Origin of the sequence: Glutamicibacter nicotianae (assembly GCF_006539525.1) — a bacterium.
In the GTDB taxonomy this organism is placed as follows: Bacteria; Actinomycetota; Actinomycetes; order Actinomycetales; family Micrococcaceae; genus Glutamicibacter; species Glutamicibacter nicotianae.
In genome coordinates this window covers 282,279-336,578 of sequence record NZ_BJNE01000002.1, presented here as the reverse complement: position 1 = coordinate 336,578, position 54,300 = coordinate 282,279, and the positions used below count along the sequence as shown (strand labels likewise).

The window sequence follows — 54,300 nt, the reverse complement described above, 5'->3', positions numbered from 1 at the left end:
AATGGCGCAGGTACCGGCCCGGGGCGTCCAGGAAAAGCCGCCAGTTGCGCACCATGTCCAAGTCGTCATAGCCCGATTCGCGGATTCCCCATTCCCCGATTTCATAGATTTTCGCCTCCGGCAGGGAAGCGAGAATTGGCGAGTGGGTGGAGAGGATCACCTGGGACCCAGCACGCAGCAGATCGGCAATATGCGAGAGCAGCATCAGGCAGCCGTTGAAGGACAGCGCGGACTCGGCTTCGTCGAAGACCCACAACCCGTTCACGGATGAGCGCTCGGTGAAGAACTCAATGAAGGACTCTCCATGGCTCTGGAAATTGTGCTTTCCGTGCGAACCGATGGATCCAAGATAGGCGAAGTGCCCATGCATGGTTTCCGCGCGCAGGAACACTCCTGCCTTGGACGCCCCGGCTCCGCGTTCCAATTGCAGGTGCGAGGACAGCCCGGATTCGGTGGCCTGCGTCTGGTGCATGCTGTGGTTGGTTCCGCCCTCGGCATTCAGCCCGAAAGCCGCGGCGATCGCTTCGACGAGTGTGGATTTTCCGGCGCCGTTTTCGCCAACCAGGACGGTCATCTGGCCAAGTTCCAGCCCCTCGTCCAGCAGCTGCCTGACTGCCGGGATCCGGGCGGCCCAGTCGGAGCGATCCATCGGTGCCTTGGGATGCTCGGTGATCCGGCGAACCGGCAACGTGTCGAAAGCTGCGCTCATGAACCTGAGGCTATCAGCAGCCCACGACAGCCCGGCACCCGCAGAACAGCACTGGGCCCCGTGGCCGCGCCGCTGCATGAGCAGGGTGCGGCCACGGGGCCCATGCGGTTTCCTAGGGGTTGACCGGGAGCATGTTCCCGGCGAAGAATCCGGAGATCTCCTCGCGCGCATCCAGTGGGAAGATGCCTGCCACGTACTGGTCCGGGCGGACCACCACAATGGCGCCGTCGGCGCTGATCTCGCGGTCGCGGAAAATGTCGCGGCCGTGGCCGGCGGCGAACACCTGGTTGATGTCGTGCAGGCCGTACGGGACCTTCAGCGGCTGGAAGGCCTTGGGCACGTCGTGCAGCTCCACCTCGGTGTAGTCCTGCTGGTAGATCGCCTTGGTGTCGAAGACCGCATCCTCGTCCCCGCCGGCCGGGGTGTACAGGTTGCGTGGCGAAGAAGCGTCCTCGGCCCACCAGGTGGCGAAGTCCGCCATCTTGGTGCCTTCCAGCGCCGGGGCGGCGGCATCGGCGAAGACGTAGACGCGCCAGCGGCCATCGGCCTCGTGGAAGTGGCCCAGGTGGCGCCAGCGGTTATCCGAGCGGCGGATGACCTCGGCGGACTTGAAGCGCTTGCCCACCGGGAAGCCCGGGGCCAGATCCTGATGCTCCAGGCCGGTGGTGATCGAGGAATCGGTGTACTGGGTCATGAACCCGGCAGGGAATTCCATGGTCTGGGTGTAGTACTTCTCCAGCTCGTCCGGATCGGTCCAGTCCTCGACGGACTTGGCCATCAGCGTGGACCATTCCTTGTCGAAGTCGATCAGGTTCTGCGCGATGACTTTGCGCTCCTCGGCGTAGGTGTCCAGCAGCGCGGCCGGGGCGCGGCCTTCGAGCACGGCGGCCAGCTTCCAGCCCAGGTTGAACCCGTCCTGGATGGACACGTTCATGCCCTGGCCAGCCTTGGCCGAGTGGGTGTGGCAGGCATCGCCCATGATGAAGGCGTGCGGACTGCGGGTGCCGCGCTCCTCGTCCGGGACGTCGTCGAAACCGTCGGTGATGCGGTGCGCCACCTCGTAGACGGAGAACCAGGCGACGTTCTTCACATCCATGGTGTACGGGTGGATGATGCGGTTGGCGGTGTCCACGATCTGCTCAACCGGGGTGCTGCGGATGGCGCCGGCGTCTTCCGCGGTGGTTTCGCCCAGGTCCACGTAGAAGCGGACTAGGTAGCCGCCTTCGCGCGGGATGAGCAGGATATTGCCCTGGTCGTGGGACTGGATGGAGCATTTGACCTGGATGTCCGGGAAATCGGTGTTGACCATGACGTCCATGACGCCCCAGGCGTGCAGCGCGGCGTCGCCGTGCAGCTTGTGGCCCAGCGAACGCCGCACCTGGCTGCGCGCGCCGTCGCCACCGACCAGGTACTTGGCCTTCACGGTGCGCTCCTCGCCGGCGCGTTCCCCGGCGACGTACTTGATGTGCGCGGTGACCGGGTATTCGGCCTCGGGGTCGATCTCGCAGTCCAGGAATTCCACGCCGTAGTCCGGGGTGATCTTGCCCGGCGCGCGCTCGGCGTCGCGCAGGAAGTAGTCCAGGATGCGCGACTGGTTCACGTAGATGTGCGGGAATTCGCTCATCCCGGTGGAGTCGTCGGCGGCGCGGGAGTGGCGCTTGATGTTCGCCGGGTTTTCCGGATCCGGGGTCCAGAAGCACATCTCCACATTGCGGTAAGCCTCTTCGATGACCTCATTGGCGAAGCCGAAGGCCTGGAAGGTCTCCACCGAGCGGGCCTGGATGCCGTCGGCCTGGCCCACTTCCAGGCGGCCCGGGCGCATCTCGATGGCGCGGGCGTTGATGCTCGGGAAGCGAGAGAGCTGCGCGGTCACCACGGCGGCGGCCGGACCGGTGCCAACGATCAGCACATCCATTTCGTCGGGGATTTCCTCCGCGCGATTGATTCCGTAGCCGGCGGCTTCCTTGACGCGCGGGTCTCCGGAGACGTATCCCCTGTGGTGAATCTGCATTATCTGGCTCCTTGTACTGTGCCGCCACCCGGCATTGTCTCTATAGTTGCGACACTGTTGTAATTATAGAAACAATCGTAGCTTTCACGTAGGCTGGAGGCAAGACGTACGTCACACCGGGAACAGCGCGGGAAGCATCCGCGCATGCCAGATGAAATGATTGGATCATGAGCAAAACCACCGAAGGCGGTTCGCAGACCCTGGGCCGCGGGCTAGAAGCACTGACCCTGATCGGGGAATCCGCGGCGCCGCTAAGCGTCTCGGAACTCGCAGGGCTGCTGGGCGTGCACCGCTCCATGGCCTACCGGCTGGTCAAGACCTTCGAGCAGTACGGTTTCGTGGAACGCAACCCGGCCGGCGAGCTTGAATTGGGAGCACGATTGGGCGCGCTGGCACGCAATGTCGCCAAGTCCCTGCAGGCCGCGGCCGCACCGCATTTGGCCACCGTCTCCGATGAGCTGCAGATGACCGCGCTGCTGGTGGTCTTCGACGGCGAAGCGGCCGTCACGTTGAGCACCGCAGAACCCCGGTTGGCCGATGCCACCGTGGCCCAGCGCCCGGGCACCCGCCACCCAATCGACAACGGCGCGCCGGGACGGGTCATCCGCTCCATGCTCAATCCCGAGGGATATCCAGCCAAGGACTTCGAATTCAGCCATGATGAGGTGATCCCGGGGCTGAGTTCGATTGCCGTTCCGCTGCTGCTTCCGCAGGGCAAGCCGGCGGCCATTGCCGTGATCTACCCGCCGCTGGAACGCGACCGCCACCATATTGCGGAAGTGCTCACCGTCGCTTCGGCACGCATCTCCGCAAGCCTCGGTGTCCGCTCCTGACGCGGCACCGGCTGCCCGGCTGCGCTAGCTACGCGGTACAAGCCTCATTGGAGCACCCGGCATCGCGCGGAAGGTAGGTGTCGGTTCCCTCTACCTGCTCCCACACGATGTGGCGGTGCTGCCCGCAGCGCTCGCACGAAGGAGCCAGGTACGTGGACCGCTCTTCCATGGTGTATGCCCGAAAATCACCCATCACAACCTCCCGATGACCAGCCGCGAAGCGAGGTTCACGGCCTGCTGGACCTGCTTGGTGCCTTCACTCTACGCGCGGAAAGCACAACCGGCTAGGGTCTGCCGCAAGCGGTTACCCACAGCCCCGCCAGCAGGCTCGGCCACCTCGTGGCAAACTAGGGCAGAGAACCGGAGACCACCGTTTCACCACCGCAGGACCGCTACCAAGGAAGAAGCCATGAGCACCTCAGAGCAGAAGCTGCACCGCTTGAAAGAACGCATCACCCTGTTGCTGAACAAGGCGGAGAACACCAATTTCCCGCATGAAGCGCAGGCGTTCCAGGAGCATGCCGAACGGCTCATGGTGCGCTACGGCATCGGCCGCGCCGAGCTGGACGCGGATTCGGCCGACCGGGGCAAGAAGAAGGAACCCATCATCGAGGAGCACTTCGATATGCGCGGCGTCTACCGGCTGGGCCAGCGCGACGGACTGTCCGCGGTGGGACGGGCCTTCCGCACGGTGTCGATGCTGCAAAGCAACTACTCGAACTCCTGCCGGCTGTACATCATCGGCCACGAATCGGATGTCGCCACGGTCAAGAACCTCTTCGCTTCCCTGGTGGTCCAGGCCACCGCCGCCATGGCCCACTGGTGGGCGCAGGAGGGCAAGCTCTACACGAACTGGTACACCGACTCGGAGAAGACCATCGAGCGCCGCGAGTTCCAGCGCAGCTTCTACCTGCAGGTCGCCTCGCGCATCGCCAACCTGTACCAGGAAGAAAGCGAGCAGAACGGCAGCGGCACCGAACTGGTCCTGGCCAGCCGCAAGGAGCAGGTGGACGACTACGTCAGCAGCAACTACCCGTTCCTGCGCCGCAGCAGGAACCGCGCCGCCTCCGGCAGCGCCAATGCCTCATTGGCCGGACGCGTGGCAGGATTCAAGGCGGATCTCGGTTTCGGCAAGCACGTCGATTCGGCCACTCCGGGCGAGGTTGCCAGCTAGCGCACTTCCCGAAGCTGGGTGTCCTCGATGTAGCGCGGACGCCCGGCCATGATCCCGACCAGGGTCTGGAAGACGATCAGGCCGGCGATCAGCCAGATCGGGGCGACCCATGAACCCGAGGTCTCATGCAGCACCCCGACCAGGAACGGACCGGGAAAGGCCATCAGGTAGCCGGCCGATTGGCCGAAGGTGGACAGCTTCGACACCCCGGCCGCAGTACGGGCCTTCAACCCGATCATGGTCAGCGCCAGCGGGAAGTTCGAACCGCAAATGCCCAGCAGCACCGCCCAGAGCACCGCTCCCTGGACCGGAGCCAGCAGCATGCCGATGATCGCGATGATACCCACCACCCCGTTGAAGATCACCAGCGGGGTCTGATTCGAGAATTTGGCAGCCAGCGCTGGCATCACGAAGGACAATGGGACACCCACACCCAGCAGGATCGCCAGCAGGGATCCGGCAAACGCCGGCGAGACTCCGAAGTCGATGAAGATCTTGGGCAGCCACCCCATGAAGATATAGGCGACGGCGGACTGGCCGCCGAAGAACAACGCCACCCACCATGCGGTGGCATTCTTGCGCATCGGCCCGATGCCTGCCCCGTCAGTTGAGCTGCCGGCCAGCTGCTGCTGGGCCGCGATCTGGTTGCGCATGCCGAAGTACACCAGCAGCCACAGCACCAGGGCCAGCAAAGCCAATATCGCCCAGAAGCCCAGGCCCAGGCGCCAGTTCCCGCCAAGCATCTGGTTCACCGGCACGGCAATCCCAGCCACCCCGGACGCGCCCAAGGCGACCGCCGTGGTGTAGGCGCCGGTGACAATCCCGATCTTTCCCGGGAACCAGCGCTTGACCAGCACCGGCATCAGGATATTGCCGACCGCGATGCCGGCCAGAGCCAAAGCGGTGCACAGCAGGAAGACCCCGGTCCCCGGCGCGACCGCGCGCAGGGCGATGCCCAGCAGCACGGCTGCCATGGCCGCGGCCACCACCAGTTCCGGGCCGCGCTTGCCCGCCAGCCGCGGAGCCAAGGGGCCCATCAGCGCAAAGCACAACGGGGGGATGCCGGTGATCATTCCGGCCACGAACCCATTCATCTGCAGGTCCTCGATCACCAGATCGAGCAGCGATCCCAGGGAGGTGACGGCCGGCCGCAGATTCAGCGAGGCCAGGATGATCGCGAGGATCAGCAAGGCGCCAAACCCCTTGGACAGGGTGGCGTGGTTTTTCGGGAAGTCAGGCATGGTATCCACAGACTATCCGCTTCAATTCACGGATCCCATATCCGTTGCCTTCACTACGCTAAAAGGCCGCCCCGGAAAAGGGGACGGCCTCGTGGCGCAGGGCAATACCCAACGGATTAGCCCAGTTTGGCGCGCACCATCTGCGAGAGGGCCTTGCCGTCGAAGCGGCCAGCGATTTCGGCGCCAACCAGCTTCATTGCCTGGCCCATGTCCTTCATGGTCAGCTCGTGGTCGGCGGCCAGTTCCGCCATGATGCGGTCGACAACCTCTTGGGCTTCTGCTTCGCCCAGCGCCTTCGGCAGGTAGGTGGAGATGAAGGCGGCTTCGGCCAGCTCGCGTTCGGCGTGTTCGGCACGCCCGTCCTTGGCAGCCAGGGCAGCGGTTTCCTCGCGGTTGCTGACTTCCTTGCGCAGCAGGTTCTCCACGTCCTGGTCGTTCAGTTCCGTGGGGTTCTTCCCGGATTTCTCCTTGGTGCCGATGGCGCTGAGGATATTGCGCAGGGTCGTCTTCTCCAGCTCGTTGCCGGCCTTCAGGTGGACGATGCTGTCATCGCGCAGGCGATCTTTCAAACTCATGGGAACTGCCTTTCACTTCGTGTGCTTGAAATTTTACTCGCATAGCTTCCACGCTGTTTTCCACTGGGCCATCCCGGATGCACGGACACGCTTTTGATACAGTGACCAGATGAAACCACTGCGCGCTGGCGCCATCGTTGCCGCGCTGGCGCTGATCGCAGTTCTCCTGATGATCTGGAAACCATGGGACTCCTGCGATGCTCCCGGTGACGTGTGCGATTTCCTGGCAACCGTCGCGGATCGAGATGGCGTCTTGGGCTCCCAGGTTTCCTCCAGGGTGTCGGAGCGCGATGCCTTGGCCGCACCGGAGTTGTCGGTTGACGTGCAATTCGAGCTCTCAGATCAGCTCGCCCCCGGGCAAGCCAGAGAAGCCGTCACCCAGATGGCCCAAGACATCCAGGCCGGAGCCCCTGCTCTGGAAATGAATGAAATCCACCTGTCTTTCGTTGCCGGCCCCTCGCGGAAAATCCAGGGGTCGAAGACCAAGGCCTACCCGTTGGAAGTCAGCGAAATTATCTCCCCCGCCGCCGCTGACGAATAAGCGAAACCTGCCTTGCTTGGCGAGAAGGCAGCCTTCGCCTTCGGCCTGCGCCACCATGGCGCGGCCAGCGTGATCAATGGCTCGGCCACGGCGGACAATCTGGAGCAGCTGCTGAAGCTGGGAGAATTCACGGCCCAAGCCAAGCACCCGGCCGAGCTGGTCCTCGCCGATCACAGCGTGCGCTATTCGGCCACGGATCGCACCGATATGTCCGAGCTCCAGCTCCTTGCCGATGCAGCCAAGCGGGGGATCTTCCAGAACGCCAGCATTGATAATTCCGGGTTGAACCTGACCCTTGGCAACCAGGTGCCAGCAGCAGCCGAGCAGGAAACCCACGTGTGGCTGGAGCAGCATGAAGCATTTGACGAGGCCATGCCCTACAAGCTGTTCTCGGCTGGATACGAGGTCCTTGCCGAAGGCTGGGTTGGCGGCAAGAAACCCGAGTCGCTCATTCCCCGACCGGTGGTTCTTCCCGATAACGTCACCAGCTGGCCGCAAGACCCGTCGGCCCCATGGTGTGCGGAGGGCGATGTGGACATTGCTTTGGGAACATCCGACGCGGCTGCCGGTTCCCGGTACCTGCCGGTGTTTGCCAAGAACACTTCTGCCGGCCCGTGCGCGCTGCGCTCCTACCCGCAGATCGCTTTCCTCAACGCGGATGGCGACGCCCAACCGGATGTCCAGCTGCAGCCCGAACCGGGCATCCTCCTTGAACGCGTCACCATCCCTGCGGGCGAAGCGGTGATCTCGACTTTGGAGTGGAATGCCATGTCGACATCCCTGGATCCGGATGAAACCGTTGCGCTGGGCATTGCCGCGGCCAGGGGCATGACACCGGTCGAGCTCGCACCGGCCTTCGACGGCCAGCCCACAACCCTTGACATCCTGGATGGCGCGCGGATCACGCAGAGCCCGTGGGTCCAGGCCCGCGACGGGTGGACAGTTCCATCCGGCGCTTTCGCCCAGCAATCCCCTGCCCGGCCAAGGCCCTAGGCGAGGTTGCCTACTGCTCGCGTGGCGGGAATGCCTTGTACTTGCGGTAGTGGTTGACCGCGTTCAGCAGCAGGTACAGCTTGCGGCGTGGGTGCTTCTCGGCGGAGAACTTCAACGGGTTCGACACCTTGCCGGCCTTGAGCAGCCCCTCGGCCTTGCGTCCGGTATCGCTATCGAAGAAGCGGCGCAGCAGATGATGCGGCAGCACGGTGAACAGCCGCTGGCGCGACAGTTGCAGCACCCCTGCCCCGGTCTTCACCACGGCGTCCGTTTCCGGGTCTGAATTGTCGAACTGCGCGCCGAGGAACTCGGTGACGTAGAAACGGGCAGGGTTCACCCCGGCCGCGGTCAGGTAGAAGTGGTTGCGGCCCAGGCGCGGGTTGATCTCGAAGAACTTGATCTGGCCATCGCGGTGGTCATATTTGGCATCGATCATGGCGATCCCGCGCCAACCCAGCTCCTCGAGCATGCGGGCTCCATCCGCGGCCATTTGGTCGTTCCGGCCGGTGACGATGGCGGCGGAGTTGCCCAGCACCAGCGGGGCGTGCTCCTCGATCACCACTTCGCCGTAGCCTGCGAAGATGACCTTTTCTTCCTGGGTGGCGAAATAGGTGCACAGCCGCATCGCGTCATCGCCACCGGGAATGTATTCCTGCAGGATGTAGCCCGCGTCGTAGCCGCTGCCATCGATCTTTGCCAGTAGCGCTTCAAGCTCCGCACGGCTGTTGATGGTGTGGATCTTCTGCTTGCCTTCGAACTTGGCGGCAATCCACGCCGCGGAGCTCGAGGGCTTGCCGATGACCGGGTAGTCGAAGGAGCCAACCAGGGATTCCAGCTCGGATCCAGGGTAGTACACGGCCGTGCGCGGGTGGGCGATGCCCAGCTTCTCGGCGAGCGCGTAAAAGTTCTCCTTCAGCGCCGCCCCCTCGATGGTTTCCAGCTCGGGGTACGGGATGACGTACTGGCCTTCCAGCTGCGCGCGGTGCTTGGCGATCAGCATGATGTGGAAGTCCAGCGAGCCGAAGAGCATCAGCGGCCGGTCCCCCGCGGCTTTCAGCTCATCGGCCAGCTCGGCCAGGGCCGCGACCACGCGTCCCTCGTCGGCCATGGATCCGATGGGGCGCAGCTCGATGGCGACCGAGTGCTCGATGACGCCGTTGCCGGCGGCCGGCAGGACTACCGAGCGCACGCCGTAGGCCTCGTAGAATTCGCGCGCCAGGGTGTAGGTGCCGATATCTCCGCCGAGGATGACGGGGACAAAGGGCTGGGTTGGATCGATTGCCACAGTGGTGCTTTCCCTACTTCTTGCGCCAGTTCATGTACTTTTCGAAGGCCCAGGCCAGCGGCTTGTTCAGCGCAAGGTCCCATTCGCCGTTGGTCTGCACGATGTCGCAGCCGGTGTTGGTCTTGAACTTGGTCAGCCCGGAGAGGTGGTGCTCCTTGTCCAGGGTTGCGCTCACGCCGCCCTGGTCCAGGTAGCGGCAGCCGGCCTCAATGGAGTCGCTGACCATATGGTGCATGATCGCCTTCGGGGCGAACAGCTTGCGCTGCTCCGAGGAGGAGGCTCCGTACAGGTACCAGGCAAGGTTCGAAGAGCGGATGACAATGGCGGCCGCGAGGTCCACGCCTTCATTGCTGGCAAGGTACAGGGTGCAGGAGCCCGGCACCGCTTCGTTGAGCACGGTGTGCATCTTCTCGAAGTAGCTCAGCGGGCGGCCGGTGAACTCCTGGCGGTCGGCGGTGTGGTTGTACAGGGCATGGAAGCGGGCCATGTCCTTGGTTTCGCCGATCTCGATTTCCAGGGTGCTCTTCAGCGCCTTGCGGGTCTCGTTGCGGGTTGTCGAGGAGTAGCTGGCCATGACCTGCTCGCTATCCAGCTGGTTGCCCTCCTCATCCTGCAGTGCCACGCGGGCCACGTATTCTGGCTGGCCAGCGGCGAAGTCCAGGCCCACGTCTTCTTTGGTGAATCCCAGGTCCAGCAGCGCGTCATTCAGTGCCAGTGCGGTGCTCGACGTGCTCTTGGTTTCCAGGTCCTTCAGCTGGGTGAAGCCTTCCTTGCCCAGGTTCTTGCGCACGGCGGCGGCACCCCAGGTGCGTACTGCAAGCCCCGGGCCCATTTTCAGCTGGAAGGCGCCACGGTTCTTGAGGTAGGAGGCCAGCGGGCGGATGACCGCTGCCGGTGCGTAGGCACCGAAGTCGATAACCGGGCCATCGGGCAGGTAGGCAAGGGTCTTCTTGATGACCGGGGCCGCACGATGCAGCACCAGTGCGGCTCCTACCAGTTCGTCTTCCTCGAAGAAGCCGAGGGATTCACCCCTCCAGCCGCCCTTGACCTGAGCCCATTCGGGACGCTGCAGGAAGCTGACGTCGTGGGCGGTCTCAAGGAATGCTGAGTGCTCGGTACCGGATATCGGACGCACATGAAGTTCGTTGTGGCTCACGGGTGAAATCCTACCGTGCTTCCCTGCTGGATTGAGGGACGCAAGATACCCCCAGGGGGTACTTGACTTAATACCCCTAGGGGGTATCATCGGAGTATGGAAACCAACCACACGCCACATGAAACAGCCGAGCACCACGGCTACCACGCGGACAAAAGCGCTCTGGAACGACGTTTGAAGCGCATTGAGGGCCAGGTGCGCGGAGTGGCCAAGATGGTAGATGACGACAAGTACTGCATCGACATCCTGACCCAGATCTCCGCCATCAACGCGGCATTGCACAAGGTCAGCGTGCAGCTCATCGATGACCACATCGGCCACTGCGTGGTTGATGCGGCCAAGTCCTCCATCGAGCAGGGCGACCCGTCCATCGTGCAAGACAAGATTGCCGAGGCCACGGCCGCCATATCCCGCCTGGTGCGCTAAGCCCGCGTCCACGCACCAATTTTCCAATTCACACAGAATTCATCGAAAGAGAGCAAGATCATGAGCCACAACTGCAACTGCGGATGCTCCTCGGAAAAGAACTCCAACCAGGGCCTGCAGATCCAGCCGCGCACCGACATCGCCGCGGCCCCGACCCAGACCGAAATCAAGGTCTCGGGCATGACCTGTGGGCACTGCGTCGCTTCGGTCACCGAAGAACTCAAGGAGATCGCCGGGGTTGATTCCGTGGACGTCGCACTGGACGCACAGGGAATCTCCACCGTGAAGGTCACTTCCGCCTCGGCGCTCGCCGAGGATTCCATTCGCCAGGCTATCGACGAGGCAGGCTACACCGTCGAAGCCATCAACGCCTAGCCACCGCACGGCACAGGCACCCGCGCCGCCGCCGGCGGCGGGAAAGTTCAAGGTATTTTCATCATGACTTCCGAAACCCCCACCCACTCCCCCGAACTGCGCACCGTAGACCTGGACATCCAAGGCATGACCTGCGCCTCCTGCGTGGGCCGAGTAGAGCGCAAGCTGGGCAAGCTGCCCGGGGTGACTGCTTCGGTCAACCTCCCGTTGGAAAGCGCCAAGGTCCAGGTCCCCGCGGGGATCAGCGACGACGAGCTGATCAGCACGGTCAAGGCCGCCGGCTACGGCGCCTCGTTGAAGCCCGAGGCCAAGGCCCCGGAGCACCACGAAGAGCATGAGCACGGCGGGCACGAGCATCTGGTGCCCAACCACCTGCTGCGCCGGCTGGTGGTCTCCGCGGTCTTCACCATTCCGCTGTTCATCATCTCGATGGTTCCGGCCGCCCAGTTCCCGCACTGGGGCTGGTTAGCCTTCGCACTGGCCACCCCCGTGGTGCTCTACGGCGCCTGGCCGTTCCACAAGGCAGCCGCGATCAACGCGCGGCACCTGGCCTCCACCATGGACACCCTGGTCTCGTTGGGCGTGCTGGCCGCCTACCTGTTCTCCGCCATCCAGCTGTTCCTCGATCCTCAGATGACGGCCCATACCGGCATGGCCATGAGCGAGCACCAGCTGTACTTCGAGACCGCCGGCGTGGTGGCCACGCTGCTGCTGCTCGGGCGCTACCTTGAGCACCGGGCCAAGTCCTCGGCCTCCGATGCGCTCAAGTCCCTGCTGAACCTAGGCGCCAAGGACGCGGTGGTGCTGCGCGAGGGCCAGGAAGTGAAGATCCCGGCCGACCAGGTGCGCATCGGGGAGCACTTCGTGGTGCGTCCGGGTGAAAAGGTCGCCACCGACGGCGTGGTCATCTCCGGCACCAGCGCCATCGACACCTCGCTGATCACCGGCGAATCGGTGCCGCAGAAGGCACAACCCGGAACCAACGTCACCGGTGCGACGCTGATTACCTCCGGACGGCTGGTCGTCGAGGCCACCCGCGTCGGTTCGGACACCACGCTGGCCCAGATGGGCCGGCTGGTCTCCGAAGCCCAGTCCGGCAAGGCCCCGATTGCACGGCTGGCGGACCGCATCTCGGCGGTCTTCGTGCCGATCGTGCTGGGCATCGCCGTGCTCACCTTCCTTACCTGGTGGCTGGTCACCGGTGATACCTACGCGGCCTTCGTCGCAGCGGTCGCCGTGCTGGTCATCGCCTGCCCCTGCGCCCTGGGCCTGGCTACCCCGATCGGCCTGCTGGTCGGCACCGGCCGCGGCGCCCAAATGGGCATCCTAATCCGCGGACCCCAGGTTCTGGAAGACACCCGCAAGCTGGACACCATCGTGCTGGACAAGACCGGCACCGTCACCACCGGCGTCATGGCGCACACCGGAACCCGCACCGTCGATGGCGTCGACGAGGCCACCGCACTGGCGCTGGCCGGAGCCGTGGAGCACCACTCCGAGCACCCCATCGCCCAAGCCATCGCCGCCGCGGCGGCCGCCCAGGCCCCGCTGGCCGAGGTCACCGGTTTCCATGCGGAGCCAGGCGGCGGCGTGAAGGGCACCGTAGGCACCCAGCTGGTGGTCGTCGGGCGCCCCTCATGGCTCGAATCCCAGGGCGTCACGCTGGACGAATCCGCCCGGCAGATGCTCCACGAGGCCGAGCAAGCCGGCGCGACCGCCATCCTGGTCGCGGTGGACCAGCAGTTCCAGGCAGTGATCTCGGTGGCAGACAAGATCAAGGACAGCTCCGCGAAGGCCATTGCCGAACTCCAGGAGCGCGGCCTGCGCGTCGTGCTGCTGACCGGCGACAACAAGTCGGTAGCCGCCGAGGTGGCAGCCCAGGTTGGCATCAAGGAAGAAGATGTCTTCGCCGGCGTCTTCCCTGCCGACAAGGCCAAGGCGATCAGCGCGCTGCAGGAGCAGGGCAAGGTCGTGGCCATGGTGGGTGACGGCGTGAACGATGCGCCGGCACTGGCCCAGGCGGACCTGGGCATCGCGATGGGCTCGGGCACCGACGTGGCCATCGAGGCGGCTGACATCACCCTGATGGGCAATGACCTGCACCAGGTGACACAGGCCATCGACCTGTCGGCCAAGACCCTGTCCACGATCAAGATGAACCTGTTCTGGGCTTTCGCCTACAACACCGCCGGCATCCCGGTGGCGGCCCTGGGCCTGCTGAACCCGATGATCGCCGGAGCCGCCATGGCCGCCAGCTCCGTGCTGGTGGTGCTGAACTCGCTGCGGCTGCGCCGTTTCGGAAAGCAATAGCAGGAACTAGGTACAACTCATGGGGCGGACCGTGCAAGAAATTGCGCGGCACGCCCCATGCGTTCTGCAATCCCCTAGCCACCCCCGTTTTTCCGGCAAGAAATCGTCCGGGGCAAAACGATGCCAAAGACCCCGATCCTCAAGTACGGTAGAGCCAAGCGCGCACCACGCGCAGATAGCTGAATCGTCTTCCGCACAGGAAATCACGGCAGGCCGCCAGCGGTATGCGGCGCTCGCCCCCCAAGGCCTGGGAATTCCGGCCGGCACCGGCTGGTCCGGGCTGGAACAGTTTCAAGGATTGGCAGCTCTCCATGAAATTGTCAGCCGCAGTACCCGCCGTCGTGGACAACAATTCCACCGATATTCTTGCCGTCGCCAACTCCCCCATCTTGTGGGCCTGCGCGATCGGCGTTTTCCTGGTCATCGTCCTCCAGAGCCTGATCTACATGAAAGCGGCCAAGACGGCCGCCCCGCACATCGGGATGAGCCAGGAAGACGTCAGCACCAGCTTCAAGGCCGGCGCAATCTCGGCCCTCGGCCCGTCGCTGGCGGTGGTCCTGGTAGCCATCGCGCTGCTGACCGTCTTCGGCACCCCGACGGTGCTGGTGCGCATCGACCTGATCGGATCGGTCTCCTATGAGACCGCGGCCGCCGCAATTGCCGCCAAATCGGCCGGCGCCGAATTGGGCGGTCCCACCTACACCCAGGCAGTCTTCGGCCTGGCGCTGGCGGCCATGTCGCTGGGCGGCGCCATGTGGATGATCGCCACGCTGATCCTCACTCCCCTGCTCAAGCGCGGCGACTCCGCCTTGCGCAAGGTCAACCCCGCGGTGATGACCGTCGTGCCCGGAGCCGCGATGATCGCGGCGTTCATGGTCCTGGGCATTGGCGAACTGCCGAAGTCCGCATTGCATATCGTCGCCTTCGCCTCGTCAGCGGTGATCATGACGCTCTTGATGCTGCTGGCCAGATGGCTGCAGGCATCCTGGATCAAGGAATGGGCATTGGGCATCGCCATCCTGCTCTCCTTGGCCATCACCTATTTCGCTGGCCGAATCTAGCGCGCAAGGAAACCAAGGAGCTCATCATGCCACAGGCAACGAACATCCACGAAGCGCTGGGAGCCTTCGACAGGACCACCTCGCGCTGGGGACGGATCACCATGCTCATCGGCCTGGCCTTCTCTCTCGCGGCCCCCGCCTATCTGGTCTTCTTCTCCGGGCTGGACATCCAGATCTCCGGCATCCTCGCGGCCTTCGGCGCGCTGGCCGCGGTCTTCGGAGTCATCTGGATCGTGGAACCGCTGACCTACTTCCCGATCCTCGGCGCCTCCTCGATGTACCAGGCGTTCATGATCGGCAACATCTCCAACAAGCTGCTGCCGGCGGCGATGATCGCCCAGTCCACCATCGGGGTGAAACCGGGCACGCGCAAGGGCGAGCTGGCATCGGTGGCCGCGATCTGAGGCGCGGCCGCAGTGCACCTGGCCTCGCTGTTCATCTTCGTCGGGCTGATGGGCACCTGGCTGGTCAGCGTCATTCCCGCGGGCCTGGTCACCACCGTCCAGACCTACATCCTGCCCACCGTCATGGGTGCTGTCGTCGTGCAGGCCATCGTCAGCCAGAAGGCCCCGCGCGCGGCCATCATTGCGCTGGTGGTCTCGCTGATCGTGGTCTTCGGGCTGGTTCCGCTCTCCCCGCAGATGGGCTTGTTCTCCACCGCCATCGCGGTTATCGGCTCGGCGGTCATCGCCTGGTTCCTGCGCGACAAGCGGGCCATCGCCGCGGCCCGGGAACCCGATGAGCACGGCAATCCGCCCGAGGGCCCGGTCTACTAGGACCGGATGCCGCCAACTACCCCGCCACCGCATCGACTGGAAGGCCAGAACCGGAAATGACCCGCATCCCAGCATCCTTGCAGCTCACCGCCGCATCCGCGGCAGAGCTGATCAGCACCTACAAGCATCTGCATGCCCATCCCGAACTGTCCATGCAGGAGCACCGCACCGCGGATTTCCTGGCCCGCAGGCTGGGCGACACGGGATTGGAGGTTTTCCGCTGCGGCGGCACCGGAGTGGTGGGGGTGCTGCGCAATGGGCCAGGCCCGGTGGTGGCCTTCAGGGCCGATACCGACGGGCTGCCGGTGGTCGAGGACTCCGGCCTGGACTATGCCAGCGAAGCTACCGGTGTGCTGGAGGATGGCACCGAGGTGCCGGTGATGCATGCCTGCGGCCACGACTCGCACATGGCCGTGGCGCTGGCAACCGCCGAGCTGTTTGCCCGGGGAACCGATGCGTGGGCGGGCACGCTGGTCTTCATTCTGCAGCCGGGCGAGGAAACCGCTGCCGGGGCCAAGGCCATGGTGGAGGACGGATTGTGGGACAAGGCGCCCAAGCCCGAGGTGGTCTACGGCCAGCATGTCATGGGCGGGCTGGCGGGCACCGTCACCCTGATGGGTGGGGCGGCGATGACCACCGCTGATTCCTTCCGGGTGACGGTGATGGGCCAGGGCTCGCACGGCTCGATGCCGGAGCATTCAATTGACCCGATCGTGCTGGGAGCCGCCATGGTGATGCGCTTGCAGACCGTTGTTTCCCGCCAGGTGGCCCCGCAGTCGGCAGCTGTGCTCACCATCGGCTCCTTCAATGCGGGGCTGAAGGAGAATGTGATTCCCAATCGCGCGGTCTTCACGATCAATGTGCGCACCTTCGATCCCAAGGTGCGCCGCACCGTCCTGGATTCCCTGCGCCGGATCATTGCCCACGAGGCACTGGCCTCGGGAGCATCGGAGCCGGTCATCGAGGACATCTCCAATTTCCCGCCCTTGTACAACGACTCGGAGGAAGCCGGGAAGCTCGCCGAGCAGTTCCGCGGGGAATTCGGTGCAGAGAAGGTCGTGCAAGGCACTCCGGTGATGGGCAGCGAGGATTTCGGCGCGCTGGCATCAGCGATCGGGGTGCCGAGCGTGTTCTGGTTCTTCGGCGGCAACAGCGCCGAAACCCTGGCCGCCGGGGCTCCCCCGGCCAACCACTCGCCGTTCTTCGCCCCGATCACCGATCCAACGCTGGCCACCGGTGTGCGGGCCGCCGTGCGTGCCCTGTACTCAAAGGTTGGCCAGCAGTGAACAAGGACTGCCACTTGCCCCGGGGGCCATCCTGGCGCTGGCCTTGGAGCCGACAGGGATCGGGGCCGCGACGGAGTCCACCACTTCGCATTGGCTGGTGAAGCCGTCGGCATCCATCGGGCTGGTTGCCGCGAACTGCAGGAATTGGTGCGCCTTCGGCCTTCTTGGTTCCAGTTGGGCTCCTCGTTTGGCGTACCGGGATTCCCTGGCCGGGCGGAGTCACGAGGTGGCGAAGCGACCGGCAAGCCTGCTGAATGCCACCGGGCGTGATCCATGGATCACGAAGAACGCTCGGCACTAGACGATCTCGTGCTTGGGACAACCGCCCCGCTGGTGGCCCGCCGGGCAGGCAAGCACGGCACCGCTGCCGCCTGGACGCCGCAGGGCCGTGCTTGCCTGCTTTGGCGACTACATCGGCAGATGGTTCTCGTACCAGTGCTTGGCAATATCCACGCGGCGGGCTACCCAGATGTCCTCGAACCCGGAAATGTAGTCCAGGAAGCGGCGCAGGCTGGCGATGCGGCCCGGCTTGCCCACCAAGCGGCAGTGCAATCCGATGCTCATCATCTTCGGCGAGCCTTCCTGGCCTTCGCGATACAAGGTATCGAAGGCATCCTTGAGGTAGGTGAAGAATTGGTCACCGGAGTTGAATCCCTGCGGCGTCGCGAAGCGCATGTCATTGGCATCCAGGGTGTAAGGAACGATCAGGAACGGCTTGCCTTCCTTCGTCTGGGTCCAATAAGGCAAATCGTCTGCATAGCTGTCGGCCGAATAGAGGAATCCGCCTTCTTCCATGACCAGTTCCAAGGTGTTGTCCGAAGGCTTGCCCTGGTACATGCCATAGGGTCGTTCACCGGCCGTTTCGGTGTGAACCTTCACCGCGTCATGGATGTGGCGGCGTTCCTCTTCCTTATCGAAATCCTTGTATTCCAGCCAACGGTAGCCGTGGCTGGCAATTTCCCATCCGGCCTCGTTCATGGCCTGCACGGCTTCGGGATTGCGTGCCATTGCGGCAGCCACTCCGAAGACGGTAACCGGAAGGTTCCGCTCGGTGAATTCGCGATGCAGGCGCCAGAATCCGGCGCGCGATCCGTACTCGTAGAGCGATTCCATATTCTGGTTGCGCTGTCCTGGCCACGGCGCGGCACCGACGATTTCGGAGAGCAGATGCTCGGAAGCGGGGTCTCCGTCAAGCACGCAGCTTTCGCCGCCTTCTTCGTAGTTGACCACGAATTGCACCGCAACCTTGGCACCTGCGGGCCACTGCGGGTCAATGCTCTTGCGGCCGTAGCCCACGAAGTCGCGATTGCCGTTCTTTTGCTCAGATGCGCCCATGGATGGTCCCTTCTTTGTTCACTCCGCACGCATGGCAGGCTCGGAAATACATGATGATGCAGTGCTTCTCGCGCTGCCGGAAGACCGGACTGGCCCCGGACTGGAAGTTTGTATTGTGCATCCTGCCACACCCTGCCGCAGACGGTGAATTGTGAAGCGTCTCCCCAACCCGAAGCACCCCGGCCTCGCCCTCTGCTGGATCGGCAGTCGCGTGCCTATGGCAGCAACACCGTCTTGGCCCCGATGCACGCACCATGGGAAAGCCCGCTATTCGTTACGAAGCAAGAAACCCTTGATTTCCGGCAGGTGATCGCTTGTTCCCGGGGGTTGCGCGGTTGCCGTCGGCCCAAAATGTGAAAATGCGACTTGCACCACGTTGAGGTTTCTGCGCATACTGTGATGGCAATCACCACATATGCCGCTGATGCGTGGCGGGAGAGACCCGCCCACACCATGGGCGGGCGCCGTAGGAGCAATTTTCCTCCCCGGGAAACTCTCAGGCACCCGTACCGCCACGACTAGGCAAATCTGGAAAGCAGTGCGGCACGGCCGCACTCACCGAAGGAGCAAGCTTCGCCCAGTAATCGGGCCGAAGTGAAAACTCTCAGGTCGACATACAGATTGGGGAGGGACCAAGAACAGTGCCGCACCGAGCGCACCGGATTCGAGGTACTCCCCGTGGCTGGCCTGGTCCCTGCTCTTTGCGCAGCGTCCCGGGCAAGCCTGCTGGACTGCTCCGAAACGGAAGTGTTCATCGAAGCGAGACTGCACTCCAAGCCAACCCGGCTTGGAGGCAGATCAGCTTCGGGGCGCCACGCCACACTCCTGGAAGGCAACCAGCATGAGTACCACCAGTTCTGACCCCACTCTCGAGCGCGGGCTCTCCAATCGACACATCCAGCTGATCGCCATTGGCGGCGCGATCGGCACGGGCCTGTTCATGGGCTCCGGCAAGACCATTTCGGTCGCCGGCCCGTCGGTCATCTTCGTCTACATGATCATCGGCTTCATGCTCTTCTTCGTCATGCGCGCCATGGGCGAGCTGCTGCTGAGCAACCTCGAATACAAGACTTTCGCCGATTTCGCCGGCGACCTGCTGGGCCCATGGGCGGCATTCTTCACCGGCTGGACCTACTGGTTCTGCTGGGTAGTCACCGGCATCGCCGATGTGGTGGCCATCGCCCACTATGTCGCCTTCTGGTGGGGCGACCTCCCATTGTGGATCCCGGCCCTGGCATGCATCGCACTGCTGCTGGTGCTGAATCTGGCCACCGTGAAGGCCTTCGGCGAAACCGAATTCTGGTTCGCGCTGATCAAGATCGTGGCCATCGGCGCGCTGATCGTGGTCGGCCTGGTCATGATCATCACCGGTTTCCAGCACGACGGCACGACTTCCTCCTTCGCCAACCTGTGGGCGCACGGAGGCATGTTCCCCACCGGCTTCATGGGCTTCGTCGCCGGCTTCCAGATCGCCGTGTTCGCCTTCGTGGGCATCGAGCTGGTGGGCACCACCGCAGCCGAGACCAAGGACCCGGAAAAGACGCTGCCCAAGGCGATCAACTCGATTCCCGTGCGCATCCTGTTCTTCTATGTCGGCGCCCTGCTGATCCTGATGATGGTCGAGCCGTGGAACCTGTTCTCCGCCGAGAACTCCCCATTCGTGGGCATGTTCGCCCTGGCCGGCCTGGCCGGCGCCGCGGGCATCATCAACTTCGTGGTGCTCACCTCCGCCACCTCCAGCGCCAACTCCGGCATCTACTCCACCTCGCGGATGCTGCGCGGCCTGTCCATGGAAGGCGATGCCCCGAAGAGCTTCGCCAAGCTCTCCGGACGCAAGGTCCCGAAGAACGCGCTGATGTTCTCCTGCATGTTCCTGCTGGCCGGCGTCGCCCTGCTCTACAGCGGCGACTCGGTGATGGGCGCCTTCACCTTGGTCACCACCGTCTCGGCCCTGTGCTTCATGTTCGTGTGGACCATCATCCTGCTCAGCTACCTGGTCTTCCGGGCCCGCCGCCCGCACCTGCACGATGCCTCGAAGTTCAAGGTGCCAGGCGGAGTTCTCATGCCGTATGTGGTGCTCGGCTTCTTCGGCTTCATCATCTGGGCGCTGACCACGCAGGCCGATACCTTCACCGCCCTGCTGATCACCCCGGCCTGGTTCCTGGTCCTGGGCGCCGGCTACCTGTACATCCGCCGCAACCCGCAGCACCAGGAGCTGCGCGCCGCGCACCTGGCCAAGGTGGCGCATGAACGCTACGAAGCGGCCGCCTACCGTGACGCGAAGTCTTTCGCCACTCACGAGCAGGAAGCTGCCCCGCGGGCCAACGAAAACGTGCACCAGTAGCACTGCACGCACCGGCTGCGCAGCCCAGGCCCCGGCATCTTGCCGGGGCCTTTCTGCGTGCTCGCTGGGATCGCTATTGCCGCTTGCAGGATTGATGCCATCATTGGTTCAGCCAGCAAGCGCTGGCTACCTTCGAACAGCTGCCTCAGGAGGAAAGAACCATGACATCAACGGGTCCATTGCCGCGCATCGAATCCGGCCAGGTGCCGGCGGACTTGCCCGACTGGATGCGTGATGACCGGGGGCTGCGGGCCGCCTACCGCTTCGATTCCTCCAGCACTGCCCTGCAGTTCATAGTCCAGGTGGGCTTGCGTGCCGAGCAAGACAACCGGCATCCGCATCTGGATTGGCGGATCACCACCGTGGAGCTGCGTCTGGCGCCCAACCAGCCTGAGCGGCTCTCAGCGCCCGAGATGCAATTGGCCCGCCACATCTCCATCGAAGCCAGCAAGCTCGATGCCCAGGTGATCACCGGCAATCAGTAGCCGTCGCCTCCCCTGTTCAGCTGCGCTGGCGTCGGGAAGCGATCATGGAAATGATGATGCTCTGCGCCGCACCCGCGGCCGCGCCGAGCCCCGTCATGGATATCCGGTCGATGAGCAGCGACGAAGGCGGTTCCGGGCTGACCAGGTGGACCATGAGCAGCGCGGAGATGGTCATGAAGACCATGCCCACCGCATAGTTGCGCAGGATCACCAGCTCGATGATGAACTGCGAGGCCAGCGCGGCGGCCAGGACCACCCAGAGCGGGGAATCGAAGGCGAAAACCACGGCAGCCAGCGCCACCCCGAGGCAGGTGCCCACGCAGCGCTGCAGCCCGCGGGCCACGCGCGCATAGGCATCGATGCCGGTGACCGCAGCGATCGCGCCGAGGCTGGCCCAGTACCAGTGGCCGTCGCCGACCAGGCAGGCGATGACTGCAGCGAGCAGCACGCCCGAACCCATCTGCAGCGACTCCGGCATGGCTCGGTCGCTGGGATCCCAGGTGAATCCGGAGCCAAGGGTATGGCGCAGGTTCGCTTTGCGCAGCGAGAGGCCCAGCATCAGCAGCATGCTGAAGACCATCGTGCCGCCGCCGGCCAGCAGCACCCCGGTGAAGTTGTCCACGGTAGCCGGCAGGCTCAGGCAGGCCCCGCCGGCGAAGACCGCGAAGATTGGTCCTGGCGGCATCCAGCGTGCTGCATGCGAGACGTAGTTGGCGCCGAAGCCGATAACTGCCAGCACCAGCGCGCGCACCAGGAACGGCGCATCGATGAGCGAGAAGTAGGTGCCCAGCAGCATGGCGAGCAGCTGCACGATGCCTGCCGAGAGCTGCTGCCAGAAACGCGGCGCATAGGCATCGAAGCGGCCGAAGACCGCGCAGAAAGCGCCGAATGCGGCGTACATTGCCCAGTCCAGCCGGCCAGCACTTGCCACGAGGATCAGCGGCACGGCCAGGCTGAGCGTCGCCTTGGATGCCGGGATGAGCGACGGGCGGTGCGGGGCCACGATGACGCTGCGCTGCATGACTTCCTTCAGATGGCGTTTCACTGCTGCGCTTCCCCGTCCTGGGCGGCAACCAGCTGGAGCAAGGTGCGCAACTGGACTTGCTGCTGCGCATCCAAGGCGCCAAACACCTTGGCCTCGCTGTGCTCGGCGGCGGCCATCGCCCGGGCAGCGAACTTCCTGCCTGCGGCGGTCAGCGTAATGAGGTTGCGGCGGCGGTCTTCCGGATCGACGTTGCGTTCCAGGATGCCGCGACTGGACAGCTCGTCGAGGTAGGCCACCAGGTGGCCACGGTTCAGATTCGAGCGTGCCGCCAGGTCATTCTGCGAGATGCCGCCGAACTCCTCCAGCGCGCAGATGATGGTGAAATGATGCCTGGTCAAGGACTCGGATTCCATCAGCTCGGTCAGCTCCTGGGTGCCGATGCGTCCGGCGCGGGCAGTGAGATAGCTCAGAGAGTTCCATTGGTACTGGGGAATCTGGTGTTCAGCCATTCCCCCAAAATATCATTTCATTTCGAAACGATTTCAAAAAGAAGCGTTTTATCGATGAATCTCACATGGCAATGACGGCCATCATCGCCCACCCGTTCTGCTCAAACACCATCCAGCGGGACGGGTGGACGATTTGGCTTGGCCTCCCCGCCGTTCAGAGCCCCAGGTCTGCCACCAGGAACTTGGCTCCCATCTCGCCGATGAGGATGGCCGGGGCGTTGGTGTTGCCGGTGGTGATCTTCGGCATGATCGACGCATCAATGACGCGCAGGCCGGCCAGGCCGCGGACGCGCAGCTGCGGATCCACCACTGCCTGCGCATCGGCGCCCATGCGGCAGGTACCTACCTGGTGGTGGTAGGTCACCACGTTGTTGCGGATGTACTCCCCCAGCTGCTCATCGCTCTTCACCTCATTGCCCGGGTACACCTCCCGGGCACCCCAGTCCTGGGCCAAGGCGTCCTGCTGGACCATCGCTCGGCACTGCTTCATCGAGTACACGAACGCCTCCAGATCCCGCGGATCATCCAGGGCATTCAAATCGATGTTCACCTGATCTTCCAGTCCAGGTCCGCTCAGGGTGATTTCTCCACGGCTGTGCGGGGTCACGATTCCGGAGTGCAGGGTGAATGCAGTGCCCTCGATCGGTTCCATGCCCGGGGAGTACATTGGCACGGCGAAGAAAATCGGCTGGGTGTCCGGGCGGTCCAGGTCTGCGCGGGAGCGGGAGAACATGTGCGATTGCGAGACCGAGACCCCGGTGCGCGGGGCAGGAATGTCCCGGGTAGTGGTTTCGGCGATGACCGGGGCGAGCAGGTGGTCATGCAGGTTCTTGCCCACCTGGTCCAGCTCATGCAGCGGCTCGACGCCCACGGCCTGGAGCTCGGCCGCCGGGCCGATTCCGGAGCGCAGGAGGATCTGCGGGGAGCCCAAGGCGCCGGCGCTGAGCACCACCTCATCGGCGCGCAGCTCCTGCAGCTGCCCGCCCTTCTGATAACGCACGCCCACCACGGTGCCGGATTCCAGGATCACCGAGTGCACTTCGGCGTCGGTGATGATCTCAAGACGCTCGCGCACCGGCTTGAGGTAGGCCTTCCAGGTGTTGATGCGTTCGCCGCCAACGACGTTGATCTGCTCCTTGGACACGCCGTCCAGCTGCTCGCCGTTGTAGTCGGGGTTGAACTCGATGCCGGACTGCACTGCCGCGTCGATGATCGACTGGTGGATTTCATCCAGCTCGTAGTCGTTGTCCACCGGCACCAGCCCTTCGGTGCCGTGGAACTTGCTGGCGCCGCCGGAGAAGTTCTCGATATCCTTGTAGATCGGCAAGACGTTCTTCCAGGCCCACTGCTCGCCGCAGTCCTTGGCCCAGTCGTCGTAGTCCTGCGGTGCGCAGCGCACCCAGATGGTTGCGTTCAGCGCGTGCGATCCGCCGAGCACCTTGCCACGAGGCAAGTGCATCGGCTTGTTGGCGGCCCCTGCCATCGGGACCGTGTGATAATCCCAGTCGTCCTTGCTATGCCACAGTTCGCCCATGCGCGAGAGGTCATGGATGGCCGGGTTGGTGTCTTCGGACCCGGCTTCGAACAAGGTCACATGCGCTCCCGCGTCCACCAGCCGGCGCGCGACGACCGCACCTGCTGAACCTGCTCCGACGACAATGACCGACTTGCTGCCCATGGAAACTCCTCCACCGTGAGGTGCTGCGAAATGTATTCATCCCAGTCTGTACAGGTCAGCAGGTTTTCCATTGTCATCGTGCGCACAGCAATTGGCAACGCGTGCGCAGTATCCGCTTGGGGCCGCTTCGGCTATTTGCGGATCCGGGCCGCTCGCAATTCGTCGATGCGGACCAGGACCACTCCGCCCACGATCAGCAGGCCGCCGAACAGCTGCACCGCACCGGGCAGCTCGGCCAGCAGCAGCCAGGCCCAGAGCACCGCGAAGAGCACCTCGGTCAATGAGATGAAGCTTGCCACCTTGGATCCCAGTTCCCTCGCGGCCATCACGCCGGTGGTGTAGGAGAACACGGTGGCGATCAGGATCAGCCCGGTCAGTGCCAGCCACCACGGGGTCTCGAAGCCGGCGAAAGAGCCAGTGCCGGGAGCCCAGTGCATGGGAAGGATGCCCAGTCCTCCCACGGCCAGCATGGTCAGCGCACCGACTGCCATGCCCCCGGCAGAGAGCATGATCGGCGGCAGCGCGCCATCAACCTTGGCGCTGATGAAGAAGTAGACGGTCAGCCCGATGGCCGCGCCCAGTCCCCAGAGCACGCCAATCGGATCGATACGTGTCGAACCGGTCAGGTCGAGCACCGCTACCAGCCCAGCCAGCGACAGCAGGGTTCCGGCGATGGTCGCCACGGACGGGCGCTTCTGGTGCCTGGCCCACAGCACCAGCACAATCAGCACCGGCGCAAGATATTCCAGCAACAGGGCCACGCCCACATCCAATCGCTGCACCGCCAGGAAATAGCACAGCTGGCAGGCGCCCACCCCGAAGAGTCCGAAGAGCACAATCGATACCCAGTTGGTGCGCAGCAGCACCCACCGTCCGCGCATTGCCAGCAGCGCCGGGATGGCCAGCACCAGTGCCGCGCCGGCCATGCGGGCGGCTACCGCGGCGGTAGGGCTCCAACCGGCCTCGAAAAGCCCCTTGGCGAAGGAGCCCGACAACCCGAAGGCGGCCGAGGAGGCCAGTGCAATCCAGATGCCCTTCGATTGGCTGGGCTGGCTGGTCGCAGCGTAGGTGGAAGCTGCAGGCGCACCGGGGGTAGGCAGGTCGCTCATGAGGGTCTTTCGCGCAGAATTTCATGCCCCGTTCAGGGGCAAATGGGGGTATGAGCATGACGATACGGTTAGGCTTGAGTGGCAGTCAATCCACCCACCCTCCAGGAACGAATTATGACCTTTGCCCCAGATATCGAAGCGTCGCTGAAGACCGTGGTGAATCTGCTGAATACCGAGGTGCAAATCGTCGATATGCTCTCCACCGTCGCTGATCTCGATGAGTTCCTCGACGCGGAGAACTTCGACGGCTCACGCGCGCACAACCAGGCGGAGCTGCGTTCCATCCGCCAGCTGCGTTCCCAGCTGAAGAACATCTGGATCGGCACCGAAGAGGAATCGGTGTTCCGGGTCAATGCCATCCTGCGCAACGCCAACGCCCAGCCGCAGCTGATCAAGAGCGAATCGCTGGGCTACCACCTGCACGCCACCACCAACAGCACCCCGCTCTACGACCGGATGGCGGTGGATGCCGCGATGGCGCTGGCCGAGGTGATCCGTTCCGGCGGTTTGCAGCGGCTGCGCATCTGCGCCTCCAAGGACTGCGAGGCGGCATTGCTGGATTTGTCGCGCAACCGTTCCAAGCTGTACTGCGATACCCGCAACTGTGCCAACCGCGAGCATGTGCGCGCCTACCGTGCGCGCAAGGCGTCAAAGCGCTCGGGCCAGCAGCTGCCCGCCCGCTGAGCGTCCGGCCTGAATCGAGTTGGGCGATGCTCCTCGCCTTTTGCCTTGCGCGGGCCATATGATGAACACACAACCGGGACACCGGCAGTTGCAGTAGTGGAAGGGGCAGGCCATGACTCAGGAAACCCACGCTTCGGATGATTACGAGGCTCGGATCGAAGCTGCTGAGAGCGGCCCGCTGAAAGCCGCCGCCCGCTGGGTTGTAGCCCTGGCATCGGCAGCCTTGGGCGATGCCGAATACGAAGCGAATGAGCCGCAGGTTGTCGTGCATTCGCGCCAAGACGATTCGGTAGTCCTGCGCATCACGACCTCCAGCCTCGAGGAGGCTGAACGTCTGGTCGTCCAGATCCGCGAGGACCTGGAAACGTTGAGCACCGACGAGTTCAAGGCGGAGTGGGAAGGCGCCGGCGACAAGTCCTAGCGGCGCCGGTCGGCGATCAGTGCTCGACGAGAATCCCGTCGATATCCGCGTACACCATCGCGCCGGGACGGATGTTCACGTCCCCGATGCTGATGACTTCGTCCACTGAGCCATGCGAGCGCTTGACGGTTTTGCGCGGGTTGCTGCCCAGCGCCTTGATGCCCAGCTCCAGTTCGGCCAGTGCGGCCCGGTCGCGCACGGCGCCGCTGATGATGACCCCGGCCCAGCCATTGGCTTCAGCGCTCTCTGCAATCATGTCGCCCATCAGTGCGTAGCGCAGGGACGCTCCCCCATCGACCACGAGCACCGCGCCGTTGCCCGGGAAGCTCAGGATTTCCTTGACCAGGCCATTGTCCTCATGGCACTTCACGGTGCGTGCCGGCCCGTAGAAGGACAGCCGCCCGCCAAAGTCCTGGAACTGCAAGGAGACGGACTGCAGCGCATCTCCATGCTGGTCGTAGAGGTCGGCGGTGCTGATCGGTTCCTGGTGCATGTCGCTTCCTTCATGAGCTGCGATAGTGGTCCACCACACAGCTTAGCCCTCAGCGCACGCAACCCCAGAGCATGACGAAAGGTTTAGAGGTTCAGCTCCGCCTCATACGCCTTGGAGTCCAACGCTCCCAGACGCGAATTGCGCCGGCCATAGGCCAGATAGATCGCGGCGCCCACGGCCATCCAGATTCCGAAGACCAGCCAGGTGATCCCGGCCAGATTGAACATCAGGAACAGGCAGGCAGCGATACCCAGCATCGGAGTCACCGGATACAGCGGGACGCGGAAGGTGCGCGGGATATCGGGCTGGGTCTTGCGCAGGTAGATCACCGAGACGCCCACTAGCGAGAAGGCGAAGAGGGTGCCGATGCTGGTCGCTTCGGCCAGCTGGCCCAACGGGATCAGCGAGGCGGCAATGGCCACGACCGCGCCGGTGACGTAGGTGCCGATGACCGGGGTGCGGGTGCTCGGCGAGACCTTGGCGAAGAAGCGCGGGATCAGGCCATCGCGGCCCATGGACAGCAGGATGCGGGTTTGGCCGTACAGGGTGGTGAGCACCACCGAAACGATCGCGATCACCGAGGCCAGGGCGAAGGCCAGGACAATCCACTTCTGCCCGGTGATCTCTGAAACGATTTGCACCAGGGCGGCTTCCGAATCGGCGAACCACTCCCATTCCCGGGCGCCGATGGCCGCCACGGCAACCAGCACGTAGATGGCGGTCACCAGCACCATGGCGATCATGATGGCCCGCGGCAGATCCTTCTGCGGGTTCTTGGCTTCCTCGCCAGCGGTCGAGGCGGCATCGAAGCCGATGTAGGAGAAGAAGACCATGGAGGCAGCACCGGTCACGCCCGCGGCGCCCATGGGCAGCAGCGGCGCGAAGTTGCCGGCATTGAAAGCGGTGAAGGCGACGACCACGAAGAAGACGAGGATGGCGATCTTCACGATCACCATGACGGTGTTGGCCAAGGCCGATTCACGGGCACCGCGGACCAGCAGCAAGGTGGCCAAGATGACCACAATCAGTGCCGAGAGGTTGATGATGCCGCCCTCGCCCGGGCCGGCGGCCAGTGCTTGCGGCAAGGCGAGGCCGAAAATCTCCAGGGTCTGGTTCACGTAGGACCCGGCGCCTACCGCCACCGCGGCCGCGGACACCGCGTATTCCAGAACCAGGCACCAGCCGCACACCCAGGCCATGCCTTCGCCCAAGGTGGCATAGGAATAGGAGTAGCTGGAGCCGGAGACCGGGACCATGCCGGCCATTTCGGCGTAGGACACCGCCGAGAGCAGTGCGGTGATGCCGGCCAGCACGAAGGCGATCCAGATCGCCGGGCCGGCGACCGGAACGGCTGATCCGAGGATCACCAGGATGCCGGTGCCCAGGGTGGCGCCAACCGAGATCATGACCAGCTGGGTGACACCCAGCGAGCGCTTGAGCGTTCCGAGTCCGGCGTTGTCCGCCGCATCGTTGGCCATCGCCTGGATGGATTTGCGCCGCCGCAGCTGCGTGCCCAATGGGGTATGGCTGTGCTGCTCTGTGTTGCTCGTGCTGCTCACTCGAAATCCTTGGTGCGTGCTGGAGGCGTTTCGCATCGATTGGCCGACCCGGCAAACGACAACGCGCTGGGACTATCTGTGGATGGACAGTCCCAGCGCGTCATGCCGCGTGGCTAAGCTTTATTATCAGTCTTCAAACTTCTTGTCCGGATTGGCAGAGGATCGGTTGACCCCGGTGCCCTTTCCAAGGTCAGGATCATTTTCCTTGGCTGCCATGGTCAACACCGAGATGACCAGCAGGCTGGCGACGAAGGCGATGCCGAAGGCCGCCAAGCCGATGTCGAAGCGCAGTGGATTCTGCGATCCGCCGGTGGAGCTGATCAGGCCGACCACGCCGGAGACAAGGCCCAAGATCAGCGAGAAGCTCAGTGGGCCCTTGATTGACTGGCTCCACGGTTGCTTCTTCTTATTGTTTCCCACCAGAAACTCCGTTTCTACTCTTGCTGCTGACCTGAGGACTAGTTGTTGTCCTGGTCCGGGGTATTGGTCGTGGCCGGTGCGGCCGCCTTCATCTCGTGGCGATGGCCGAAGGCTGCAATCAGCGCGAAGACCGCGAGAACAATGGTGCCGCCGCCAATCAGGCCGAACAATGCGTGTGCATCCAGGCCGCCGCTGAAGCACAGCGAAATGGCCAAGATCACGCCCACCGCGCCGGTCACCAGCTGGTTCCTGAACGGCGGGAAGGCCTCGCGGAGCTTGGCGAAGACCACGAGTTCGGCAATGCCGGCTGCCAGGAAGGCGAACGCTGCCACGTAGCCAACCCAGGTGATCGAGCTGACGAAGATGGTTGCGATGCCAGCCATGAGCATCAGTCCAGCACCCAGTGCGTAGGGGGCGCGCGACTTCTCAGGAGCGCTTTCCACCGATACGTACTGCCACATGAATACGCCAGTGACAACGAGGAACGCTGCCGTCGAGTAGGTCACGACCTTCTCATCTGCGCCGATCCAGAAAATCGACATCAGGGCATAGGCCAGGGCTGCCAGACCGCGCAGGAACACTGGGCGGAAGACATCTGAAGCTTGGACTGGGGTGGTTTTTGGTGCAGGCACAATCTCTATTCTACCGCTCATAGAACTAACCGCCACTTCGCCCGGGGTTAATCACATCAGCGGCGGCGGCGGATCAGCGACTCGTCCAGGTTCTTGATGCTGGCAGCGCCCATCAGCTGCATATTCACTTCCACTTCCTTGGCCAGCAATTCGATGGCACGGCTGACGCCTTCCTCGCCGCCAGCCATCAGGCCGTAGAGGTAGGCGCGGCCAATGAGCACGAAATCGGCTCCGGCGCACAGCGCGGCCACAATGTCCGCACCGGACATGATGCCCGAATCCATGATGATTTCCATGCCCTCACCGACTTCGGCGCGCACCTCGCTGAGCGCCTCGAAGGCAATCGGCGCACGGTCCAGCTGGCGTCCGCCATGGTTGGACACCACCAGGCCATCAGCACCGGCAGCCTTTGCCTTGGCGGCGTCCTCGCGGGTGAGCACGCCCTTGACGAACAGCTGGCCCTTCCACAGTTCGCGGATCCATTTCAGGTCCTCGAAGTCCAAGGAGGAATCGAACATGGAGTTGATGATGGTCGGCAGGTCTGCCGAGGTATCGGACAGGGAGGCGAACTTCAGCGAATCGGTGGTGAGGAAGTTGTACCACCACTCCGGACGGTAGGAGGCATCCAAGACGGTCTTCAGCGTCAGCTCGGGCGGGATCTTCATGCCGTTGCGGGCATCGCGGTGGCGCTGACCGGCTACCGGGGTATCCACGGTCACCAGCAGGGTGTCGAAGCCTGCCGCGGCCGCGCGTTGCACCAGCGCCTTGGACTTCTCCCGGTCCTTCCACAGATAGAGCTGGAACCACTTGCGCCCCTCCGGTGCCGCCGCGGCGACTTCCTCGATGGAGCGCGTGCCCATGGTGGACAGGCTGAAGGGAATCCCGGCCTTCTGGGCAGCCCTGGATCCGCCGATTTCTCCCTCGGAGTGCATGAAGCGGGTGAAGCCGGTAGGCGCGATGCCGAAAGGCAGCGCCGATGGCGCACCGGCAATGGTGGTGGACAGGTCCGAGTGCGCGGTGCCGTGCAGGATGCGCGGCAGCAGCTCGACGTTGTCGAATACCTCGCGGGCGCGCCTCGCGGTGATCTCTCGGCCGGCGGCGCCGTCGACATAGTCGAAGGCCGCGGCCGGGGTGCGGCGCTTGGCGATCCTGCGCAGATCCCAGAGGTCAGCGGCGCTGGCCAGGCGGGCGGCCCGGCGATCGGTGGTGGGGAGCTTGAACTTCATCAGGCTGACCAGTTCGGCGGCGTCCGGCAGTTGGCGCTTGAGGTTACCCATTGGTTGTTCCTTCTTCGGTGGAAATGCGTTGGTTCAGTACAGGTTGCGCGTGCTCGCGCGGGTGCCGATGGAGATCGCCACGGCCGAGGACAGGCAGCACAGGGCCAGGTAGCCGGCCGGCATCACGATGGAGCCATTGCCTGCCTGCAGCAGCGCGGCGGCGATCAGCGGCGAGAGTCCGGCGACGATGGCGCCGTTCAGTTCGCGGGCCAGGGCGATCCCGGAGAAGCGGATCGAAACGGGGAACAGCTCGGTGAGGAATGCGCCCTGGGCACCTGAGGTGCACGGAATCACCAGTGCGTAGCCGGCGGCGATGCCCAGCAGCCCGTAGGCGAATTCGCCGGTGGAGACCATGGCGAAGATCGGGAAGGCGAGGACCAGGCCGGAGATGTTTCCAGCAGCCAGCACCTTGGAGGCGCCGAACCGGTCAGCCAGCCAGCCGCCCACCGGGGTGAGCACCACGGAGACCAGCGAGCCCAGGGTGACCGCCAGCAGCGCCTGGCTGCGTTCCATGCCGCTGCTGACCATCAGGCTCAGCGCGAAGACCGCGAGGATGTAGTTCACCGCATTGTGCCCGGTGATGGCCAGGAAGCCCAGGATGACCCGGCGCCAGTGCCCGGCGAACACCTGCACGATGGGCAGCTTGGCCTGCTGCTGGCTGGCGCGGGCCGAGGCCATGGCCGCGGCGTAGTCCGGGGTTTCCTCCAGCTTGTTGCGGATGTAGATGGCCACCACGAACAGCAGCGCCGAGATCAGGAAGGGAATGCGCCAGGCCCAGCCGAGCAAGGCCTCGTCGCCGGCCAGCGAGACCAGGAAGAAGCACACGGTGGCCAGAGCAATGCCCAGCGGAGGGGTGGCGAGCACCAGCGAGGTGTAGAGGCCGCGTTTCTTCGGCTCCACGTATTCGGCTACCAGGGTCATTGCCCCGGTCAGCTCGGCGCCGGCGCCGAAGCCCTGGATCAGGCGCAGCAGCACCAGCAGGCCCACGGACCATACGCCCCAGCTGGCCGCGGTGGGCACCAGGCCGATGCCCACGGTGGCGACGCCCATCAGGATGACCGAGAGCAGCATCGCTGGGCGGCGGCCGAACTTGTCCCCCAGATGCCCGATGACCACTCCGCCCAGCGGGCGGGCTACGAAGCCCACCGCGAAGGTGGCAAAGGAGGCGATGGAGGCCGCCGAGCCACCGGCCCCGGAGAAGAACAGCGGGCCGATCACCACCGACGCGGCCGCTCCATACAACGCATAGTCGTACCATTCGATGGCCGTGCCGAAGACGGAGGCGAACAGGGCTCGGCGCCGGTTGCGCGCTTGCTGCCCGCTGGCTGAGTTCTGGGTGATCGGCACAGTCATAGTCCTTGCGATGAGGTAGTGTTCACGTAAGATTCCTGAAATATATTTCATCCCAGACTAGAGTGTTGCCCAGAACGGCACCTAGATCAGGTAGCTACATTACGCGCAGGAGAATCGGAGAATCATGGCCAGCTCACTCTCCGAACAGCTCACCATCACCTTGCGCGAACGCATCAACCGCGGGGAGCTCGCCCCAGGCACCCTGATCATCGAGCCGGCCCTCGCCCAGGAATTCGACGTCTCCAAAACCCCGGTACGCGAATCCCTGCGCCAGCTCACCAGCGAAGGCCTGCTGCAGATCCTGCCCAAGAAGGGCTATCTGGTGTGCGCCATTTCGCTGAACGATGTCTACGAAGTCCTAGAGCTGCGCAGCCTGCTCGAACCGCATGTGGCCGGACAGGTGGCCAGCATGCACTCGGCGGCGCTCGTCGTGTCCCTGGCCGGTCATCTGGAGGCCCAGGAGAAGCTGTCGGTCAGCGATCCCATCGCCTCCATGCATGCGGCCCAGCGCTTCCACAGCGAACTGGCGGCGGCCTCGCGCAATTCGCGCCTGGTAGCCAGCCTGGAAAACTGCTTCGCGCAAACCGCCCGCGCCCACTACGTACTGCCTTCCATGCAGCCGTACATGTCCCAATCGGACGAGCTGGCCGAGCACCGGGCGATCTTCAACGCCATCCAGAATTCAGATCCAGCCGCGGCCACCGAGGCCATGGCGCTGCACCTGGAATCCATCCGCACCGCCATGCTCGGCCAGCACTAGCCGCCGAGCCCACCGACTGCCAAACGGACTTTGACCGGGCGCCGCAGCTCCTGGAGCAACCGGCATCGGGTGGCCAGGTGGCCGGCCATCAGCTGCCCAGCCGCATCCATGCGGTGTTCTTGGCCCGCAGGGACAGGGTCACACCGCGAGCCGCCATGTAGCCCAGGGCGAAGGCTACCCAGATCCACAAGATCGCCGAGGTGGCGTCCTGCGCGAAGACATGGATCACCCAGAGCATCGGTGCGTAGACCACTAGGTTCAGCACACCGACCAAGCCGAGGTAGCGGGCATCGCCGGCTCCAATGAGCACCCCGTCCAGGACGAACACCAGGCCGCACAACGGCTGGGACAACGCCAGCACCCACAGCCCGATGGTGGTCAGCTGGCGGATCTGCTCATCCTGCGTGAACATCATCGGGAAAACCCACGACGTGGCAAATAGCAGGATGCCGGTGGCCACGCCGAAGTAGATGCCCCAGCGGCTCATGATGCCGGTAAGCTTGCGGACCTGTTCGGCATCCCCGCGGCCCAGCTCCTGGCCAATCAGGGCCTGGGCCGCGATGGCCAAAGCGTCCAGCGCGAAGGCCAGGAAGCTGAAGATGGTGAAGACCAGCTGGTGCGCGGCCAGCGTCTGGGTGCCGGCATTGGTGGCCACCAGAACGGTGAGCAGCAAGGCCGCGCGCATGCTCAGGTTGCGCAGCATCAGCCAGGAGCCGACCTGCCCGGTGGAAATGAACCCGGACCAGCTCGGTGCCAGGGAGATCCCTTGAGCCCTGACCCTTGGAAGGATCATCCACAAATACACCAGTGCCATCATCCACTGGGCAATCGAAGTTCCCAGCGCGGCACCCGCTACCGACATGTCAGCCCAGTAGACCAGGATGAAGTTCAGGACGATATTCAATCCGAAGCCGACGGTGGCCACGACCAGCGGCGTTTTCGTGTCCTGCATGCCGCGCAGCACGCCGGTGGCTGCCAGGACCAGCAGCATCGCGGTCAGGCCGGGCATCGAATAGTTGATGTAGTCCACGGCGAATTGCGCGGTTTCCCCCTCGCCGCCCATCAAACGCACCAGGCTCCCGGCACCGAAATATCCAGCCAGCGACAGCACCAGGCCGAGGACGACGGCAAACCACATGCCGTCGCGGCCTGCGGCCATGGCCTTGCCCGGATCGCCGGCACCCAGGGCGCGGGCCACTGCAGGGGTGGTGGCGTAGGCCAGGAAGATCATCAGTCCCACCGCCGTATGCAGCACCGTGGTGCCCAGGGCGGCGCCGGCCAGCTCGGCCACGCCAAGGTGGCCGACAATAGCCGAGTCAGCCATCAGGAACAGCGGCTCGGCAATCAGCGCGCCCAGCGCGGGAACGGCCAGGGCAAGGATCTGCCGGCCCATGCTCCGCGGGGATTCGGTGGGGGTTGAAGGATTCACAACCCCCACTCTACGAAGCGGCGTGCAGTTTCACCATTTGCGTCCCGGGTGCGGAGATTGCAGAGGCCGTCCTCTTTCCTGCATCCGGGGCTGGTACTAGGTTGGATGGCGAGCAAGACGCAACCATCACCCTCAATAGAAGACGGATTCATCCATGGGAGAAGAACAGATCGGCCATTGGCAGTGCGCAGGCTGCGCAGTGGAGTTCCCGCCGGGCGCGCAACCTGCCGGCCTGTGTCCTATCTGCGCCGATGAACGCCAATACCTTCCCGGGGGCACCCAGCGCTGGGTGCGCACCGAGGAGTTGGCAGCGGCCGGGCACCAGCTGACCATCACCTCCCTCGAACCAGGGCTGAACGCCATATCCTCTCCGGAGATTGGCATTGGCCAAAGCTCGCTGCTCGTGGAGACCACCGGGGGCAACCTGCTCTTCGATGTGCCGGGGCTGATTACCGGCGAGATCATTGACTGGCTCAAGAGCCGCGGGAAACTCGCGGCGATTGTGGCAAGCCATCCGCATATGTACGGGGTGCAGCAGCAGTATAGCCAGGCGTTGGGCGATGCGCCGATCTTCGTCGCCGAGAAGGATAAGGAGTGGGTTCAGTATTCGTCTGACGTGATAACCGCCTGGTCCGAGCCCTTTGACGTGCTGCCCGGGATCAAGCTGATGCAGCTCGGCGGCCACTTCCCGGGCAGCACGGTGGCCGTCTGGGAAGCAGGCGCTGATGGCCGTGGCGTCCTGCTGGCCGGTGACGCGATTTTTCCCGTGGCCGATGGCAATGTGACGTTCTTGCGCAGCTATCCCAACCGCATTCCGCTCTCTGCTGCAGTGGTTCGGCGCTTGTCCGCGACGCTGGCACCGGAGAGATTCGACCGCCTCTACAACAACTTCGCTTCCTGCATCCGGGCCGATGCGCACCGGGTAGTGCAGTTCTCGGCCGAACGCTATGCACGCTGGGCATCTGGAGAATTCGACCATCTGACCTGATCATCTGCGAAGAAAATGAGTATTCCGTGTGCGGAATATGATTTACCGGCGCAGGGATGGATCCGTCCTGGACAGCAAGGAGGCCAGGATCAGGGCAACCACCTGCAGTGCTCCCACGCAGAGCACCACGCTGGCCCACCCGTAGTGCAGGAACGGGATGCCGATGAGCCAGCCCAGCAGCGATGAGCCGACGTAGTAGAACAGGTTGTACAGGCTGGAGGCTTGGGCGCGGGCTCCGGTTGCCAGCACCGGAACCCACCCGCTGGCCACCGCGTGGGCGGCGAAGAAGCCGGCGGTGAAGATCAGCAGCCCGGCGATGATGACAACCAGGTTCCCGGCCAGCGTCAGCAGCAGGCCGAACGCACTGAGCAGGATGCTGAGGCGCAGCGTATTGCGTCGTCCGGCCCTGGCCACGAGCTTGCTGCTGGCCACCGAGGTGTAGGTCCCCGACAGGTAGGCCAGGAAGACCAGTGCCGCCCACGAGGCCGGGATCAGGTAGGGCGGTGCTTCCAGCCGGAATGCCAGGTAGTTGTAGACGGCGACGAAGCCGCCCATGAGCAGGAAGCCCTGGGCATAGACCAGCGCCATCTTGCCGCGCAACGCCTGCGCGAATTTCCTGGCGATGCTGCCCAAGTTCTGGTCCCGGATGGGAGCGAAGCCCTGCGCGCTGGGCGCCTTGAGCAGGAAGAAGAGCGTCGCCAGGCCGGCCATGATGCTCACGGCAGCGATGCCCCAGCGCCAGCCGGCGGGGTCTGCGACAAAGCTGGCAACCAAGCGGCCGGCCAGCCCGCCCAGGGTGGTGCCGGAAATATAGGTGCCGCTGGCAACCGCTACGGCGCGCGGGTTGACCTCGTCGACCAGGAAGGCCAGTGCCGAGCCGGGCACCCCGGCCAAGGCGATGCCTTCGAAGAAGCGGATCGCCACCAGGAACTCGAAGCTTGGCGCCAGGCAGCTGAGCATTCCCAGGGCAACCGAAGAGACCAGTGCGATGCTGATGACCTTGCGGCGCCCGACCCTGTCGGAGATGATCGCCCAGGGAGTCACCGCCAACGCCAGCCCCAGGGTTGCCGAGGACACGGCCAACGCTGTTCGCGAGGAGGTGATCTCGAAGTAGCTGGCGATCACGGGCAGCAGCCCCTGCACCGCATACAGCTGGGAGAAGGTGGCGACACCCCCGGCAAAAAGCGCCAGCAGCATGCCGCGGTAGGCGGGGGTATTCGGTTCGAGCCCGGTAAATGCCACTGCCTAGACCCCGGTAGGAAGCAGCGGGTAGATCAGGTAGACCACCAGCAGCGCCACGGTGTTGTTGATGACATGCAGCATGTAGGAGTAGGCCAGCGACTTGCCGCTGAGGATGTAGGCGACGGCCATCATGACGCCCAGCATGAAGTACGGCACCACTTCAAGCCAGGATCCGATGCCGGCCCCAATGAAGTGGATGCTGGCGAACAGCACCGTGGAGATCAATGCGCACAGCCAGACGTTCAGCTTGCGCGACAGCTTGCCGATGAGCAGATGGCGGAACAGGTATTCCTCGACGAAGGGGCCGAAGAACGCGGTCACTACCAGCATGACCGGCAGCGGCACGGTTCCGGCCATGGATTCCAGGGCTGCCTGGTTCTCGCTGGTGACCACCTCGCCGGTCAATGCGGCGATGACCCCGTTGACCATGATGGTCAGGAACCAGCCTCCGGGCAGCATCAGCCATTTGGCCCAGGGGTAGTACCGCATGGTCTTGAACGATTCGAAGAACTGCGCCCCGCACTGGATCATCGCAAGAATGAAGAAGGTGACATACAGGATCAGGTTGATCCCGAACAACGCCTGTTCCTGGGTCGAGAAGGCACTCATGTAGCCGGGGATCAAGCCGATGAGGGCTGCCGCGCCGCCGACAAAGAAGACGAGGTAGGCAATGACGGTCCAGAGGTCGCCCTTGGTGAACGGTCCTGCATCGAATACACGCTGTCTGCGTCGGGGAACAACAGGATAGTTCGGGTAGTCAGGCAGCTGATGCATATCCCCTAGCCTATCTGCCTCGGCTGGGGATCCGTTGTGTTTGGGGTTTGACGCACGCAAGCGAAACCGAAGACCTCGCAGGTGTGGTCAGCGAACGAGCGGAGCGGGCCGAGATCCAAGACAAATGTTCCGCGGAATTCTGCAGTGATCTTGGCCAGGCATCCAAGATCAAGAATGCGTCATGATGGCTCATGCTGCTGAGTTCAGTTGCCCGCATATTCGAAGTGCCATGCTTCGGCGTACGGATTCCTGCTTCCGTTGGCGCGGAATTCTTCCAGATTTTTCCGGTGAATCCAGTTGTATTTCTTGGAGTTGGCTTTCAGCCACTTGTAGTACTTGCCCTTGAATGAGTAGTTGAAGGTCTCAGGCACGTCGATGGCCAATCCCCAACCGTGGTTCGAGGTGCCCGGTTTGGCCGCGATGTAGTGGCCGAGCTCCTGATAGAGGAGCTGCTGCGTATCCAGGGTGCGGTAGGCCAGATCGATATCCAGGTTCTTCCCGAATTTCTTCTTGAAGGCGGCGTTCAACCTGCCCAGGTCTGCAGCGGCCGGGGCGGCGATCAGCGTTTTCTCCTTGTCCCAGTGCAGGGCCACCAGCATCGAGGAGGGCAGCTTCCCATTGGCTTGCTTCAGTACTGTGGCCCGGGTGGTCTTCGCGGTGTTGCTGGTCTTGGCATTGGTGCTGCGTTTCAGTGCCGAGGCTTTCATCCAGCCATCTGCCCCTTGGGTGCGCATGTAGTACCAGCCGGAGACCGGGCCGGCTTTCTTTTCCCACGCTTTGTCGCGATAGGCGATCGAGTTCTTCGGGATGTCGCCGATGCGCTTCTTGCCCTTGACCGAGGCGAACAGGTCTGCGCCGGAAGTTTTGGCGAAGTAGCGGTCCGTCAGGCCTGCGCGGTTGGTGGTGTACGGGCCGGCATCGATGGCGCATCCCTTGGAGCAGGTAGTGACGTAGGCGCCGGAGATCCACCCAGTCTTACCCTGGGTGGATATCTTGTACCAGCCGTTGGCTGCCTTGGATGTCGCATAGGCCGGCTGGCCCTTGCTGATCTTCCCGACGACACTGTGCCCGGTTCCCGCCCCCTTGCGGATATTCATCGTCGATTCCGGGGTGACCCAGAGCTTCACGCTTTTCGCCCGCTTCGGCGTCTTGCCGGTGCCGGAGGTCTTGGTGACCTTGGCGTATTCATTGGAAATCCACCCGGTCTTCTTGTTGTACGTGACCTGGTACCAGCCGTTGGAAGCCTGGGACTTGACCGTGACCGTCTTGTTTTTCGGGATGGTTAGGATGACGCGGTGCTTGGTGCTGGAACCGGAGCGCATGTTCAGCTTGCTGGTGGTCTTGACCTGCACTACACGGTTGGCGGCAGGCACCTGCAGTGCTCCGGGGGCCGATAGCGACGCGGAAGGCTGGGCAGACGCAGCTTGCTGTGCAACCGGGTGCGGCTGCGCGGCGCCGGCCGGCACCAGGCCGCCCAAGGCCAGCGCACCGGCCAGCAGTGCGCTGGCAGTTGAAACGGCGAATCGTCGCGGAGAACTGAACTGTGTTTTCACGGCGGTGGAATCTTCCATTGGGCACGGATTGGATGGTGTCCTGCGCAAAGCCGTTCCCGGTTCGAGCGAGATTGCCGATTCGACGCCTGACCTATTTAATCATGCAACGTCCAGTCCAAATCCGGTACTTCGTCAGCGGGGTTTGCGATCGAAGAGCTGCGCACCGACGATGCCAGCGAGCACTCCCAACAGGTTGCCCGCGGCGCGTTCCCAAAGGACATCCGCATTGACGCTCGGGTCGGCGAGCTCAAGCATCAGCATGATCAGCGGAGTGAAAAAGCTCAGCGCCAGCCCGTAGTTTCGGGTCATGTAGCCCTCGGTGGGGAACATCAGCACGATGATCACCAGCCCCAGGGCCAGCTGAGGCAGCTGCAGATGGTAGATGCCCAGCAGCACCCCCAGTCCGGCCACGGTGCCGGCCACACGGTGCAGTCCCCTGCCCAGGCGGCCACGGGCGTTGCCCGCCGCCAGCGGCACCACCGAACCAGCCATGACCCATTGCAGGTGTTCCAGGTGCAGCCCGATGGCCAGGGCTCCTGCCAGCATCACCACGCTGGCGTAGCAGGCGGCGCGGCGCAGCGCTTCCGGCCAGCCGATCGGATCATGCCCGGGATATCCGCTTGCCGCAGCTCCAAACGTGGCGGTCTGTCCCACAGCAATGCAGAACAGTGCGGTGACCACGAACGCCGCCAAACCCGCCACGGACAGCGATTGCCCCACCGGGAGGCTGGCCAGCGCCCCGAAGGCGAACAGCGGGAAGAACGAGCCGCCGGGCTTGAGCCCGTAGCGGTCCGCGGCCAGCGAACTGGTGCAGGCCCAGAAAATGCCTCCGGCGAGCAGCGCCCATCCGTCAAGTCCCCACGGCGCGATGACGATGCCGGATATGCCAGCGCACAGCATCATGGTTCCGGCCAGGGCCTGGTCCTTGAGACGCTGCACCCGGTGCGGGCTGCGGCCGTACATTCCGACCACCGAACCGAAGACCGCGTAGACCATGAGGTCCACCCGCCCCAGCAACAGCAGTGCGGCGCCGGGAATCGCCAATCCGAAACCGACACGCAGGGCGGGGCGGATCTCGGGGCTGTGGGACAGCACAAGACCCCGCCACGCCGCGGAGGCCAACGCCGGGGCCAGGATTCCCGTTTTCGGGATTCTGGCCGGCTCGGCCGGCACATTCCGGAAATTCGCCATGATCGCTCCTTGCGGGTCGTCCAGCCTCCTGCAAAAAGGAGCGGTTCTGCCACTTCAGAGTTGCATCAACACTTTGATCATGTCCAAGCATTATTTCTGATGTTTCAATCGGTCTAACTTATCAAGCCAAGTCAAGGTCCTTTGTTACGGATGGATACAGGTCGCCCGTCGCAGAGAGCAATGCGCGTAACATGAGCGGCAGCGGCTGGTGCCCGGTCGTCACCAAGCTGATTTGGCTGGTGATGCGGGGACCGGCAAGGGGCGTCTGGACAAGGCCCGGCAGCTCGCCCAGGGGTTCGAGCCACTGCTTCGGGACTACGCTCGCCCAGCGGCCGGTGGCCACCTGCGCCAGCAGCGTGATCATCGAATCGCACTCGATGCGCGGCTCGGCGCTGCGCCCGTGGGAAGCCAGCACCTCGTCCAGCAGCTGGCGGCCGCGCATGGAGGAATCCAGCAGGCACAACGGCAGCGAGAGCACCTCGTCCACGGCGGTTGGCTGCCCCTCGCCAGCGAACATCCCTGCCTTGGTGAGAAGCACGTGCTCCTCACGGTACAAGGGCAGCGCGAGCAGTCCACCCAACTGCGCGGGATCCGCGTAGACCAGCCCCGCATCGAGTTCGTAGCCGCGGACCTGGGCAATGATGCCGGTGGAGCGCAGGCTGCTCTGGACATGGATCGCTGCTTTCGGATTGGCCCGGGCGAAGGCATCGGAAAGCTGCGCGACCGTGGAGGACGCGGCGGGCACCGCGCCCAGGCGCAGCGTGCCGGTCAGCCCGGATTGCAGCGCCGCCACCTCCTGGGCCAACGCATCGCGGTCGGCCAGCAGGCGCTGGGCCCAGCGCAGCACCGTTTCGCCTTCCGCGGTCAGCCCCTGGAACGCGTGCCCGCGGCGCACCAGCGGCACCCCGAGCCCGGCTTCAAGCTTCCTGATGGATTCGGACAGCGCCGGCTGGGAAATGCGGCACTCCTGGGCGGCCCGCGCGAAATGCTGTTCCCGGGCCAGGGCAACGAAGTATTCCAACTGCCTAAACATCACCTGTCCATTGCACCATGCTCACCTCGGGTCGCGCGGTCGGGGCATGCAAAAAGCCGCGGCTGGAATGGACCAAGGTCCAGTCCAGCCGCGGCTCTGATACCGCTAGTTCCTATGAGTCGAGGTTCGTCCCTGGCTCGGGAACCGGCGCATCGGTCAGCGGCATTCCGCCGGTAGCAGGCACCGCAGCCGTATCCGGGTTCGCATCCACGTCCTCGGCCGGGCCGGCAAACTGGGACTGGTACAACCGGTAGTAGGCGCCCTTCGTTCCCAGCAGGTACTCGTGGTTGCCCTGCTCCACAATCCGTCCAGCCTCCATCACCAGGATGGTGTCGGCATCGCGGATCGTCGACAGACGGTGGGCAATCACGAAGCTGGTGCGGTCGCTGCGCAGCGCGGCCATGGCCTGCTGCACCAGCAGCTCGGTACGCGTATCGACCGAGCTGGTCGCCTCGTCCAGGATCAGCAGCGACGGGTTCGCAACGAACGCGCGGGCGATGGTGATCAGCTGCTTCTCGCCGGCCGACACGTTGGTGCCTTCCTCGTCGATGATGGTGTCGTAGCCATCGGGCAGGGCGCGCACGAAGCGGTCCACGAAGGTCGCCTTGGCCGCCTCGATGACTTCCTCATCGGTGGCATCCAGCCGGCCGTAGCGGATGTTCTCCATGATGCTTCCGCCGAACAGCCATGCATCCTGCAGCACCATGCCCACCTTCGAGCGCAGGTCGGCGCGCGAGAGCTCGGTGATGTCGCGGTTATCGAGCATGATCTTGCCCGAGTTCAGCTCGTAGAAGCGCATCACCAGGTTCACCAGCGTGGTCTTGCCGGCGCCGGTCGGTCCGACAATGGCCACCGTGTGGCCGGGATCAGCATCGAAGGACAGGTTCTCGATCAACGGCTTGTCTTCGCTGTAGGAGAAGGACACGTCCTGGAAGGAGACATGGCCATCGGTGCGGGCAGGCAGCGTGTCCTGCGCGCGGTCCGGTTCCTGCTCTTCGGCATCCAGCAGCTCGAAGGTGCGCTCGGCCGAGGCCACGCCGGACTGCAGCATGTTGGCCACGCCGGCAATCTGGCCCAGCGGCTGGGTGAACTCGCGGCTGTACTGGATGAACGCGGTGGCATCGCCCAGGCTCATGGTGCCCGAGGCCACGCGCAAGCCGCCCACCACAGCGATGCCCACATAGGCCAGGTAGGACACGAAGTTCATCACCGGCATGATCATGCCCGAGACGAACTGGGCGCCGAAGCTGGCTTTGTACAGCTCCTCGTTGCGTGCGGTGAAGCGCTCTACCATGTCCTCTTCACGGCCGAAGACCTTCATCAGCTCGTGGCCGGAGAAGGATTCCTCGATCTGGCCGTTGAGCGCACCGGTGTTCTTCCACTGCGCGGTGAACAGCTTCTGCGCCCGGGTGCCGATGACGCCCGCGGCGACTGCCGAGAGCGGCAGGGCCACCAGCGCGATCAGCGCCATCTGCCAGGAGACCACGAACATCATGATCACGATGCCCAGCACCGTCATGATCGAGGAGACCAGCTGGCTCAGCGCTTGCTGCAGCGCGTTCTGGATGTTGTCCACGTCGTTGGTCACGCGCGAGAGCAGGTCGCCGCGCTGGCGCGTGTCGAAGTAGTTCAGCGGCAGCTTGTTGATCTTGTCCTCGACGTCCTTGCGCAGGTTGTAGACCACGCGCATGACCAGCTTGTTCAGCAGCCAGCCCGAGGCCCACGAGAAGAGCGAGGCGATGAAGTACATGGACAGCACAATCAGGATGTACTGCGAGAGCTGGGTGAAGTCGATGCCCTGCCCGGGGACGAAGTCCACCTTCGAGAGCATGTCGGCCTGGGTGTCCTGCCCGGAGTCGCGCAGCTGCGCAATGACCAGTTCCGCGGGCGTGCCCTCGGGGATGTTCTTGCCGATCAGCCCGGCAAAGATCACGTCCATGGCCTTGCCCAGGATCCGCGGGGCGATCACCGAGAGCACCACGTATACGGTGATCAGGGCGAAGACCAGCACCATGCCCAGCTTGTATGGGGACATCAGCCCGATCAGCCGCTTGGCCGATGGCCAGAAGTGCTGGGCCTTGCGCACCGGGGCGCCGCCGGACCAGTCGTCGGCTCCCGCGGCGGCTTCGAATTCATTGACGTCTGCGAGCTCGCTGTCGAGCTGCGCCAAATCGGTATTCTTCTGCTTCTTCGCCACTTAGGCCACCTCCTCCACGCTCAGCTGGGATGCAACGATTTCCTGATAGGTTTCCGAGGTTTCGAGCAGCTGCTCGTGGGTTCCCCGGGCGACGATTTCGCCATGGTCCAGGACCAGGATCTGGTCTGCACCGGTAATCGTCGAGACGCGCTGGGCCACGATGATCACCGCGGCGTCCTTGGTCGGTTCGGCCAGGGCGGCACGCAGCTTGGCATCGGTGTTCACATCCAGCGCCGAGAATGAATCATCGAAGAGATAGGTGTTCGGCTTGGCGGCCAAGGCCCGTGCGATGCACAGGCGCTGGCGCTGTCCGCCGGAGACGTTGGTGCCACCCTGGGAGATCTTGGAGTCCAGCTGGCCCTCGCGTTCTGCCACGAACCCTTCGGCCTGGGCGACCCGCAACGCTTCCCACAGCTCGTCCTCGGTGGCCTCCTGGGCGCCGAAGCGCAGGTTGCTCGCGATGGTTCCGGAGAACAGGTAGGGCCGCTGCGGCACCGCGGAGATGTTCCGTGAAATGGTGTCGCGGCCCAGGTCCTTCAGCGGCACCCCGCCGATGAGGATCTCCCCTTCGGTGGCGTCGTAGAGCCGCGGAATCAGGTTCAGCAAGGTGGTCTTGCCAGCACCGGTGGACCCGATGATGGCAGTGGTCTGCCCGGGCTTCGCGGTGAAGGAGATGTCCGAGAGCACCGGAGCCTCGGCCCCCGGGTATCCGAAGGTGACGTTCTTGAATTCCACGGTGCCCGGGGTGGGCAGCTCGATCTGCCTTTCGGCGGCGTCGAGCATGCTCGGCTCGCTGTCCAGCACCTCGGCAATGCGGTCGGCGGAAACCATGGCGCGCGGGACCATCATGGCCATGAAAGTGCCCATCATGACTGCCATGAGGATCTGCAGCAGGTACTGCAGGAACGCGGTCAACGCACCGACCTCCACGTCGCCGTTGTCCACGCGGTGACCACCGAACCAGAGCACGGCGGCGGTGGACAGGTGCAGGATCATGGTGATCGCCGGGAACATCAGCACGAACAGGTTGCCGACCTTCACGCCCAGGTCGGTCAGCTTCTGGTTGGCATCGGCATAGCGCTCGGTTTCATGCTCTTCGCGCACGAAGGCGCGCACCACGCGGATGCCGGTGATCTGCTCGCGCAGCACGCCGTTGATCCCGTCGATGCGGGTCTGCATGTCGCGGAACAACGGCATCAGCTTGATGACCAGCAGGCCGACGACAATGAGCACCAGCGGCACGGATACCCAGACGAGCCAGGACAGCCCCGGGTCTTCGCGGATCGCCATGATCACGCCGCCGATGGACATGATCGGCGCGGTGATCATGAAGTTCAGCGCCATCAGGGTGAGCATCTGGATCTGCTGCACGTCATTGGTGCCGCGGGTGATCAAGGTGGCGGCACCGAACTTGTTGACGTCCTGGGCGGAGAAGGTGGCGACCTTCTCGAAGACCGCCTGGCGGACATCGCGTCCGACGCTCATGGAGGTCTTGGCGCCGAAGTAGACGGCGGCGACGGCGGTGGCCACCTGGATCAGGGCCACCACCAGCATCAGTCCGCCGGTGCGCCAGATGTAGTCGATATCGGCATTGACCACGCCGACATCGATGATCTTGGCGTTCAGGCTGGGAAGGTAGAGCGTAGCCATGGTGGTGGCCAGCTGCAATATGACTACTGCGGCGATCCACCCGGCATAGGGCTTGGAGTGTTTCAAGATGAGCTTGAGAAGCATGTGGAAAATCCTCGCTGGCATCATGCTCTCCGGCATGCTGGGTCTTCGGATTAAGGGCTGCGTGATTGAAGAGCGATTGCCAGTCTAGCGCTCCGCTTGGACACTTAGTATCATCCTTCCGATTGATATTTGCCAACCAGTGATTAACGCTCGATTAACCGCAGGATTCCGGGGATGGTGGCGTTAATCATAGGGTGTGGAAATAGCTCACATCAGCCATGGTTTCCGGCGGATTTTCATCCGCCGGAAACCTGCGCTCATTTATGCCTGAACGCTGCCGGGAACCTCGCTGGCGTAGTTTCCGCGGATGTACTTGGACAAGGCCACGGACGGGCGTTCGAAGCACAGCAGCCGCGGGAACTCTGCCCAGGCCTCGGGCACCAGCTGCACGATGTGCTCAGGGTGCGCCCGTTCTTCCATGATGCTTCGGCCAGTGTCCGGGTCCTTGCCGGTCACGCGCAGATAGGTCTGGCCAGCCTGCGGGTTCTTGGCTTTGATCCCGAGCAGTTCCAGCCGTTGTTCCAGGCGATCTTGGTCCTCAAAATTTCTGCAGAGCTCGCGGGCATGCTCCAGCGCGGCTTTAAGCCCCGCGCTGACTGCCCAATACAGTTCCGGGGTGAACCCGGCGGCAATCCAGCGGGCCACGTATTCGTGGACATGGGGAAGGTTCAGGCACAGCAGCCCCTTTCGCTGCTTCTCGGCCTCGAAGGCCAGGAATCCTCCTGATTGGAGCGTGCGCGATCCTGCGTGGAAGGGATAGGCCAGCAGCAAGCTATGCCACTTCCGCTCGCTGTCGGTTCCCTGCGGATTCTCCGGAGTGTATTCATGAATGGTGCCCATGGCATCCTCGCGTTCGTTCCAGGCGGCGTGGCATCCCGCAGGATCAGCACCACCAATCGACTTGCCCGGGATGGCTTCCCGGACCGGCTCTTCCCCTGGGGCACCCCGCTCGATGAGGAGGGTTGCCACGCGGCCAGCCAGGTACTTAGCGCCGCGATTCTGTGAGCTTGGTTCGATGGTACTGGGCACCACCGACAGTTTGGCTTGGTTCGAAAATGCAGGGGGCCGGTGCGCAGCACCGGCCCAAGCAAGCGATTCGATCAGTTTCCGATTGGCGGTGGTGCCACCTCGTCGTGCTGGGTCTTCTCGCTGTCCTTCTTCTTTTCGGAAGGCACGGTCACGATGATCGACGCGATGGCGATGACCACCATCAGCACGTTGAACAGCAGGCCGATGGCGCCACCGAAGCGCAACGCCACATTGTCCTGGCGGCCGATGAACAGGCCCCAGGACTGGATCAATGCCGGATCCATGGCCTGGCCCGCCACGTACAGGGCCGCAGAGATGGCCACGCCGATGGCGTTGCCCAGAGACGAGGCCATCTTGTAGATGCCGGACGCGGAACCCACCTCGCTGTCGGGGACATTGGACAGCGCCGCGTCGGTGGACGGCGTGGCATAGAAGCCCAGGCCGATGCCGAACAGCGTGAAGCCGATCACCGACAGCACGATGTACTGGTCGGTATACAGGAAGGTCATCGAGCACATCAGGATACCCAGACCGGTGATCATCGATCCCCAGAGCATCGGCTTCTTCGGCCCGAAGCGCTGCAGCAGCTTCTCCCCCACGCGGATGGTGGCAAGGATGGCCACCAGGTAGCCCAGGGTCAGCAGGCCGGATTGCAGCGAGGACATTCCGGCGGCCACCTGGACCAGGCCCAGCGAGACGATCAGCGTGCCGGCCGCGCCGTTGAGCAGGAAGTTGGACAGCGTGGCGCCGGTGAAGGTGCCGTTGGAGAACAGCTTCAGGTTCACGAAGGGGTTGCGGCTGTGCACCTCGATCTGCAAGAACAGCAGCCCGGTGACCACGAAGATCGCCACGAGCGCGATGCCTCCCAGGCTCAGCCAGCCGATATTCGGCCCCTGGGAAATGTAGACGTTGATGGAGACCAGCATGAGGATGAAGAAGATGAGCCCGGTGAAGTCGAAGCGGCGCTCGGCTGCCGGATCCTGCTCGGCCTTGGATTCCGGGGTGCCCTTGAGCAGGAAAAGCGCCAGCATCGAGAGGACGATGGAAATCCAGAAGATGGAACGCCAGCCCAGGAAGCTGGTGGCCATCAGCCCGCCGAACAGCGCGCAGAATCCGGAACCGCCCCAGGAGCCGATGGACCAGTAGGACAGGGCCCGCTGGCGGTCCTTGCCCTCGTAGTAGGTCTTCACCAGGGCCATGGAGGCGGGCATGATGCAGGCGGCGGACAGGCCCTGGACCACGCGGCCGCCCAGCAGCATGGCGCTGGTCAGCCCGCCGAGGTTTTCAGGGGTCAGGGCGATCAGCAGCGAGCCGGCGATGGAAAGCCAGATGCCCAGGTAAAGGATTTTCGCCCGACCCAGCCGGTCGGCCAGTCCGCCGGCGACCACGATGAAGATGCCGGAGAACAGCGAGGTGATGGACACCGCCAGATTGGCCAGTGTCTCCTCCACGCCCAGCTGGCCGCGGATCCCGGGAATGACGTTCAGCAGGGTCTGGGCGAAAAGCCAGAAGTTGATGACTGCCAGGACGATGCCCAGCAGCCATTTGTCGGTGGGCTGCCAGGTAGTGGCGCCCGTGGTCGGTGCTGCGGACATCGTCTGTTCCCTACTCTTGTGCTCCGGTGCCCAGGTAGGCCAGTGCGGCCACCACCTGGGTTCTGGTTGCTGTTTGAAGGGTTGGGTGGATCACCGGTGCGAAGAACGGCGAGTGGTTGGCCGGGATATCGGAGGCGACGGTTCCCGCGGCCACCGCATCCTTGTATTTCTGCGGATCCACGCAGCCCACCGTCCAGTAGGCATAGGGAATGCCGAAGGCATCCGGAATGGTGCTGAAGTCCTCCGAGGCGGTGGCCGGGTCTGCATGGTAGACCTGTCCCTCGGGGAAATGGGCTTCGAAAGCCGCGGTGATCTTGGCGTTGGCCGTCTCGTCATTGCTGGTGAGCGGGAACTGGTCGTAGAACTCGAACTCCGGTTCCTTGGGCGAGCCGGCAGCCTGGCATTCGCCGCGCACAATCCGGTGGATGGAATCGATGACGCGCTGGCGGATGGCTGGCTCGTAGGTGCGGATATTCAGCAGCAGCTGAGCGCGGTCCGGGATGATGTTCGCGGTGGTGCCCGCGGTCAGCGACCCGACGGTGAGCACCGCGAAGTGCCCGGGCTGGGTTTCGCGGGAAACCACTGTCTGCAGCTTGAGCACAATGGAGGAGGCCAGCACCACCGGGTCCACCGAGTTGTGCGGCATCGAGCCATGGGCTCCGCGTCCATGCACAGTGATCCGAAGGCAATCCCCGGCAGAGAGAATCGGCCCGGCGGTGGTCCCGATCATCCCGGCTTCTGCAGGCATCACATGCTGCGCCAAGGCCACCTGGGGCTTGGGAATCTTGTCCACCAGCCCGTCTTCCACCATCGCCTTGGCGCCGGCCGCGGTTTCCTCGGCCGGCTGGAACAGGGCGATGTAGGTGCCGGACCAGGCTTCCTTGTTTCCGGCGAGGTACTTTGCCGCACCGAGCAGGGTGGCCATGTGCATGTCGTGGCCGCAGGCGTGCATGGCGCCCGGAACTTCGGAGGAATACTCCAGCCCGGTGTCCTCGGTGACCGGCAGCGCGTCCATGTCGGCGCGAGCCAAGACTACCGGGCCCTCGCCATTGCGCAGGACGCCCACTATTCCGGTGCCGCCGATCAGCTGGACTTCATAGCCAAGATCTTCGAGTTCTTCGCAGATCCGCGCCGAGGTTTCATGTTCCTTCAGCCCCAGCTCGGGATTGCGGTGGAAATGCTTGTAGAGCTCTTCTTGCCATGACAGCTGTTCTTCGATCGAAGCGGTGATTTCCTGTGCAGCGCCCACTGGGTCCCCTTCTCTTCGCGCCGAGCTGCGGTTAGCCGACATGGCCCAGCTGGCTCCGGTGATTTCAATCTATCCCCGGCCGGACAGGCAGTCCAGCAACCGGTTGAATGCAATATTCGGCAACTTCGGCGAGCGCCGGCGCCGCTAGCGGTCCTGCTCGGTGCAGATGCAGAACCTGTTGCCCTGCCGATCCGTCGCCACGGTGAAGCTGGGGGCGTACTGGCTATCAAGTTCCGTGCTTTCGCTGCCCAGCGCTTCGAGTACCGGCTGGCTTTCGGAGAACGGGACCCAGACATCCAAATGCAGCCGGTTAGGGTTGGGGTCTTCTGTTTTCTGGAACCAGATGGCAGGCAAGCGGTGGTTCGGGTCAACTAGGCTGCCGTCCTCCTGCTGCTGGTATCCCAGGCCGGCAGCCCACTGCGCGGCGACCTGCTGCGGGTCGGCTGTATCGATGCCGATTTCCACCGTGCGGATCAATTCCGGGCGGGAAGTGGCGCCAAGTGCCCGGGCCTGTTCGGAGATCCTGCGTGCCAGGGCGATATCCCGGGTGGTCACCCGCCCTCCGGCGTCATGGGAAGTAGTGGTGACGAAGACGCGGTTGTAGCGCCAGTCCACGTCCGGGTGGTGGTTGTTCACTTCGGCGGCTCCGGCGATATCGCTGAAGAGCTCGATGGCGGATGCCGCTGTTTTGGTCTGGAAAACGGCGGCTATGCCGCCGGGGATTTCCCGCCAATGCGGCAGGTCCTCCAGATAGTCGCTGATCTGCTGGTCACTGAGAATGTCGTTGCTGCCCATGCGTATCTCCTCCTTGAAAACACGATGGCACCGGTGCCGCTTCGCCTCAAGGAGATTTCCTGAATGCACAGGTTTCCATCAGTGCCAGCGATCTGGATGTCTCCTGTGAACTGATGCGCCACCTGTCCGTACGCGGGCGGGACGGCCTAGCCTCGATGGCAAAGCGCAAGGAGGCCAGAATTCCATGCTGAACATCTTCCAAGCCGAGATCAATGATTCGACGCTGGATGACATCAAATCTGCGCAAAGCAATCGCAAGCGCCGGCGGCTACGCCGTGCCGCTGTCCTGGCGGTTGCGGTCATCGTCGTGGCTGCCTTGCTCGGCCTGTTCGCCCAGGAGCAGACCGTGGTGAAGGACGGGGACAGCTTCACGGCCGAAGTGCAGCTCCCCACCGTGATCAGAGCCGGAAACGAAATCGAGCTGAGAATTGAAATCACCGCTGCCGAGCCGCTGCCCGAGACCATCACCCTGGAGCTGGACGAGGACTACCTGATGCTCTTCGAGGACTTCTCGGCCTTTCCCGAGCCCGAGTCCGTAGCAAGCGGCGCAGGCGGCACCATCCAATTCGAGGTGGCCCCGGTGCCGGGGTCCAGGCAAATGGTCGCCACGCTCACCGGCCGCGCCTCGGATCAGTGGTCCCCGAGCACCGACGGGGTGCTGGGCATCAAGGTGAATGGCAATACAACGGAACTAGAGATCAGAACCTGGAGGATCCCCTGATGGATATCGTCATCCGCGCCGCCGCCGCATTCATCATCTTGTGGCTGGCTACCCGCGCCGCGGGCCGGTCCACCCTCGGCGAGCTCAGTTCATTCGAGCTGGTGCTCTTCGTGGTGCTGGGCGATTTGGTGCAGCAAGGCATCACCATGGAAGACCGTTCGCTGGTCGGCAGCTTGCTGGCGGCCTTCACCATGATCGTGCTCGCGGCGATCCTGAACTACGCGAATATGCGATGGCCCAAGCTGGGCAAGCTGATGCAGGGCCGGCCCATTGTGCTGGTGCGCGACGGCGTGCTTGACCGCAAGGCGCTGCATGCTGAGCGTATCGGCCTGGATGAGTTGAGCATGCTGGCCCGCCAAGCCGGCATCGAGAACTACAGCAGCATCCGGCTGGCGATTCTGGAGGCCAGCGGCAAGATCTCCTTCTTCACCCAGGAAGCCCAGTCCCAACCCTGAGCGCAGTGGCCGGACATTCGAGAAAGCGAGCGGTGCCAACCGGATAGGTTGGCACCGCTCGCTTTGTGCGCTCGGTCCGCTACTGCTCTTCCGGTGTCTCGCGCTGATCGGGCAGGTTGGCGCTGCGCTCCGCGTCCAGCCCGGGGTCCTCGAACTCTTCGGGTTCATCGAGCTGCGTGTCATCGACAGCGCGTTCCCCGTCCAGCGGTTCGACCAGCGTGGTTTCGGGATTCAGCAGCAGCGGGTCCTCGTCGCTTTCGGCCAGGATGCGCTCTGCCCCGCGCAACGGGTCATCCGCATCCAGCTGCGCAGGCGCATCCGAGGAGCCTTCGGCCGGTTGGCTGTCGCGGCCATCCAGCGGCTCGTCGATGTCCTGGTCCTTGCGCACATTCTCGAATTCTTCATTGTTCAGTGACATTTGCGCTCCTCTTGCCTTGTCCATAGGGAAATGATTTCTTCGGTGTCCATCAGCTTCTGCCGATGCTGGGTGCTCATGTATTCCAGTGCGTTCTGCCCTGCCTGCGGGTCCGGGGACGCACAGGCATCGGTGGCGACCGCAACCGGCAGGTTCGCGGCAAACGCGTCAGATGCCGTAGCCCGGATGCAGGTATCGGTGGCGACCCCGGCCAGCACCAGGGAACTGGCGCGGCGTTGCAGCAGCAGCGTCGTCAGCTCCGTGTTCCAGAAGGCGCTGTCCCGGCGCTTGACCACTTCGATGGCCCCGGCCAGCTCCAGCTCCTCCAGGTACCCGGCTTTCGCCGTGCCTTCGAAGAGGTAGCCCTGGCCATCCTCGAGCATCTTCAGCGTCCAGGTGGACCTGTCTTCCTTGTGCACGGTGCGCACGCTGATCACCGGCACCCCGGCCCGTGCCGCCGCCGCGGCCAGCCGATTGCAGTTGGCAGTGATCTGCTGCCTCCATGCGGCCACCCCGGGGTCTGCGAAGAAGCCGCGCTGCAGATCGATGAGCAGCAGGGCCGGGTGCCTGAAGTCGCTCGTGGAATCCGTAGCACCCATGGCTCAGCTGTGCGCCGCGCAGTGCTGGCAGCAGAACACGTCCTGTTGCTGGCGCACCGGATGGCCCAGGATGGCGCAATTGCAGTGCGCGCACCGCTCAGCCATGTCCTGGATGGCGCATTCGAAACTGTCGTATTGGCCTGAACGCCCATCCCTGCTGAGCATGAACAGCGGGTCCTGGTCGTTTCCGCACAAATCGCAGGTCTGCATTGGTTCTCTCCTGTCTTCTACTGGGTGTTCCCCTTTGCGGCTAGCGTTCCTCGTCATCCTCGCGGTACTGGTCTTCGGTCGAATCATCCAGATCCGGGTCGATGCCCTCAGCCTCGTCGGTCGGGGCGGGAACGTGCTCGTCATCCGGCTGGCCCAGCGGCCAGGCCTTCTCGACCAGATCCTGGTCCGGGTCCTTCAGCCGATCTGCGGCGTGGGCAATGGCTTCCTTGGCCTTGTCGATGAGTCCCATGGTTCTTGTCCTTCCGGATTGATCCGATACGGTCCTCTAACCGAATACCAGTGAAGCGTGCCCCGCGTACATGGTTAATCGGCTGTTGCCAGCTTCGCCCCGGGCGAGCCTGCAAAGACGCTGGCAATGGTTGATGGCCTGCTTGCGGTGCTGGAGCGTGGGAAGCGTCCCCGCAGGAAAACGCGAAAGGAGCACGATCATGGTTGCAGCCAAGGAACTAATGACCTCGCCAGCCAAATGCGTCAAGGAACAGGACTCGGTCCAGGTCGCAGCCCAGCTGATGAAGGACCTGCAGGTCGGCATGCTGCCCATCTGCGGCAAGGATGACCGGCTGGCCGGCACCATCACCGACCGCGATATCGTCATCAACGCCGTAGCCGACGGCGTGGTCACCTCCAGCACCAAGGTTGCCGACTATGCCCAGGGCAAGCCGGTGACCATTGGCGCCGACGATTCCATCGAGGAGGCCATCCGCACCATGCAGGAGCACCAGGTGCGCAGGCTTCCAGTCATCGACGGGCATACGCTGGTGGGAATGCTCGCCCAGGCGGACATTGCCCGCTACTACGACGAGCAGAGCACCGGCAGCCTGGTCGAAGGGATTTCCCAAGACTAGGACCAGGCCAGGACCTGCCGCCGGCAGCAGCACAAGGAAGAGCTTCCGGGAAAACTGTGGTTTTCCCGGAAGCTCTGTTCTTGCTCTTGGCGATTTTTCGCCGCAGTTGCCGCGTCACCGCTCGTTGGCGTCCGTGCCTCCCCTCGGGTCATCCAACGAGCTTGGTCCCCGAACCAGGCGGTACACGCCGTAGATGAAGACCAATGCGCCCCAGCCTGCCACGATCCACAGCGGCCCCGAGGTGCTGTCGGGCGCCGCGAGCAGCGCGTAGATGGCGAATCCCACGGCCACGAGCCCGCCCGCAATCGTGAGCCACAGGCCGGGCCGACGGCCATGAGTCTTATTAATCGGTTTGTCCGTCATGTCTTCATCCTTTCCTGGAGGGAAAGCTCAACCCGCGTCAAAGCGATCTTCGCTTTCCTCAGACGTATCCTCGGTGTTCTCATTGATGCTGCCCCGGCGGGCCACGCGCTCGTCGCCGGGTTCTGCTTCGCCATCCGGCTGCGTGGTGCGTGCCAGATTCTCGGGCTTGTCTCGGTCACTCATTGCTGCTCCTGTCGTGGCGATGGGCTATGAATTGCGCAGGGCATCGATGAGCTCGGCCTTGCGCATCTTCGAACGGCCCTCAACCCCGATTTCCTTGGCCCGGTCCTGCAATTCCTCGACAGTCCAGTCCTCGTAGTCTCCGGATTTGCCGCCGCGCTTGCCCACCTCGGAGCGGCCATCGCGGGCGGCGGCATTGGCGATGCGCGCCGACTTCTGCTTGGAGTTCCCCTCCTCGCGCAGCTCCTCGTAGAGTTCCTCATCCTTGATCCGGCTCTTGCCCTTGCCTGCCATGGGTTTCCTCCCTCTCACGCTTCGCCAGCTGACCTTCGGATAGCCAGCACTGTGCGTCCCACGCTAGCTACCTGCGGCCACGGGCGACAGGGGCACCCCCGGATTCTGCGCTGGATCCCAGACTTCGGCGGTAGCACATTTTCTGGCAGCAGCCGCGAAGCTGATGCTTGGCCGAAAGCTCTCTGGCCGTTGCCGCCAAGTGGGCACCGTGCTGTTCACCGCCGGTACCCCGCGAAGAACACTGGGAGGTGCCCCTGACGCCGTTGGCGCTCTCGCGACGGCGTCTTCCAGCAACTGAAGGAGGAAAAGCCATGCCCGGGAAGAATCCCCCGCACCATAATGAACCAGTAGGCACTGCCAATGATTCGAGCAGCACGGGGTTGCCGGATCATGGGACAGCAGATGAGCCGGTGGGCACCGGCAGCCACCCGGATTCGCGCACCAGCGATTCCGCTGGAACCGAGCGTACCGGCAAGGAAAAGATCAGCCCTCCCGAACAGCGCCAACCTGAGCCCGGCCTGGATCAGGAGTTGAAGCCGAAGGCGGATCACGGCGAGCGCAGCTACCAGGGCCGGGACCGGCTGGGCGGAAA

Annotated in this window: 57 protein-coding genes and 2 riboswitches (2 of these 59 running past the window's edge); of the genes, 21 read left to right on the top strand and 36 right to left on the bottom strand. The window is 63.9% G+C overall.

Going from position 1 to position 54,300, the window contains the following annotated elements:
• Positions 1–709 carry the 5' portion of an AAA family ATPase gene (locus ANI01nite_RS04330; protein ID WP_141356299.1) on the bottom strand. Its footprint begins 8 nt before the window's first position, so the window shows 709 of its 717 coding nt (coding positions 1–709); the start codon lies at positions 707–709; its stop codon lies beyond the left edge, outside the window.
• Between the two features lie 112 nt (positions 710–821).
• Entirely contained in the window at positions 822–2,720 is a 1,899-nt protein-coding gene (locus tag ANI01nite_RS04325; RefSeq protein ID WP_141356298.1) for an FAD-dependent monooxygenase, read from the bottom strand.
• Between the two features lie 167 nt (positions 2,721–2,887).
• Here ANI01nite_RS04325 and ANI01nite_RS04320 point away from each other — a divergent pair, with 167 nt between their 5' ends.
• Both ANI01nite_RS04320 and ANI01nite_RS04315 read left to right on the top strand, forming a co-directional pair.
• Positions 2,888–3,553, top strand: coding sequence for an IclR family transcriptional regulator (locus ANI01nite_RS04320; protein ID WP_141356296.1), 666 nt, complete (start codon positions 2,888–2,890; stop codon positions 3,551–3,553).
• 409 nt (positions 3,554–3,962) lie between these two features.
• On the top strand, positions 3,963–4,727 hold the full coding sequence (locus ANI01nite_RS04315) for a DUF2786 domain-containing protein (protein WP_170214566.1): 765 nt from the start codon (positions 3,963–3,965) through the stop codon (positions 4,725–4,727).
• Here the strand turns inward: ANI01nite_RS04315 and ANI01nite_RS04310 are convergent.
• Both ANI01nite_RS04310 and ANI01nite_RS04305 read right to left on the bottom strand, forming a co-directional pair.
• Positions 4,724–5,968: a CynX/NimT family MFS transporter gene (locus tag ANI01nite_RS04310; protein WP_255314402.1), complete on the bottom strand. Its 1,245-nt coding sequence runs from the start codon at positions 5,966–5,968 to the stop codon at positions 4,724–4,726. The two genes, ANI01nite_RS04315 and ANI01nite_RS04310, sit on opposite strands and share 4 nt — an antisense overlap.
• 116 nt (positions 5,969–6,084) lie before the next feature.
• The gene (locus ANI01nite_RS04305; protein ID WP_141356290.1) at positions 6,085–6,543 is read right to left on the bottom strand and encodes a GatB/YqeY domain-containing protein; all 459 of its coding nucleotides are present in this window, start codon (positions 6,541–6,543) and stop codon (positions 6,085–6,087) included.
• A 109-nt stretch (positions 6,544–6,652) separates the two neighbouring features.
• Between ANI01nite_RS04305 and ANI01nite_RS04300 the strand changes: the two genes are divergently transcribed.
• Positions 6,653–7,084 (top strand): hypothetical protein, encoded by a 432-nt coding sequence (locus tag ANI01nite_RS04300; protein ID WP_141356288.1) that lies wholly within the window; start codon positions 6,653–6,655, stop codon positions 7,082–7,084.
• A 12-nt stretch (positions 7,085–7,096) separates the two neighbouring features.
• Complete coding sequence (locus ANI01nite_RS04295) at positions 7,097–8,077, top strand: DUF4232 domain-containing protein (protein WP_141356286.1); 981 nt, start codon at positions 7,097–7,099, stop codon at positions 8,075–8,077.
• Between the two features lie 10 nt (positions 8,078–8,087).
• Here the strand turns inward: ANI01nite_RS04295 and ANI01nite_RS04290 are convergent, their stop codons facing one another.
• Complete coding sequence (locus tag ANI01nite_RS04290) at positions 8,088–9,362, bottom strand: carboxylate--amine ligase (protein WP_141356284.1); 1,275 nt, start codon at positions 9,360–9,362, stop codon at positions 8,088–8,090.
• Positions 9,363–9,375: 13 nt separating this feature from the next.
• The gene (locus ANI01nite_RS04285) at positions 9,376–10,518 is read right to left on the bottom strand and encodes a lipid II:glycine glycyltransferase FemX (RefSeq protein ID WP_038993100.1); all 1,143 of its coding nucleotides are present in this window, start codon (positions 10,516–10,518) and stop codon (positions 9,376–9,378) included.
• Between the two features lie 96 nt (positions 10,519–10,614).
• On the opposite strand from ANI01nite_RS04285, the gene ANI01nite_RS04280 reads away from it, so the two are divergent.
• From ANI01nite_RS04280 to ANI01nite_RS04255, 7 genes are all read left to right on the top strand, one after another.
• Positions 10,615–10,944: a metal-sensitive transcriptional regulator gene (locus tag ANI01nite_RS04280; RefSeq protein WP_141356282.1), complete on the top strand. Its 330-nt coding sequence runs from the start codon at positions 10,615–10,617 to the stop codon at positions 10,942–10,944.
• 60 nt (positions 10,945–11,004) lie between these two features.
• Positions 11,005–11,319: a heavy-metal-associated domain-containing protein gene (locus ANI01nite_RS04275; RefSeq protein WP_083515604.1), complete on the top strand. Its 315-nt coding sequence runs from the start codon at positions 11,005–11,007 to the stop codon at positions 11,317–11,319.
• A 63-nt stretch (positions 11,320–11,382) separates the two neighbouring features.
• On the top strand, positions 11,383–13,629 hold the full coding sequence (locus ANI01nite_RS04270) for a heavy metal translocating P-type ATPase (RefSeq protein WP_141356281.1): 2,247 nt from the start codon (positions 11,383–11,385) through the stop codon (positions 13,627–13,629).
• Positions 13,630–13,940: 311 nt separating this feature from the next.
• Complete coding sequence (locus ANI01nite_RS04265; protein ID WP_141356279.1) at positions 13,941–14,690, top strand: DUF5058 family protein; 750 nt, start codon at positions 13,941–13,943, stop codon at positions 14,688–14,690.
• Positions 14,691–14,716: 26 nt separating this feature from the next.
• Positions 14,717–15,094, top strand: a complete 378-nt coding sequence (locus ANI01nite_RS17145) for a hypothetical protein (protein ID WP_307723201.1) — start codon at positions 14,717–14,719, stop codon at positions 15,092–15,094.
• A 12-nt stretch (positions 15,095–15,106) separates the two neighbouring features.
• Entirely contained in the window at positions 15,107–15,466 is a 360-nt protein-coding gene (locus ANI01nite_RS17140) for a hypothetical protein (protein ID WP_307723200.1), read from the top strand.
• 56 nt (positions 15,467–15,522) lie between these two features.
• Positions 15,523–16,752: an amidohydrolase gene (locus tag ANI01nite_RS04255; RefSeq protein ID WP_141356277.1), complete on the top strand. Its 1,230-nt coding sequence runs from the start codon at positions 15,523–15,525 to the stop codon at positions 16,750–16,752.
• A 408-nt stretch (positions 16,753–17,160) separates the two neighbouring features.
• On the opposite strand, the gene puuE is transcribed toward ANI01nite_RS04255, so the two are convergent.
• Complete coding sequence (gene puuE / locus ANI01nite_RS04250; RefSeq protein ID WP_141356275.1) at positions 17,161–18,087, bottom strand: allantoinase PuuE; 927 nt, start codon at positions 18,085–18,087, stop codon at positions 17,161–17,163.
• 422 nt (positions 18,088–18,509) lie between these two features.
• A riboswitch (glycine riboswitch) is annotated at positions 18,510–18,609 on the top strand.
• Positions 18,610–18,928: 319 nt separating this feature from the next.
• On the opposite strand from puuE, the gene cycA reads away from it, so the two are divergent.
• Together cycA and ANI01nite_RS04240 are read left to right on the top strand one after the other, a co-directional pair.
• Positions 18,929–20,431 carry a D-serine/D-alanine/glycine transporter gene (cycA, locus tag ANI01nite_RS04245; protein ID WP_141356273.1) on the top strand — a complete coding sequence of 501 codons (1,503 nt, stop codon included), beginning with the start codon at positions 18,929–18,931 and terminating at the stop codon, positions 20,429–20,431.
• A 161-nt stretch (positions 20,432–20,592) separates the two neighbouring features.
• Positions 20,593–20,916 carry a 4a-hydroxytetrahydrobiopterin dehydratase gene (locus tag ANI01nite_RS04240; RefSeq protein ID WP_083586714.1) on the top strand — a complete coding sequence of 108 codons (324 nt, stop codon included), beginning with the start codon at positions 20,593–20,595 and terminating at the stop codon, positions 20,914–20,916.
• A gap of 16 nt (positions 20,917–20,932) precedes the next feature.
• Here the strand turns inward: ANI01nite_RS04240 and ANI01nite_RS04235 are convergent, their stop codons facing one another.
• The 4 genes from ANI01nite_RS04235 to ANI01nite_RS04220 all read right to left on the bottom strand — a co-directional run bounded on the left by ANI01nite_RS04235 (position 20,933) and on the right by ANI01nite_RS04220 (position 25,197).
• Positions 20,933–21,961 carry an FUSC family protein gene (locus ANI01nite_RS04235; protein WP_141356271.1) on the bottom strand — a complete coding sequence of 343 codons (1,029 nt, stop codon included), beginning with the start codon at positions 21,959–21,961 and terminating at the stop codon, positions 20,933–20,935.
• On the bottom strand, positions 21,958–22,410 hold the full coding sequence (locus tag ANI01nite_RS04230; protein ID WP_141356269.1) for a MarR family winged helix-turn-helix transcriptional regulator: 453 nt from the start codon (positions 22,408–22,410) through the stop codon (positions 21,958–21,960). Before ANI01nite_RS04230 ends, ANI01nite_RS04235 begins: the two co-directional genes overlap by 4 nt.
• A gap of 154 nt (positions 22,411–22,564) precedes the next feature.
• Positions 22,565–24,088, bottom strand: coding sequence for a GMC family oxidoreductase (locus ANI01nite_RS04225; RefSeq protein ID WP_141356267.1), 1,524 nt, complete (start codon positions 24,086–24,088; stop codon positions 22,565–22,567).
• Between the two features lie 131 nt (positions 24,089–24,219).
• A complete protein-coding gene (locus ANI01nite_RS04220) occupies positions 24,220–25,197 on the bottom strand; it encodes an EamA family transporter (protein WP_141356265.1) in 978 nt (325 codons plus the stop codon).
• Positions 25,198–25,311: 114 nt separating this feature from the next.
• On the opposite strand from ANI01nite_RS04220, the gene ANI01nite_RS04215 reads away from it, so the two are divergent.
• Both ANI01nite_RS04215 and ANI01nite_RS04210 read left to right on the top strand, forming a co-directional pair.
• Entirely contained in the window at positions 25,312–25,881 is a 570-nt protein-coding gene (locus ANI01nite_RS04215) for a CGNR zinc finger domain-containing protein (protein WP_038993089.1), read from the top strand.
• A 112-nt stretch (positions 25,882–25,993) separates the two neighbouring features.
• Positions 25,994–26,302 carry a hypothetical protein gene (locus ANI01nite_RS04210; RefSeq protein WP_038993088.1) on the top strand — a complete coding sequence of 103 codons (309 nt, stop codon included), beginning with the start codon at positions 25,994–25,996 and terminating at the stop codon, positions 26,300–26,302.
• A gap of 16 nt (positions 26,303–26,318) precedes the next feature.
• Here ANI01nite_RS04210 and rraA read toward each other — a convergent pair whose 3' ends face one another.
• The 6 genes from rraA to ANI01nite_RS04180 all read right to left on the bottom strand — a co-directional run bounded on the left by rraA (position 26,319) and on the right by ANI01nite_RS04180 (position 32,036).
• Positions 26,319–26,795, bottom strand: a complete 477-nt coding sequence (rraA, locus tag ANI01nite_RS04205) for a ribonuclease E activity regulator RraA (protein ID WP_141356263.1) — start codon at positions 26,793–26,795, stop codon at positions 26,319–26,321.
• Positions 26,796–26,878: 83 nt separating this feature from the next.
• Entirely contained in the window at positions 26,879–28,390 is a 1,512-nt protein-coding gene (locus ANI01nite_RS04200; protein WP_141356261.1) for an amino acid permease, read from the bottom strand.
• A 90-nt stretch (positions 28,391–28,480) separates the two neighbouring features.
• The gene (locus tag ANI01nite_RS04195) at positions 28,481–28,774 is read right to left on the bottom strand and encodes a hypothetical protein (protein WP_223308794.1); all 294 of its coding nucleotides are present in this window, start codon (positions 28,772–28,774) and stop codon (positions 28,481–28,483) included.
• 38 nt (positions 28,775–28,812) lie between these two features.
• Positions 28,813–29,406 (bottom strand): DUF308 domain-containing protein, encoded by a 594-nt coding sequence (locus ANI01nite_RS04190; protein WP_170214565.1) that lies wholly within the window; start codon positions 29,404–29,406, stop codon positions 28,813–28,815.
• 56 nt (positions 29,407–29,462) lie between these two features.
• On the bottom strand, positions 29,463–30,683 hold the full coding sequence (locus tag ANI01nite_RS04185; protein ID WP_141356257.1) for an alpha-hydroxy acid oxidase: 1,221 nt from the start codon (positions 30,681–30,683) through the stop codon (positions 29,463–29,465).
• A 33-nt stretch (positions 30,684–30,716) separates the two neighbouring features.
• Entirely contained in the window at positions 30,717–32,036 is a 1,320-nt protein-coding gene (locus tag ANI01nite_RS04180) for an MFS transporter (RefSeq protein ID WP_170214564.1), read from the bottom strand.
• 124 nt (positions 32,037–32,160) lie between these two features.
• Here ANI01nite_RS04180 and ANI01nite_RS04175 point away from each other — a divergent pair, with 124 nt between their 5' ends.
• The gene (locus ANI01nite_RS04175; protein ID WP_073706942.1) at positions 32,161–32,796 is read left to right on the top strand and encodes a GntR family transcriptional regulator; all 636 of its coding nucleotides are present in this window, start codon (positions 32,161–32,163) and stop codon (positions 32,794–32,796) included.
• Positions 32,797–32,884: 88 nt separating this feature from the next.
• Here the strand turns inward: ANI01nite_RS04175 and ANI01nite_RS04170 are convergent, their stop codons facing one another.
• The gene (locus tag ANI01nite_RS04170; RefSeq protein WP_141356449.1) at positions 32,885–34,189 is read right to left on the bottom strand and encodes an MATE family efflux transporter; all 1,305 of its coding nucleotides are present in this window, start codon (positions 34,187–34,189) and stop codon (positions 32,885–32,887) included.
• 190 nt (positions 34,190–34,379) lie between these two features.
• Here ANI01nite_RS04170 and ANI01nite_RS04165 point away from each other — a divergent pair, with 190 nt between their 5' ends.
• On the top strand, positions 34,380–35,213 hold the full coding sequence (locus ANI01nite_RS04165; protein ID WP_255314401.1) for an MBL fold metallo-hydrolase: 834 nt from the start codon (positions 34,380–34,382) through the stop codon (positions 35,211–35,213).
• 42 nt (positions 35,214–35,255) lie between these two features.
• On the opposite strand, the gene ANI01nite_RS04160 is transcribed toward ANI01nite_RS04165, so the two are convergent.
• The 11 genes from ANI01nite_RS04160 to ANI01nite_RS04110 form a co-directional block, all read right to left on the bottom strand.
• The gene (locus ANI01nite_RS04160) at positions 35,256–36,455 is read right to left on the bottom strand and encodes an MFS transporter (protein WP_218024302.1); all 1,200 of its coding nucleotides are present in this window, start codon (positions 36,453–36,455) and stop codon (positions 35,256–35,258) included.
• Positions 36,456–36,458: 3 nt separating this feature from the next.
• Positions 36,459–37,229 carry a CPBP family intramembrane glutamic endopeptidase gene (locus ANI01nite_RS04155; RefSeq protein ID WP_141356255.1) on the bottom strand — a complete coding sequence of 257 codons (771 nt, stop codon included), beginning with the start codon at positions 37,227–37,229 and terminating at the stop codon, positions 36,459–36,461.
• A 203-nt stretch (positions 37,230–37,432) separates the two neighbouring features.
• Positions 37,433–38,782: an SH3 domain-containing protein gene (locus tag ANI01nite_RS04150; RefSeq protein WP_170214563.1), complete on the bottom strand. Its 1,350-nt coding sequence runs from the start codon at positions 38,780–38,782 to the stop codon at positions 37,433–37,435.
• Between the two features lie 132 nt (positions 38,783–38,914).
• Complete coding sequence (locus tag ANI01nite_RS04145; protein ID WP_141356251.1) at positions 38,915–39,973, bottom strand: FUSC family protein; 1,059 nt, start codon at positions 39,971–39,973, stop codon at positions 38,915–38,917.
• A gap of 121 nt (positions 39,974–40,094) precedes the next feature.
• Entirely contained in the window at positions 40,095–41,006 is a 912-nt protein-coding gene (locus tag ANI01nite_RS04140; protein WP_141356249.1) for a LysR family transcriptional regulator, read from the bottom strand.
• Between the two features lie 112 nt (positions 41,007–41,118).
• The gene (locus tag ANI01nite_RS04135) at positions 41,119–43,203 is read right to left on the bottom strand and encodes an ABC transporter ATP-binding protein (protein ID WP_141356247.1); all 2,085 of its coding nucleotides are present in this window, start codon (positions 43,201–43,203) and stop codon (positions 41,119–41,121) included.
• Positions 43,204–44,937, bottom strand: a complete 1,734-nt coding sequence (locus ANI01nite_RS04130) for an ABC transporter ATP-binding protein (RefSeq protein ID WP_073706950.1) — start codon at positions 44,935–44,937, stop codon at positions 43,204–43,206.
• 261 nt (positions 44,938–45,198) lie between these two features.
• On the bottom strand, positions 45,199–45,777 hold the full coding sequence (locus ANI01nite_RS04125; protein ID WP_141356244.1) for a hypothetical protein: 579 nt from the start codon (positions 45,775–45,777) through the stop codon (positions 45,199–45,201).
• A gap of 54 nt (positions 45,778–45,831) precedes the next feature.
• A riboswitch (SAM riboswitch) is annotated at positions 45,832–45,944 on the bottom strand.
• 93 nt (positions 45,945–46,037) lie between these two features.
• Positions 46,038–47,561, bottom strand: a complete 1,524-nt coding sequence (locus ANI01nite_RS04120; protein ID WP_141356242.1) for an MFS transporter — start codon at positions 47,559–47,561, stop codon at positions 46,038–46,040.
• A 10-nt stretch (positions 47,562–47,571) separates the two neighbouring features.
• Positions 47,572–48,810: a M20 family metallopeptidase gene (locus ANI01nite_RS04115; RefSeq protein WP_255314400.1), complete on the bottom strand. Its 1,239-nt coding sequence runs from the start codon at positions 48,808–48,810 to the stop codon at positions 47,572–47,574.
• A gap of 144 nt (positions 48,811–48,954) precedes the next feature.
• Complete coding sequence (locus tag ANI01nite_RS04110; RefSeq protein WP_141356238.1) at positions 48,955–49,605, bottom strand: 4a-hydroxytetrahydrobiopterin dehydratase; 651 nt, start codon at positions 49,603–49,605, stop codon at positions 48,955–48,957.
• Positions 49,606–49,789: 184 nt separating this feature from the next.
• Here ANI01nite_RS04110 and ANI01nite_RS04105 point away from each other — a divergent pair, with 184 nt between their 5' ends.
• Together ANI01nite_RS04105 and ANI01nite_RS04100 are read left to right on the top strand one after the other, a co-directional pair.
• A complete protein-coding gene (locus tag ANI01nite_RS04105; protein WP_141356236.1) occupies positions 49,790–50,326 on the top strand; it encodes a hypothetical protein in 537 nt (178 codons plus the stop codon).
• On the top strand, positions 50,326–50,781 hold the full coding sequence (locus ANI01nite_RS04100; protein WP_066142253.1) for a DUF421 domain-containing protein: 456 nt from the start codon (positions 50,326–50,328) through the stop codon (positions 50,779–50,781). Before ANI01nite_RS04105 ends, ANI01nite_RS04100 begins: the two co-directional genes overlap by 1 nt.
• A gap of 79 nt (positions 50,782–50,860) precedes the next feature.
• Here the strand turns inward: ANI01nite_RS04100 and ANI01nite_RS04095 are convergent, their stop codons facing one another.
• Genes ANI01nite_RS04095 through ANI01nite_RS04080 form a run of 4 tightly spaced genes read right to left on the bottom strand, consistent with a single transcriptional unit; the run spans position 50,861 to position 52,255 of the window.
• Complete coding sequence (locus ANI01nite_RS04095; protein ID WP_066142255.1) at positions 50,861–51,199, bottom strand: hypothetical protein; 339 nt, start codon at positions 51,197–51,199, stop codon at positions 50,861–50,863.
• Positions 51,190–51,795, bottom strand: a complete 606-nt coding sequence (locus tag ANI01nite_RS04090) for a cysteine hydrolase family protein (protein ID WP_141356234.1) — start codon at positions 51,793–51,795, stop codon at positions 51,190–51,192. The genes ANI01nite_RS04095 and ANI01nite_RS04090 overlap by 10 nt, the downstream gene beginning before the upstream one ends.
• 3 nt (positions 51,796–51,798) lie before the next feature.
• Positions 51,799–52,005, bottom strand: a complete 207-nt coding sequence (locus ANI01nite_RS04085; RefSeq protein WP_073706957.1) for a metallothionein — start codon at positions 52,003–52,005, stop codon at positions 51,799–51,801.
• A gap of 40 nt (positions 52,006–52,045) precedes the next feature.
• Positions 52,046–52,255: a hypothetical protein gene (locus tag ANI01nite_RS04080; protein WP_141356232.1), complete on the bottom strand. Its 210-nt coding sequence runs from the start codon at positions 52,253–52,255 to the stop codon at positions 52,046–52,048.
• A 199-nt stretch (positions 52,256–52,454) separates the two neighbouring features.
• Here ANI01nite_RS04080 and ANI01nite_RS04075 point away from each other — a divergent pair, with 199 nt between their 5' ends.
• Positions 52,455–52,871 carry a CBS domain-containing protein gene (locus ANI01nite_RS04075; RefSeq protein WP_066142263.1) on the top strand — a complete coding sequence of 139 codons (417 nt, stop codon included), beginning with the start codon at positions 52,455–52,457 and terminating at the stop codon, positions 52,869–52,871.
• Positions 52,872–52,985: 114 nt separating this feature from the next.
• Here ANI01nite_RS04075 and ANI01nite_RS04070 read toward each other — a convergent pair whose 3' ends face one another.
• The 3 genes from ANI01nite_RS04070 to ANI01nite_RS04065 are packed head-to-tail and all read right to left on the bottom strand — an operon-like array spanning position 52,986 to position 53,708.
• Complete coding sequence (locus ANI01nite_RS04070; RefSeq protein ID WP_141356230.1) at positions 52,986–53,234, bottom strand: hypothetical protein; 249 nt, start codon at positions 53,232–53,234, stop codon at positions 52,986–52,988.
• A 27-nt stretch (positions 53,235–53,261) separates the two neighbouring features.
• Complete coding sequence (locus ANI01nite_RS16645) at positions 53,262–53,417, bottom strand: hypothetical protein (RefSeq protein ID WP_170214562.1); 156 nt, start codon at positions 53,415–53,417, stop codon at positions 53,262–53,264.
• Between the two features lie 24 nt (positions 53,418–53,441).
• Positions 53,442–53,708 carry a DUF7218 family protein gene (locus ANI01nite_RS04065; RefSeq protein WP_028268631.1) on the bottom strand — a complete coding sequence of 89 codons (267 nt, stop codon included), beginning with the start codon at positions 53,706–53,708 and terminating at the stop codon, positions 53,442–53,444.
• Positions 53,709–54,019: 311 nt separating this feature from the next.
• Here ANI01nite_RS04065 and ANI01nite_RS04060 point away from each other — a divergent pair, with 311 nt between their 5' ends.
• A protein-coding gene (locus tag ANI01nite_RS04060; RefSeq protein ID WP_255314398.1) for an SDR family oxidoreductase crosses the window boundary here: on the top strand, positions 54,020–54,300 show its 5' end (the start). It continues 736 nt past the right edge of the window; only the first 281 of its 1,017 coding nucleotides appear in the window; the start codon lies at positions 54,020–54,022; its stop codon lies beyond the right edge, outside the window.

What these genes read in the sequence shown, in the direction of transcription:
- ANI01nite_RS04325 (WP_141356298.1), bottom strand. Translation starts at nt 2,720, where the DNA reads ATGCAGATTCACCACAGGGGATACGTCTCCGGAGACCCGCGCGTCAAG.
- ANI01nite_RS04320 (WP_141356296.1), top strand. Translation starts at nt 2,888, where the DNA reads ATGAGCAAAACCACCGAAGGCGGTTCGCAGACCCTGGGCCGCGGGCTA.
- ANI01nite_RS04315 (WP_170214566.1), top strand. Translation starts at nt 3,963, where the DNA reads ATGAGCACCTCAGAGCAGAAGCTGCACCGCTTGAAAGAACGCATCACC.
- ANI01nite_RS04310 (WP_255314402.1), bottom strand. Translation starts at nt 5,968, where the DNA reads ATGCCTGACTTCCCGAAAAACCACGCCACCCTGTCCAAGGGGTTTGGC.
- ANI01nite_RS04305 (WP_141356290.1), bottom strand. Translation starts at nt 6,543, where the DNA reads ATGAGTTTGAAAGATCGCCTGCGCGATGACAGCATCGTCCACCTGAAG.
- ANI01nite_RS04300 (WP_141356288.1), top strand. Translation starts at nt 6,653, where the DNA reads ATGAAACCACTGCGCGCTGGCGCCATCGTTGCCGCGCTGGCGCTGATC.
- ANI01nite_RS04280 (WP_141356282.1), top strand. Translation starts at nt 10,615, where the DNA reads ATGGAAACCAACCACACGCCACATGAAACAGCCGAGCACCACGGCTAC.
- ANI01nite_RS04275 (WP_083515604.1), top strand. Translation starts at nt 11,005, where the DNA reads ATGAGCCACAACTGCAACTGCGGATGCTCCTCGGAAAAGAACTCCAAC.
- ANI01nite_RS04270 (WP_141356281.1), top strand. Translation starts at nt 11,383, where the DNA reads ATGACTTCCGAAACCCCCACCCACTCCCCCGAACTGCGCACCGTAGAC.
- ANI01nite_RS04265 (WP_141356279.1), top strand. Translation starts at nt 13,941, where the DNA reads ATGAAATTGTCAGCCGCAGTACCCGCCGTCGTGGACAACAATTCCACC.
- ANI01nite_RS17145 (WP_307723201.1), top strand. Translation starts at nt 14,717, where the DNA reads ATGCCACAGGCAACGAACATCCACGAAGCGCTGGGAGCCTTCGACAGG.
- ANI01nite_RS04255 (WP_141356277.1), top strand. Translation starts at nt 15,523, where the DNA reads ATGACCCGCATCCCAGCATCCTTGCAGCTCACCGCCGCATCCGCGGCA.
- puuE (WP_141356275.1), bottom strand. Translation starts at nt 18,087, where the DNA reads ATGGGCGCATCTGAGCAAAAGAACGGCAATCGCGACTTCGTGGGCTAC.
- cycA (WP_141356273.1), top strand. Translation starts at nt 18,929, where the DNA reads ATGAGTACCACCAGTTCTGACCCCACTCTCGAGCGCGGGCTCTCCAAT.
- ANI01nite_RS04240 (WP_083586714.1), top strand. Translation starts at nt 20,593, where the DNA reads ATGACATCAACGGGTCCATTGCCGCGCATCGAATCCGGCCAGGTGCCG.
- ANI01nite_RS04230 (WP_141356269.1), bottom strand. Translation starts at nt 22,410, where the DNA reads ATGGCTGAACACCAGATTCCCCAGTACCAATGGAACTCTCTGAGCTAT.
- ANI01nite_RS04225 (WP_141356267.1), bottom strand. Translation starts at nt 24,088, where the DNA reads ATGGGCAGCAAGTCGGTCATTGTCGTCGGAGCAGGTTCAGCAGGTGCG.
- ANI01nite_RS04220 (WP_141356265.1), bottom strand. Translation starts at nt 25,197, where the DNA reads ATGAGCGACCTGCCTACCCCCGGTGCGCCTGCAGCTTCCACCTACGCT.
- ANI01nite_RS04215 (WP_038993089.1), top strand. Translation starts at nt 25,312, where the DNA reads ATGACCTTTGCCCCAGATATCGAAGCGTCGCTGAAGACCGTGGTGAAT.
- ANI01nite_RS04210 (WP_038993088.1), top strand. Translation starts at nt 25,994, where the DNA reads ATGACTCAGGAAACCCACGCTTCGGATGATTACGAGGCTCGGATCGAA.
- rraA (WP_141356263.1), bottom strand. Translation starts at nt 26,795, where the DNA reads ATGCACCAGGAACCGATCAGCACCGCCGACCTCTACGACCAGCATGGA.
- ANI01nite_RS04200 (WP_141356261.1), bottom strand. Translation starts at nt 28,390, where the DNA reads ATGCGAAACGCCTCCAGCACGCACCAAGGATTTCGAGTGAGCAGCACG.
- ANI01nite_RS04185 (WP_141356257.1), bottom strand. Translation starts at nt 30,683, where the DNA reads ATGGGTAACCTCAAGCGCCAACTGCCGGACGCCGCCGAACTGGTCAGC.
- ANI01nite_RS04180 (WP_170214564.1), bottom strand. Translation starts at nt 32,036, where the DNA reads ATGACTGTGCCGATCACCCAGAACTCAGCCAGCGGGCAGCAAGCGCGC.
- ANI01nite_RS04175 (WP_073706942.1), top strand. Translation starts at nt 32,161, where the DNA reads ATGGCCAGCTCACTCTCCGAACAGCTCACCATCACCTTGCGCGAACGC.
- ANI01nite_RS04170 (WP_141356449.1), bottom strand. Translation starts at nt 34,189, where the DNA reads ATGGGCCGGCAGATCCTTGCCCTGGCCGTTCCCGCGCTGGGCGCGCTG.
- ANI01nite_RS04165 (WP_255314401.1), top strand. Translation starts at nt 34,380, where the DNA reads ATGGGAGAAGAACAGATCGGCCATTGGCAGTGCGCAGGCTGCGCAGTG.
- ANI01nite_RS04155 (WP_141356255.1), bottom strand. Translation starts at nt 37,229, where the DNA reads ATGCATCAGCTGCCTGACTACCCGAACTATCCTGTTGTTCCCCGACGC.
- ANI01nite_RS04145 (WP_141356251.1), bottom strand. Translation starts at nt 39,973, where the DNA reads ATGGCGAATTTCCGGAATGTGCCGGCCGAGCCGGCCAGAATCCCGAAA.
- ANI01nite_RS04140 (WP_141356249.1), bottom strand. Translation starts at nt 41,006, where the DNA reads ATGTTTAGGCAGTTGGAATACTTCGTTGCCCTGGCCCGGGAACAGCAT.
- ANI01nite_RS04130 (WP_073706950.1), bottom strand. Translation starts at nt 44,937, where the DNA reads ATGCTTCTCAAGCTCATCTTGAAACACTCCAAGCCCTATGCCGGGTGG.
- ANI01nite_RS04125 (WP_141356244.1), bottom strand. Translation starts at nt 45,777, where the DNA reads ATGGGCACCATTCATGAATACACTCCGGAGAATCCGCAGGGAACCGAC.
- ANI01nite_RS04120 (WP_141356242.1), bottom strand. Translation starts at nt 47,561, where the DNA reads ATGTCCGCAGCACCGACCACGGGCGCCACTACCTGGCAGCCCACCGAC.
- ANI01nite_RS04110 (WP_141356238.1), bottom strand. Translation starts at nt 49,605, where the DNA reads ATGGGCAGCAACGACATTCTCAGTGACCAGCAGATCAGCGACTATCTG.
- ANI01nite_RS04105 (WP_141356236.1), top strand. Translation starts at nt 49,790, where the DNA reads ATGCTGAACATCTTCCAAGCCGAGATCAATGATTCGACGCTGGATGAC.
- ANI01nite_RS04100 (WP_066142253.1), top strand. Translation starts at nt 50,326, where the DNA reads ATGGATATCGTCATCCGCGCCGCCGCCGCATTCATCATCTTGTGGCTG.
- ANI01nite_RS04095 (WP_066142255.1), bottom strand. Translation starts at nt 51,199, where the DNA reads ATGTCACTGAACAATGAAGAATTCGAGAATGTGCGCAAGGACCAGGAC.
- ANI01nite_RS04090 (WP_141356234.1), bottom strand. Translation starts at nt 51,795, where the DNA reads ATGGGTGCTACGGATTCCACGAGCGACTTCAGGCACCCGGCCCTGCTG.
- ANI01nite_RS04085 (WP_073706957.1), bottom strand. Translation starts at nt 52,005, where the DNA reads ATGCAGACCTGCGATTTGTGCGGAAACGACCAGGACCCGCTGTTCATG.
- ANI01nite_RS04080 (WP_141356232.1), bottom strand. Translation starts at nt 52,255, where the DNA reads ATGGGACTCATCGACAAGGCCAAGGAAGCCATTGCCCACGCCGCAGAT.
- ANI01nite_RS04075 (WP_066142263.1), top strand. Translation starts at nt 52,455, where the DNA reads ATGGTTGCAGCCAAGGAACTAATGACCTCGCCAGCCAAATGCGTCAAG.
- ANI01nite_RS04070 (WP_141356230.1), bottom strand. Translation starts at nt 53,234, where the DNA reads ATGACGGACAAACCGATTAATAAGACTCATGGCCGTCGGCCCGGCCTG.
- ANI01nite_RS16645 (WP_170214562.1), bottom strand. Translation starts at nt 53,417, where the DNA reads ATGAGTGACCGAGACAAGCCCGAGAATCTGGCACGCACCACGCAGCCG.
- ANI01nite_RS04065 (WP_028268631.1), bottom strand. Translation starts at nt 53,708, where the DNA reads ATGGCAGGCAAGGGCAAGAGCCGGATCAAGGATGAGGAACTCTACGAG.